The organism is Okeania sp. SIO2C2, assembly GCF_010692625.1.
Taxonomy (GTDB): Bacteria; Cyanobacteriota; Cyanobacteriia; order Cyanobacteriales; family Microcoleaceae; genus Okeania; species Okeania hirsuta.
Genome location: NZ_JAAHGM010000054.1, coordinates 1 through 48,996, shown reverse-complemented (window position 1 = coordinate 48,996; position 48,996 = coordinate 1). Strand labels below are relative to the sequence as shown.

Sequence of the window (48,996 nt, the reverse complement as noted above, 5' to 3'; positions counted from 1 at the left end):
GATTGACTTTTCAACCTAGGCTTACCCCTTCGTTTCCTATTACTATCACCTCCTGCTAAAAATCTAGAAAATGTTGTTTCTACTCTTTGACAGATATATGGCAAAACTGTTGAATAAATTTGGGAAATATCAAGATATTCAACTTTGGTAATTGCTTCTTCTGGTTGTAGTAATTTGGTTGATATTTTAACTTTGGTAAATTACAAATTAGAGGGCAGACATTGACTGGACATCTGTTTTGCTTCGATCATTCAAAGCCTTCTCCTAGGATTCTGTTGTACCAATATCGACAAATCCTGAGCCAGTTGTTTAGTATTAACTTCTGGCACGTTTGCTGGATATATACGATATTGGTAGGCATATTTCATAGTTGAAGATATTGAGAAATGTTTCGATAGAATTAACCACAGTGCGATAATGACACGGGTCATCGCACCCCAAAAAAGAGGGAGGAGGTTCCTCCTGATCAAAAATTGTAAATTATACGGCGGGTCTCCCGTCGCCGAAAAGATGACAGAATTAAAAATCCGTACAGCTCATATTCAAGTCCCCAACGGAGACCTAGAAATAGCTTCTTATCTAGCACAACCAGTAGAAGAAAATCTATTTCCAGCAGTAGTAGTAATTCAAGAAATATTTGGGGTCAATGCCCATATCCGAGAAGTAACAGAAAAATTTGCCAAAGAAGGTTATGTAGCGATCGCTCCCTCAATCTACCAACGTCAAGCTCCAGGTTTTGAAGTGGGCTATACTGAGGAAAATGTCAAACTGGGTCGCAAGTATAAAGAACAAACCAAAGCCTCAGAACTACTAAGTGATATTCAAGCTACTATAAATTATCTCAAAACCCTACCTACTGTTAAAGCAGACAAGTTTGGTTGTATTGGTTTCTGTTTCGGAGGCCATGTGAGCTATTTAGCAGCAACTTTACCAGAAATTCAAGCAACTGCCTCTTTCTATGGAGCTGGTATTGCCACTGGTACTCCCGGTGGTGGTGAAGCTACTATTACTCTAACTCCGAAAATTAGTGGTACTATTTACTGCTTCTTTGGCACAGAAGATCCTTTAATTCCCATAGAACAGGTAGACCAAATAGAAGCAGAATTACAGAAACATCAAATTAAGCACCAGGTATTTCGTTATCAAGCAGATCATGGTTTCTTTTGTGACCATCGTAGTAGTTATAATGCTGAAGCTACTGCTGATGCTTGGGTCAAGACAAAGCAACTTTTTGGTCAAGAATTGTAAAAAAAGTAGTTTTAGAAAGTGTTGGTCAACAAAATATTGAAGCTCGAACATCCCTATGAATTGATCTTCTCATGGCTAATAGCAAAAATCTTCACTCTTTGAGAACTAGCTAGATTTTAGTCAATATTTCAGGATTATTTTTTTGTGGCGAATAGTTTAATATTTTTGCTTCCCCCCTACTCCATACTCCCTATTCCCTGTCTATAGGTCAATAAGTTATTTTTTTCTCTACTGAAGCCCCAAAGATTAGCTATATTGAAGTAGCCTAGTGTTTTTTTTACCGTATATGAATCCCGAATCAACTAGCTCTCAAGAAAGTAAACAGTCCTTTTCCATGGACGATTTTGCTAAAGCTCTCGAACAACCTCAATATAATTATGAATTTCAAAAAGGACAAATAGTTACTGGAAAAGTATATAGTTATGAATCTGAAGGTGTATACATTGATATAGGGGGTAAGTCTTTAGCTCTTTTACCCATTCAAGAAGCTTTCTTGGGAGTAACACAAGATTTATCGGAAGCACTACCATTACAGCTAGAACGGGACTTCCTAATTATCCGCGAGCAAAATGCAGAAGGAGAAGTGCTTCTTTCTATTAAGCAACTAGAAATTAATCAAATTTGGGAGAATTTGATTGAATTACAAGAAGGTGGTCAGTCTTTCCAAGTTCGAGTAATTGGTACTAATAAAGGTGGGGTGACGGTGGATGTACAATCTTTGCGGGGTTTTATTCCGCGCTCCCATCTTCTGTCAAAGGATAATTTAGAGTCATTGATTGACCAAGTATTGACAGTCAATTTTTTGGAATTAGACCAAGAAAAAAAGAAAATTGTGATGTCTCAGCGTTTGGCTGCTCAATCTGCTGGTTTTAGTAAGTTACTTGTTGGTCAGTTGGTTGAAGGAAAGGTTGTTGGAGTGAAACCTTTTGGTGTTTTTGTAGATTTAGAGGGTTTAACTGGTTTGCTGCATATTACCCAGGTTAGTCAAAAACGGGTTGATTCTTTATCAACAATTTTTGCCCAGGGTAATTTGGTTAAGGCGATGATTGTTGATTTGGATGAGGGTCGAAAGCGCATTTCTCTTTCTACTAAGGTGTTAGAAAATTATCCAGGGGAAATGTTGGAAAAAATTGATGAAGTGATGGAGTCTGCTGATGCTCGCGCAGAAAGGGCGAGAAAGGCTTTACCTCAATTACAATAGCAGGGAATAGGGAATAGGGAATAGTTGGAAAAATATTTCCTAGTCTAAGGTCTTTCATTAGTCTATGTTCTCATCAATTCTTTCTTAGCTATAGGTTTAATTTTTCTATTACTTTTCAGGATGGCTGAATAGGTTTTGGCACTTATTCAGCAATTTTTATAACTCAAAAAAAGGCGTTGCTGAATCAAGGTATGAAAATAAAAATTGAACAATATGAAATAGTTGTTATTCAATAGTTTAGAAATTACCAAAAAATACAAATCATACCCACGCATCAGCAACGCCAAAAAAACTCATACAAATCTACTATGGTACTAAATCCGGTTTATGCTTGAAAATGTCAACTATGAAATAATTACCAACAAAAGAGGATAAATGGAAAATCTGAAAAAAGAACCATCTCCAGAAATGATTATGCAAATTGGAACTGGATTTTGGGCATCTAAAATTTTATTGACTGCAGTAAAATTCCAATTATTTACGCTTATATCCCAAAAGGGAAGTATGTCAGCTAATGAGATTAAATCAACCTTGAAATTGAATTGTGCAGATAGACATCTTTTTGATTTTTTGGATATACTCACAAGTTTTGGGTTTTTAAAGCGGAGTGGTCTATTGGAGAATGCTAAGTATTCAAATACTGTAGATACAGAAACATTTTTGAACAAGGGTAAACCTTCCTACATAGGAGATTGGTTGGAAATGATGAACAACCGCTTATATGGATTTTGGGGGAATTTAGATGAAGCACTAACTACAGGACTTGCACAGAATGAAGTAAAAAGTGGAGGAGAAAACTTGTTTGACGTTTTAGATAAAAACCCTGTATTACTAAAAGAATTTGTTAATGCAATGACGAGTCTCCAAGTAGGAAATTTTATGAAATTAACCCAGACTTTTGATTTCTCAAAATATAATACTTTCTTGGATGTAGGTGGTTCTGCTGGAGTTTTATCTGTTATGGTGGCAAGGCATTATCCGCAGATAAAATGTACTACATTTGATAGATATTCTGTTCAGTCTATAGCTAATGAAACTATTCAAAGTTTTCAACTTGCAGATCGTGTTAAGGCAGTAAGTGGGGATTTCTTTGCAGTATAATTACCTAAATCAGATGTTATTACTATGGGAAATATTTTACATGATTGGAATGAAGAGAATAAGGTTAGATTAATTCAGAAAGCTTATGATGCTTTGCCAGATGGGGGAGCATTTATTGCAATTGAAGCAGTGATTGATAATGATAGAAAACAAAATACTTTTGGGATGATGATGAGTTTAAATATGCTGATAGAATCACTATCAGGTGAGGGTTTTGATTACACATTTGATGATTTTAATAGGTGGAGTGAACAAGTCGGCTTTAAATCGACGGCTATAATACCCCTGACTGGACCTTCAAGCGCAGCAATTGCATACAAGTGAAAATCGTGAGAGCGTCAACAAAACATAAAATGCTCATAGCTGCTAAGAAGTGAAAATTATCAATTTTATCCGTTGATGCAATAGAACTCCGTTCTGCTACGCGATAAAACTACGTTTCGCTGAGGCGATCGCACTTCCACTTACTAATCATCTTTTTCATTTTAATAAGCACCTACGCAGAGCGACAGACTTGTTATCAATATACACCAAAATTGACCGGTCAGCAAAAACCTTGTATTTCTTGCATATCAATACTTGTAGCGTTTATGAAAAGATTGCTCATACAGGGGCAAAATCGTGATTTTTCCCGAAAATTTGGTCTTCAATAGCTCATTTGAACTTTTTTTGCCAAAATCAGTTTAAATTATAAATATATTAATCAAGTACTTATAAGTTTAATTAATATCAACTAATTTTATAGTCTTATAAATAAAGAAGAAGGAGTTATTTTAGTTATCAGTTATAAGTTGTCAGAAAATTAATATTTTTCTGTTGAAATATAGACAGCACTTCCCGATGTTATGAGGTATTTATATTTATGGTTTTAGGTATGGAGGGAATAGAAAAAAATATTCCTAATCGTCAGTTTTACCTCATTAGTAAGGAATCTGCTGTAAGCTATTATTTGAGGAGCTTGTTAAAAATAGCTGAAGAGGTTTTTTCATTAATGGATAATTACCTTTCTTTTTTAGGGAGAGGATTTACTAAATTTTCCCCCTTAAAAGGGAAGATTTTCAACCTGAATTATTTAATTATTAATTCTTCGGTAAGTTATTAAGCTATTTTTATAGTCAAAATTTTATCAACATGAAATGGCAGGAAAAAGAGGGAATAATTATTAGTTTAATAGAGATAATTTTTCAGCCAATAATTTCAGAAAATCCTACTTTACTAGACTAGGTCAAATAACGCTATTAGTTCGCACCGACTAATTGCTTTTCAGTAAAGTGAGGCATCACTTCTTTAGCAAAGAGTTCCATAGAAGTTGTAGCATCTTCAACTGAAATAGTGTTAAAATTCACCTGCATAGATGCAAATTCAAAACCTCCAACCTGTTCATAGTAACTGGCAATTGTCTTGCGCAATTTTTCAGGGGTACCAATCCAAGCAGCTCCCTTTTCTATCTGAGATTCAAAAGTTTCTTGCTGTAGTGAAGCAATAATTTTATCGTAGCCTGGATAATCTACCGAACAACTACCCGTTAGCCAATCAGAAGCAGCTTCTACCAAAGACTTCAAATACCTATTTAATGGTTGACGAGCAATGGCGATCGCCTGCTCCTCGGTTGGGGCACAAAACATATGAAAAGCCAACATTACCGACAAATAAGGGTTTAGAGCCTCTCCTTTAAAGGAGAAAAAAGAAAAAAATTTCCCTTTTAATCAATCCTCTTCTTTTCAAGAAGAGGTAATTATTAATTATTAATTATTAATTATTAATTATTGAACTTACCTTCGCCTGGATGACCAGCAGATTTCCAGGCATCTCGATATAGCTTAATTAACTCGGCCATTTTCCCTCCAGCTAAAGGAATTGCCATTACTGCTTCATAAAACTGATATAAAACGTCACATAGCGTGATATTTTAATGTTTACTTCCTGCTTCAACCGGAACTGTCGGCAGCACTCCGTCCACAGGCATTGACGGTCAAGCCGACCGCATATGTGTAAGTCTATACTTACATTTAAGTCTTTGTCAATAGACATAATTAACCGACAGGTTCTCCAACCCTCACTGCGCCCTTCCTAATAGCGAGCGGGATTTTTGGAGATGTCTATATAGATAGACACCCCAGAAATGTTTAAGCAGTGATTAGTGCAGAAGATACAAAGAACATCCTCATTACTTACACGCTGTGTGAAGATAACTACCGTATTATATCGCTTACATACGTAAATTGTTAACTAAGTCGAAACTCCATAACCCTTTTCACCAGTACTCACAAAAGATTCTGGTGTAGCTAGACACGCTATCCAGAAGGGAGGGCGGGGACTTTGAGTTGGACGAGGCAAAGAAGTAACGTTGTTAAAGTGGTGAAACTGACCTTCCATAGTCACATTTTCTGCTTCAAGAAGGCAACGTACCTGTTCCATCCCTTCCAGAAAGCGGGCACGACTTTCGTTTAAGTCAATGCCAAATCTAGTAAATTCATGGGGCAGAAATGCACGAGCAAAACCAACTTCTAGACGTCCGTTGGAAATTGCATCTAACATCCCAATTTCTCCAGCTAGTTTAAGTGGATTGTTAAATACAGGCAACACTGCTCCAGTAATCAAGCGAGCTTTTTGAGTTCGTTGGGATGCTGCTGTCAGAAAAACGATAGGATTAGGACTATATCGGCCGTATGGATGGAAATAGTGTTCGACAATCCGAATATTAGTATAATTAAGTTTATCGCACAGACTCACCAGATGAAGAGCCTCGTTAAAATACTGCGCTCCTGACTTCTGTTGAGGACTAACATCGGGAAAAAACTCTAAACCAAATTCCATTTTGTTTTTAGACTTGATAAAGGATAAAATCAAGTAAGTAAATTGCTAGGTAGTTATGGTAGCTACTTTTCAGTAATGATGGCTTCAATTTCAATGTCTAGTTCTGAGCGACATATATCTGAATGCAAATAGATAAATCTATCGGCAGTAGCGAAATTATTCTTAACCATCTGTTGAACAACTGGCAAATCAGAAGGATGCCGGAGGTAAATGGTGAAGGCGCGATTGTAAAGAGTTGGGTCTGGAAGTCCTGGGTTGAAACCCATACGTTCAAATACCAGTTTCATAAGTTACCTCAAACTGTTTTTCAATATTCCCTTGGCCCACAGACTCATGTCCTTTGATACTAGCTGTTCCTGACAGATAGCCAATACGCTTACCATTCCTTTTAATAACAGTACCTCTCGCAAAACTTGGCGAACGTGGCCCATACTGGGGCGGGTATTTGTAAGCTGAAATTTGTTCGGGATTTTCCACATTGCTAATGTTTTCCTTCACTGCAATAAAGTAGATTGCATAGGTGTCATCAGCAATACCTATACCTGTTGCTGCTGGTAATTTTACACAAAAATCTTTCCCATAAAAACTTTCAAATGCCAGGGATCTACCCTTACAGAAGGATTTATAGTTTTCTAGACCTCTACTTTCATCATTAATATAGGGAACATAATTCCAAATTCGACATAAATTCCAGTCTTGTGTCAGTTCTAGCAAACTTAAATATGTTTTGTATGCAACATATTCTCTAGAAGATGTTATTGGTACAGTCGATACACCCATTAATTGGGAATTTGTTTGTAGCAGATTAAAACCTTGTTGACTGTAATTTTTTCCTAATTGACTAAAGTAATGAACCATTGAAATTACTTCCAGAATGGGAATTTTGAGGTACAAATTAATTTCATCTATGGTTGAAATGCAGCAGGTTCGATCTTGTCCAAAATAAATATTCATATTACTTTTAACTATGCAACTATCAGGAGTATCATGTGCGCTTAATCATTTTTGATACTCCTAATAGTAAGCTAAAGGTTGAGATAATCTGTGTTTTAGCCTTAGGGCAACTCTTCCACAGGAGGATTCTCTGAGGCACATCAATGGGGTTTCATATAAATATAAAAAATTACCTAAAAGGTAATCCCAACAATTAATATAGCAATCATATTTTATTCGTGGCAAAAATCTTACTACTTTTTAGGGAACAGGGAACAGGTGGGAGTTTCAATTTTTTTATTTACTTTTTAATTACCCGCAACCTATTTAGGATTGCTATAAATGACTAAAAAGTATTAGTATTTATTTGTTGTTATTAGATTTGTATAATAACTTTGACATTTTTTTCTGTCAAGTTGAAAAAAATGTCAATTTTTTTTACTATTTATGATATTTTTTTTATAGTTAGAATAATTCGATATAAAAATTTTTCCTGCCTCCCAATTAGATAAATAATAATAATTATAGAATATGAAAAAATTAAATGTTTTAGAAATTGATGGTGGTGGTATCAAATCAGTTAACAGTTATCAATTAACAGTACCTACCACTGAAGTAGGAGGTTTGAGAGCTGATATTAATTTTCAAAACTTTTCCTAGCTCACAATTAGATAAATAATAATAATTATAGAATATGAAAAAAATAAATGTTTTAGAAATTGATGGTGGTGGTATCAAATCAGTTAAAAGTTATCAATTAACAGTACCTACCACTGAAGTAGGAGGTTTGAGAGCTGATATTAATTGTCAAAACTTTTCCTAGCTCAAAATTAGATAAATAATAATAATTATAGAATATGAAAAAAGTAAATGTTTTAGAAATTGATGGTGGTGGTATCAAATCAGTTAAAAGTTATCAATTAACAGTACCTACCACTGAAGTAGGAGGTTTGAGAGCTGATATTAATTGTCAAAACTTTTCCTAGCTCAAAATTAGATAAATAATAATAATTATAGAATATGAAAAAAGTAAATGTTTTAGGAATTGACGGCGGTGGCACCAAAACGGAAGCTGTTTTAATGGATGAAAATTATCAAATTCTTGGTAGTGGTAAAAGCGGTCCGTCAAATTATCAAAGTGTGGGAATTGAAGTGGCAAAAAATTCAATTCAAACCGCTATTACTCAAGCAGTTACTAATAATAATAACCATCAACCAATCTCTGGAATTTGTCTTGGTTTAGCAGGAGTAGGAAGACCGGAAGACTTTCCAGTAGTAGAAAATTTGCTCCAAGAAATTATTACTAATTTGCCGATAAAATGGGATTTACACCCAAATACAATAATTATTTGTAGCGATAGTAACATCGCTTTGGTGGGAGGTATTGGATATTCTATAGGTATTGTGGCAATGGCAGGCACAGGTTCTCAAGTATTCGGCCAAAATAGTCAGGGGTTAACTAAACGAGTTGGTGGTTGGGGCTATCTATTGGGAGACGAAGGTAGTGGTTATAATATAGCTATTAGAGGTTTACAAGCAGCTTTGAAAAGTTATGATGGACGTGAATTACCCACGACTCTAATTACAGATTTTCAAGCATATCTGGGCCTAATAAATATTGAAGGTCTAATAGAAGTAGTCTATCGTCGTGAATGGAGTCCAACACATATAGCAGCACTTGCTCCTATTGTCTCCACAGCCGCAGATAAGGGAGATAAGGTTGCCAAGAAAATTATCAACGATGCTGTAGAGGAGTTAAGCATAGCTACAAAAATTGTGATATCTACCTTATTTCAGCCTCACGAAACTTTTGAAGTAGTTACTATTGGAAGTGTCTGGAACAGTATGATTGATTTTCGCGGTCTGTTTGAAGATTCTATCTTGGCGATCGCTCCTACTGCTAAACTTATTTGGCCTCGACATCAACCTGTTTATGGTGCAGGAATTTTAGCCTTGAAAGCTATTGCTATCTAGGTAAATAACAGGGAATTCAAAATATTTTTATATAAAAAAATTAACAATTTTCCCTTACCCTAAAAAGGTAAACGCCCAGGGCTATTTCATTCTAAACTGTGGCATTTTATGTATTGACGAAACAACGTTATTTCAAGCTTTAGGAAATTTATTTTTCCCTGTCTGAAAATCAATAAATTCATTGCCAAAATCTAGTGCCGCTACGCGGAAGTCAAAAGTCAAAAGTTAAAAGTTAAAAGTTAAAAGTATTGATTGGTAAGGCTTTTAGGATTTTGTAACTGGTTAGTTATTTCTGCCATCCTGCACCAGAATGAAATGACCCTGGTAAACCCCTGAGCTAGCACTGCTATATCTCATCAGATATTTATTACACTGCTGAAAATTTTCTATTTGGAGAATATTATCTATGTTTAATTCAAAAAAATGGCATTTCGGAACTTCTTTATTATTAACTTTAGGTATGACATTAGCCACAGCAACACCCCTAATTTCAAATCCTGCTATGGCTCAATTTTATCGGCGAAGAACGTTTCCTAATAACCAACAAAGTCAATTTTCTAATAACCAACAAAGACAGTTTTCTGTAGCACGAATACCAGCAGGAACACTTATACCTGTCGAATATGACGAAGCAGAAAAAGTAGTCCTAAGTCCAGATGAATCTATGAGATTAAGGCTAACAGTAGCACAAGATATTCGAGATGTTCAAGGAAGAGTAATTATACCCTTTGGCAGTTTAATAGAAGGTCAACTACAACCTGTTTCAGATGGTACTCAATTTTTGGCCGAACAGTTAATTATCCGCGGTCGCAGAAGGTTTCGTTTTGACGCTATTTCTAGGGTAGTTACCGATACTGAAAAAATCACAAAGGGTGCTGATGCTGGAGATATTTTGAAGGGTGCCGCTGTGGGTGGTGCTGCTGCTACTTTACTATCTGGTATTACTGGGGATAAAGTAATTGCTACAGAAAGAGTATTAGCTGGTGCTGGGTTGGGTGCTCTAGCTGGAGTATTATTGGGTCGGGAAAAAGCGCAGGTAGTCGTGATTTATCCAGAGGAAGATTTAGACTTGAGATTACGGTCTGATTTTGCATTGCGTTAATTTACCGGAAAATTGGGTTGAAAGCCTCCCCCTTTGAGGGGGACTTTTTAATGCATATATCTAGTTGCAGATATGCTGAACTGTGTGGTATGGTTTTATCGTGGCATTAAACGATAAAATATTTCTATGCTCATCTATGAAATGAAGTTGCAAGGCATACAAGGCCAGTACGATCGGCTAGACTCAGCCATTAGGACTGGTCGATTTGTGCGCAATAGCATTATCCGAGCATGGATAGATAGAGAAATTCATAGTCGTAACGATGCCTACAAATATTGCACAAAACTAGCACACAATCCTGAGTTCCCCTGGACAAAGCAACTTAACTCTATGGCAAGACAAGCTCATGCTGAGAGAGCATGGGCAGCAATAGAAAGATTCTATCGAAACTGTAAAGCTAATGTTGCTGGTAAGAAGGCGGTGCGACCCCGCGACGACGGCAGTCGCAAGGGAACGCGCACCAAGAGAGGTTTTCCCAAGTTAAAAAAATACCAAGTTAGAGACTCGGTAGAATACAAAACTAGCGGATGGAAACTATCAGAAGATAGACGCTATTTAACTTTTACTGATGGCTTCAAAGCAGGTACTTTTAAGCTTTGGGGTAGTCGAAACCTTCATTTTTATCAACTCAATCAAATCAAACGAGTCAGAGTTGTCAGAAGGCATGATGGCTACTATGCTCAATTCTCAATTGACCATACTAGGGAGGAGAAGAAAAATCTTACAGGACAGCAATTAGGAATAGACTTAGGTTTAAATCATTTCTACACTGATTCTCAGGGCCAAAAAATAGAGAATCCGAGATTTTTGAGGAAAGATGAGAAAAAAATCAAAAAACTACAACGTCGTTTATCTCGTACTCAAAAAGGTTCTCAAAACAGAATTAAGGCAAGAAATAGGTTAGGCAGAGCGCATCTGAAGGTTTCACGCAGACGTAACGACTGGGCAGTTAAGTTAGCACAGCGCGTCATACAATTTAACGACTTGGTAGCGATCGAAAACCTGAAAGTGCGTAATATGATGAAAAACCATAAGTTAGCGAAGTCCATAGCAGATGCAGCATGGTACAGGTTTAGAGAATGGTTGGAGTATTTTGGCAGAGTCTATGGTGTGCCTGTAGTAGCAGTAGAACCTGCATATACTTCTGTAAATTGTTCAAGCTGCGGTGAAACTGTTGTGAAGACCCTCAGCACCAGGACTCATCAATGTCCACACTGTGGTTATGTTGCCGACAGGGACGAGAATGCAGCTATCAATATACTCCAATCAGCATTAAGAGAATTAGCAACTACCCTGGGGCACAGTTGGAATAACGGCCTCTGGAGAGAACGACCTCTGCTTGAATGAGGAAACTCAGGCAAGTAAGTTGACTCGACGAAAGAGGAAAGTCTCACAGTGATGTGGGAATCCCCTCGCCTTTAGGCAGGGGAGGATGTCAAATACAGAATCAAGATTTATCGCAAATATTCATCAAAATGCCATGGCTGGTAGTTATACTAGATTCAATGTGCGTTAGCCTTATGCAACTCGATTGATATTAAATCCAGATAATTAGTGATGAAAAAGCCGATCCTATCTATGCAGAGCACATCTCCCTATTTTCCCTACTCCCTTATCGGGACTTTATACAAAATTGATAAATATTTGCTACAATAGGGTATTTATTCGGAGTCAACCCACCCCTAACCCCTCCCAGGAGAGGAAGTCAGAACTCAGGTAGGGGAGCCGTCGAATTGGCGAGGTACAGAATTAATGGCTTCAATACCAATTTTTAGGTCATAAATTCTCTTTTTCTTTTGGTGCGCGTTCCCTCACAGGAGTCAGCATTCCCTTGCGTCTCACGCCGACGCGGGTTCTGACCGCTCTGTTGGTGGATTGGATATGGCGAGGAGACCCGAAGAGTGACAGAGTCGCTGCCTCTTTCCTCCAGAGGAGGAGCTTTCCTATGGTCATGCTGCGCAAACGCTAACGCTTTACATGTTGGGGAGCAAAATGCCCGCTTGCAACTGGTGTCGTCGCGGGGTCTCACCGCTTTGTCAAAGGGACATTTCCTGTGCTTGTCTTTTAATCACACTTATTATTCATAACATTCTTTTTTCAAATTGGTATTAGTCAAAAACACCTAAAAAAAATGTCAAATCCGCTTGTTCCTTGGTATATTGGGGAATGCTACGCAAAGAGCCATTCTCCCACTAATTTTAACTTCTGACTTTCAATCCGAATGCTGCGCAAACACACTTCTGATTTCTGACTCCTTGAATATTAACCTTGTTTTCTAGAGTGGTGAGTATTAACTACCATGCATAACGTTATCTATCAGGTACTAAAGTAGATCGTCTAACTGTTCAAAACTTTTAGCTTTCAATTGATTCAAAGCAGATTTAGCTGCAGCTTGTTCCGCAGCTTTAATTGATGGTCCCTTACCCATGCCAAGTTTCTTGCCTTTAAACCAAACTTCTGCAAAGAAACGTCCGCGATCGCCATGAATCTTATTCGTTTCCTCAACTTGATAATTTGGGAGTGTTTTGTAATGACCTTGAGTCCATTCTTGGAGAGCTGCTTTATAATTTTGCCTAGCTGGGTCACTGCGAATTTCTGCAATCAAGACTTCAAAGTGAGAGTCTAACCAAGGGCGAATTAATTCTAAGCTATTAGTGCTTAAATAAAGAGCAGCTAAAACAGCTTCAAAAGAATCTGCTATTCGTGACTCTTCCCCAGCTCGATCTCCTGCCGCACTTTTAGATACCAGTAAATAACGACTCCACCCATATTTATTTGCAATTTGCGCTAGAGAGCGATCACTCACCAAAATAGAACGAATGGCGGCAAATTCTCCTACTGGATAATTTGAATACTTTTCAAATAGTAACTCTGCCGCAACCAGTCGAACTACTGCATCACCTACAAATTCTAACTGTTCATAGTTATGTATTGAGGAAACTGTAGAATGGGTTAAAGCCAAATCTAGTAAATTCCATTTTATTGCTGCTTGTTGAGGTATAGATAACTTTTCTATTAGAGATTGAAGTTGCTTTTGGCGAGGATGATATATTTGAGTCATTGTTTGGATGGTTTTGGTCTCTCCCAATTTATTTGTTTACTTTTAGGGTTAAGGAATAGCAAAAAATAAATTATCCAATTTTTGGACTCTCCCTATTCCCTACTTCCTGTTTCCTACTTTGCTAATTTTAGTGCAATGGAATATTTGTTTACTATTAGAGTTACATTATAATTATTACATACAGAAAGGTGGAGAAGATAATCGATCTAGGGTCTAAATTATCAACGCCCAAAAAACTTACCAAGGATTACCAATTAATGTAAAAGCTGACCAATAATAAGGGTGGGAAAAAATTTCATTACCAAACTCTGATAATTCTGGGGGTAGTTGTAACTCTCCCTTAGTTCCATTTAACTCACCCATATTTATACTTACTTCCCCTCGTATCATTACAATTTGAGCTTGTCGGAGTGCTTCTGCTCTCAGTAGTGTTTTTTGCAAGTGTTGATAAAATTCTGTCATTAATGCCAATGTTCCAATATCGCTGACATTCCACAAACTTGCTAATGCCGATCTAACTCCTGACTTCACCGTTAACCCCGCAAAAACCAATTCTGCTTGTCTATTCCCCAAGGCAGTGCGACAAGCACTTAAAACTAATAATTCGACTGGGGGTTCGTTCAATTTCAACTTTTCTATTTCATCTAATCCGATTTGTTCATCATTCCAAAACTGTATATAATACCGCTCTGGTTTTCCTGGTCGAAACTCTGCATGGGTAGCTAAATGAACTATTTCATAAGATTTTTTCTGTCGTTGTTCTTGTAAATTGTTAACTGTGAAATCTTGATTCATCAAAGCATTACCTTGCCATGTAAATCGTGTGATTTTGTTAATTTCTACTGGTACTGCTGCTAAAGGTTTTAGTTCTTTAAATTCTGATGCTCCTATTGCTAATATTTCAGCATTTTTAATTTTATTATAGTTAGTATCTATCAGATTAAATGCTGGAATTCTAGTAATAGCATACTTTTCGATCATAAAATTTTATCCATCATGTAAAGCTGCTAATGGTAAAATTGGTAAACCAATACCTAAGTAGAACATAATAGTATCTATCTTTCATGTCATAAAGTCGTTTATAACGGTTTTACCATCCATTTATATAATTTTTGTGCTGTTATAAATATGATGTAGTATTGAGTTTATAGGATTTGTGATTTCTACATTGAGGCTTATAACTGTATTAATTAACTGTGGATTATCTGCATCAGTAACACTATAAAATTCTGGTTTTTTGCCTGGGGTTATTAATATTAGCTGCATTTGCTCTGCTCGTGACCAAATCCAAATAACAGCAGCAGGTTTTGTACCAGTTTGTTGAGATATATTTGAAAGAGTTTCAGCGATACCTTCAGCCGTTACTGAAAAGTCAGCTATATTTGAATCAAAGTAATTTTCATAGTCTCTTTCCCAATGCTACTCAACTTGATTTACTGCTTCAATAAAGTCTTTCTCTTCTAAAAATCTATCCCAGTCATCTTCTTTTACAGCGATCACTGATTGTTTTACCAGGAGAATTTTTAAGATAATGGTACTAAAAAAAATCAAGATAAATAATAAACAAAAAATAATTATTTTTTTTCCATTTCTGATGATACATAGTTTTACTCCACAGGTTAGTATAGCAATCCTAAATGATACTAGAGAAAGCTTGATATTTACTCAAATTTGGCACACTAAATAACCTATACTTAATAAATAGTTCAAAGATTTTTTTTGTGATGGCAAAGGAGCGACATCGTTGGTGTAATTGTCGAAGCAGTTTTTTGGCTTGTCCCCAAATATTCTCTATGGGATTTTCTGATGGTGCATATGGTCCAAAACGCAAACAATGAACTGTAATATTTGTCTGAGTATTGATTGTGGCAAGAAACTTACGAAACTCTTGGGAACGATGGTAACTGGATCCATCCCAAATCAGAACAATTTTCGCTTCCTCACTTTGAATACGTAAATGCTTGACAAAATCAATTGTTGCTTCCGTGTTAGCTGTTTGATAGGCACTAAGTATTACTTCTTCACTTTGGCAATCTAAAGCTCCATAGTATGTCTGGGAATCACGATAGTTGTCTACCTCTACCTCTCGTCTTTCCAGGCGATCGCCCCATCCATAACCACAAATATCTTCAGCACAAACATCACATTCATCTAAAGCAAATACTCGAATTAAAAAATTTTCAATTTCTGATATGATATTAATCCTAATTACTTAGGAGTCAGTCCTCAGGAGTCAGGAGGGAAGAAAGAATAAGAAACCCTGAGTAGAAGGAGAAAGTTTTTTGCTCGCCCTCTTATCCTGAATGATATCATACCTCAAATCAGCAACGCCAAACCTTAAAATATACTATTATTTTGCTATTTTGTCATTGAAGCATCTTTATCCTGTTGTTGAAACTGTGGCACACTAAGACTCTTAACACCTGTTTCTCCATGTCAATTTTTAGCGATCGCCTGATGATCTGTGATCATAACTTCTTGCCTATGAAGCTAATACACCATTTTAAGCTTGACGCGCCACTACTGGATCTACTGAAGTGCGGCATGGGGCAGGTTTATCTAAATTTAATGTTGAGCAAGACTAATTTAATGCAGAACCCGCCTCTACTATTACACTATTTTATTTAGATGAAACAGTCTACTACACAGAAAAAAAAATGCTGAACAGTTACAAAATTATAGACGCAGACTCCCACGCTATCGAACCTCCCCAGATGTGGGCCAAATACCTCGAACCTCAATTTAAAGACTTTGCCCCCTCAACCGACATGAAAATCAAAGGACAACCCATCACCGAAAAAATCTCCCAACAAGTAGAACAAGAGGGAAATAGGCAGATGATGGAGGCTCACCCCCATGCTTATTTAAACCACTACGATGTGGAATCCCACGTCCAAGCAATGGTATTGATGGGAATAGATATAGCCTTTATTTATCCCACTTCCGGACTGTGGTTATTTGCCATCGATACTTTCCCCCCAGAAGTCATCGGAGCTTTTACCCATGCCTACAATACATGGCTGTATGAAGAATTTTGTAGCTATGACCCCAGTCGGTTAAAAGGAGTAGGAGCAATGAATCTCCATGACCCCCAGGAGATGGTCAAAGAGCTACATCGAATTGTAAACTTTGGCTGGAAAGCAGTTTTTTTACGCCCTAACCCCGTCAAAGGCAGAATTTTGAGCGATGCGGAATACGAACCCTTTTGGAGCGCTTGCGAAGAATTAGACATAGCAGTAGGTATTCACGAAGCAACCCACGGTCGCTTACCCACCACAGGAGCAGATAGATTCAATAGTCGTTTTGCCCTCCATGCTTGTTCTCATCCCATGGAACAGATGATGGCATTATTGGCTTTAATTGAAGGAGGAGTATTAGAGCGTCATCCGAAACTGCGGGTAGGATTTTTAGAATCTGGTTGTGGTTGGTTGCCCTATTGGTTATGGCGGTTGGATGAAGAATACAAAAATTTACATTGGGAAGTCAAAGACATGGTAAAATCGCTGCCATCAGAATATTTTCGCCGTCAATGTTATATTGCCGTTGACCCATCTGAACCCTATCTGACTCAGATTATTGATTACATTGGTTCTGACAATTTAATATTTGGCTCAGATTATCCACACATGGATCATCAGCCAGATGTTGTTAAGAATGTTGTAGAGCTTGAGAAGAGTTTATCTCAGGAGATAGTGAACAAGATTGTTTGGGATAATCCTAAATGTTTCTATAAAGTTTGAGGTGAAATGTGCAGGTTTCAATTTGTTAGGATATAATAGAGTTGTTGGGAATTAAGCTAAAAAAATGGCTAAAACCCTTATTGGTCAAAGTTTATAGCGTTTTTCAGTCCTAGAATCATGAAAAGCTTATTCTATAAGGTTTTGAGCATTGTTCAATTGTTATTTCCCAACAACTCTAATCTAAATACTTTTATCCTTTTTTGGATAACTGGTGTCATTGAACTAAAAATTTCGGTGTTGCTGAAGCGCGTGTATGATATTAATCTTAATTATTTAGGAGTCAACCTACCCCTAACGCCTCCCAGGAGGAGAAGTCAGGAGGACCGAGTCAGGAGGGAAGAAAGAATAACAAACAGGAGTAGAAGGAGAAAGTTTTTTGCTGGCCCTCTTATCCTGAATGATATCATACCTCAAATCAGCAACGCCAAAATTCGGTAAGTGGGAAACCACTCGACGGGTTTTAACCCGTAGTCAAAAAAATGTGTTATTATTAAATAGACATCTCCAGAAAATAAGCTTACCCTTTATTTACAGCAATTTTCAGTTAATTGAACCACACTTTGTGGTCAGATGAGTTCTGTAAATTGTTAAATTTGATGCCAGTATCGTATTCGAGTGATTTGCGTCGTCGCGTGATCATAGCAAGGGATGCAAAAGAAGGCTCTCAACGTCAGTTGGCTGCAAGATTTAAGATCAGCTTGTCATTTGTACGAAATTTGTGGCGTCATGATCGTCATTATGGACAAATTGAGGCCAAAGGCCGTGGAGGAGATCAGCAGCCAATCATTTCCCATGATCATCTCAACATCATCAAATCTCTAGTAGAGGAGAAAAATGATTTATTACTCAGAGAATTATCCAAGCGCTATCAATCAAGAACGGCTTTGTTGCATGAAAGTAGCGGTCGCAAAAAACTCCCTTAGTTGGAAGTTAACTAGATTTCTACTTTGTAGCTCTGGGGCTTACCATTTTGAATCATCACGTTGAGCATGGAGCATTGTATGAATAACTCTACTGCCTGATTGTCAAATTTTCGTCTTCGTAACTTGCCTCCAAAAAGAACTTTGAGCCTGAACATTGTGGTTTCCGACAACGAGCGTCGGTGATCACCACATTCACGCTTCCATTTCTTGCGTCCTACAATTCTTATTCTTCTGAGGTTTTTATCCCTGGGATGAGGTGGGCATTTACAGTTGCCATGTTGACCTATTACTGCATTTTTCCTGGGTGGAATAGTTGCCTTTGCTCCTCGTTGCCTAGCTTTCTCATAACACTTATACTTATCATAGGCTCCGTCTCCTGATACTTGGGCTATTTATTTCCCCATCTACTCCATCTAATAGGTCAGAAAATACTTGGGTCACACTCACATCATTGTTACTCACTACCCCACTCACGATCTCCCCAGTCGCCTCATTTACTCCCAGATGTAATTTACGCCATGTACGCCGTTTACCAATACCATGAACTCTTGTTTTCCATTCACCTTCTCCATAAACTTTTACCCCTGTAGAGTCTACTACCAGATGAATAGCTTCAGAGCGTTGGTATAACTGGCAGTTGAACATTCAGTTTTTGTAAGCGACGGGATACGGTGCTATGGTCTGGTACTGGTAAATCTAAGTCCATCAATTCAAATATAGATTCCACAAAACCTTCACTCTGTCGTCCAGCCAGACTAAACAAGGATTGTATAGTCACCATAAATTCAATGGCCGTGTCACTGTAGTTATTAGATGCTCCCCTACGTCCAGTTTTTTTCTGATTAAGCCACTCCGGAGGTGATTCCGGAGTCAGCCAAAAAGTGAAACTCCCTCGCTGTTTTAAGGATGCATCATACTCAGACCAATTTTTGAGCCGATACAAGGACTTAGATTTACTCATACCTACTGACTGTATTTTGTGTACCATCTTAACTTCTTTATTTTTACCCTAAACATCATCTTTTGTGCAACAAAGCCATCAAGAACAGGAATGAGGGTGAGTATCTCGACAATGGATCAGACATAAGAGAAATTAGGCTGACGGCGTAAAAAAAAGGTTAGTGCATCAGTAAAGTGTGGGAATGGTAATATGAATATTGTCCCTAAAGAGTTGAAACGATGATGGAATGTCCTCTCAGTGGTGATCACAAAGCCCATCAGCACGGAAAAAACAGTTAATGTTGCCAACGGTACTATTGTCCCGAATGTCTACAAACTTTTCCTGCGGAATGCTGCGCAAACACGCTCTACTTTCGATACCCTAGAGTATCCTCGGCAAATTGAGCCGGAAAAAATGCCTATGGTTCTACAAGCTCATGTTGAAGGTAGTAATTTAAGAGGAATTAGCCGTACGGTAAATCTGGCATATAATACGGTAGTGAGTTTGGTCACAGCTGCTTCTCAAAAAGGACAAATGATTCATCATGCTCATCTACGGGCATATCGAAACCTCACAAGTCAGTGGAGATGAATTTTGGTATGAATGTCCAAAAAAACATGCATCAGTGCCAGTCAAATGAATTGAGTGCAGGTGAGTGTTGGATTGGTATGACTCAAGCCTGCTTTGGTGGATTGATTCTCACAGGTAGAGTTGGTAAACATACTGACCAATAAGCTTGAACAGCTGATAGTTAATACAGAAGGTAAAACTAACTGTAGACAATGGCACACCGATGATTGGGGAGGAGATGAACGAGCCCGTGCCCCCTGAAGTTAAGCATATGATCGCAAAAGACCAGACACAGCAATTGGAGCGAACCAATGGAATTGTCAGACAACAGAATGGCCGATGGCATCGTCGGCAAAATAAGTTTGCTAAGGTTTGCTCCCAAACCTTGATCATCGTGAGATTGACGCCACGCTCCGCGAACGCTAACCTAATTGTGATCTTTGTCTGTTCCCCTTCCTGACCAAATTTATTCTGGGGTGCGATGCCACCGACCTATCTGCTGTCTGATATCAAGTCCGGTTAAACAGTTATAGAATGGTTAACTCAGGAGGAGTCAGGAGTCAGGAGTCAGGAGTCAGGAGGAGAGAGAATTACAAAGATGGGCCGACTTATGACGATTGGAGAATTTTTTTATGTGCAATTAACCGGATTTGAGTTGAGTCTGGTCTTTACCGATGATCTGCTTGACTTCTGGGGGCCAAACTCTTTGAGACCCACCCCAATCATCAGTATGCCACTGTTGACAATTAGTTTTCCCTTCTGTGTTGGCGATTAATTCTCGGATCAACTGGTCACTGTGTTTTCCGACTAAGCGTGGCCAAAATCAATCCACGTTCTGGATACTTGAGTCATCCCCATCCCACAATCCCCTTGTGTCAATTCATTGATCTGAGAGTTTTTTTGTGTCTTGAGTGCGTCTTACATTCTGGGGAGACCCCAGAATTACCCACTCGCTTTTTTTGGACGAATGACCAAAACTCGTCACTGCTGATTTGTGGGGTATTGATATTCTCGACATCAGCTAGATCAATCATTTGTCCTTTTTGAGAAGCAGTCGCAATGACAACTATTCAACAGGATTCTATATGAGGTACGAAAAACTAGAATTTGAGATTGCTTTCCGTTCCGGAATGCTCCGCAAACCCTATGGATCGCAATGACGAAAATACGTTGTACTGCGTAAGTCCTAATAATATGATTTCACAGGAGTTAAGAAACCTCACTATGACTAATCACCCAACTCATTAAATTTTGCCACTCAGAAGTTTTAGCCAATCGATCGGCATCTAAATCATGCCCCACATTCTCAGAAAATCCTGTAAAGCTGTCAATCCAATTAATCACTGTTCCCACAGGTAAAAAAGGAGAATATTTCCAAGACCTTTGTAAATATTCCACCATTTCAGAATAGAAACCCGTATAGTACAAATACCATGAACTCCAGACTAAAGTATTGTAACGCACCTGTTTTTCTAACAACCGAACCTCCAAAGGTAGAGACTCCGACGCAAAAAACTTATCTAAAACCCGATTGATAGACCTCGCCTGAGAAACCCCATCTCGCATAGTATTCCGGTCATGCTGGCGATAACAAACAGTAGACTCTCGTAACCAGTCCGCCTCACAACCCTGCAAAGCCAAACGCAATACTAAATCTACATCCTCCGCTTGACCTAATCCTGCTTCAAAATTTCCCACCTGTTGCAACCAATCTCGTCGAAACATCAAAGTACCCATTGTGCCTATTGGTTTCCATCGTAACCATGCCTCTAAATCCAATTTAGGAACATAATCCCAGGGAGTCTCATCTTTAATAGTTTCACCATCCTGATTCACTCTGCGCCACCCACTGTGAACAATTCCCAAATTCGGTTGCGCGTCAAATACCCCTACCTGGGCAGTCAGTTTATCCGGTAGAAAAAAATCATCTGCATCTAGAAAAGCAATTAACTCTCCCCGCGCCAGATCTATACCATGATTCCTAGCTGCTGAAACCCCTTGATTTTTTTGATATATATAACGGATAGCCTTAACATAAGGTTCTAAGACTAAAGAGGTATTGTCTGTGGAGCCATCATCAATGACAATGATTTCATAGGATTGATAAGTTTGGGATAAAATACTTTCGATGGCCTGGCGAATATAGCGATCGCCATTGTAAACGGGTATAATTACGCTTACCCGTGGAGTTTTAGTAGTAGTTGACATCTTAATAGACTTAGGTAGTAGGTGGTAGGTGTTAGCTCGTAGGTGGTAGGTGGTAGATGTTAGCTCGTAGGTGGAAATTCAAGAGGGAACACTGGATATTGTAGATACCTTCCATGGAAAGTTTCTATCAAAAATGGAGTGAGTGACGGCTCCCGGTATAATCTCCAATTTACCGGGAGATGAATCGCGACCAAACAAACAATAAGCACTCTATTGAGATAGAATTATGATACAATGGGAACATGATAACACTTAGGTGTCACTGCGCGAGGTTTGGGAATCTCCCGTTAAATCAAAGATTATAACGGGAGAGGATGTCAAATTCTTTGAGAATTACAGCAAGTTCAAAAAATCGGTAGTCCTGCTCGCGTAATGGTAGATAGGGATGAAAAACCTCTAGTACTGGCATCCTGCCTCCTGCCCGCGAGTACGGGAGCAAGATGCTCCCACTACCGTTCTCCTTAACCAAAATAATTACAATAGACCACTATTACAATGCACTACCACCAAAAAATCAAGCTCCTGACTCCTGACTCCTGACTCCTGACTTCTGACTCCTGACTCCTGACTCCTGACTCCTGACTCCTGACTCCTGACTCCTGACTCCTGACTCCTGACTCCTGACTGCTATTTCTCAACTGCTACACGAGGTAGTCGATGCTTAAAACTACAAAGAATTTCCCAGGAAATAGTCCCTAAAGTATTTGCCCAGTCTTCAGCAGAAATTTGATACTTACCTTGCTCTCCCAATAAAGTGACTACTTCACCTGTTTCTAGATCAGGAATAGCACTCACATCCAACATCAATTGATCCATAGTAATAGCTCCCACTTGAGGAATCAATCGATCGCGCACAATAACTTTCATTTTATTAGAAAGGTTACGAGGTACACCATCAGCATAACCAATACCTACTACTGCTAAACGCATCCGCTTTTTAGCAATAAATTGATAACCATAACTCACACCAGTACCTGCTTCAATAGTTTTGACCTGTGTCACCCTAGCTTTAACCTGCATTACAGGTTTTAAATTAACTTTCTGATGCAAATGAGGTGCTGGATAAAGACCATAAAGAGCTAAACCCACTCGTACCAGATCGTAATGTAAAGCAGAGTCAGTTAAAGTAGCTGCCGAGTTAGCAAAATGAAGCTGCACATCCCTAGAAAAACCTTCTCTATCAATACAACACGAATCTATTGCTTCCTCAAACCTTTGATGCTGTTTTCTCATCACTGTTTGGTCAGGACTATCTGCAGTGGCTAAGTGAGAATAAATACTAGCAATTTTTAAATTTGGTAATCTCTGGACAAATTGTACAAATTTTACTGCTTCTTGCCAAGGCATTCCCAAGCGAGACATTCCTGTATCCAACATCAGATGCACTGGCATTGCTTTAGTGTAATGGGAAAGAGTCTCTGAAAAAACTAAAGCTTGCTGAGGGGTACAAATAGTTGGTTGAAGTTGCCAGTGAGCGATCGCTTGAATTTGTTCTGGTCGGTCTGTTGCTCCTAAAATTAAAATTGGTGCTTCAATTCCAGCTAACCTTAACTCTATTCCCTCTGGCACTGTTGCGACTGCCAACCAATCTGCACCTGCCTCTAAAATAGTTTGAGATACTTGACACGCTCCATGGCCATAAGCATCTGCTTTAACTACTCCCATCAATTTAGTTTTTGCTGATAGAATACTCTTAAGCTGTCGTACATTATAGGCCAATGCCTGGTCGTTAATTTCTACCCAAGCTCTTTGACAAATCCCTCCATAAGCATCACTTTCTATCGAGTCCTGATTTAAGCTTTCTGTTACTAGAGTTTTAAAAGAAGCATTTTCCCAACTCAACATTTTGATTCACTCCTCAATTAATTAACTTTCCTATTAAAACTATTTGCTACCATAATTAGTGATTATCAGGTTATATAGCTACAGCTCGGGAAGATTATTTTTATAGGGAACAGTTAATATTAACAAGTAGTTTAAACAATCCAAAATACAAAATACAAAATTATCAAATCATACCCAGAATCAGCAACGCCAAAAATTTTTTATACCTTAAATTTGTCTGTCAGAAAATTGTTTAATACCAATTAAAAAAAAGAATGTTACGAATAATCAGGGCTGTAAGGGTGTTCGCGGCAGCTTTGCGTTAGCAAGTTGCCATCCCCCCCTACTTTATAGGAGATTTCTCTTGGACTAAAAAGATAAATTCTGACCTAAAAACTGGTATTAAAGCCATTAATTCTGACTCATTCCTCCTGACTCGGTCCTCCTGACTCAGTCCTCCTAAGAAATATCCTAGCTATTTGTAGCAAACATTGATCAAATTGGTATAACTCTAAACTTTTGTCCCAACAAATATCAATTGTGTTAATCTATGAGAAAATATTATCTTTTCAGAAATATCAATGGCCAATGTTTTAGTGTTGAACGCTTCTTATGAACCGCTCAATATCACGAGTTGGCGACGAGCGATCGTCTTGTTGCTCAAAGGTAAAGCGGAGCAGATTGAGCATAATGGGGTATATATCCTGCCAGATATTCCCTTGCCCACAGTTATTCGACTGCGATACTACGTCCGAGTTCCTTATAAGGATATTCCTTTGACACGCCGAAACATTATGCACCGAGATGGTCATTCCTGTCAATACTGTAATTATACAGGCGATGATTTAACCTTAGATCATGTAGTGCCGCGATCGCGTGGTGGTGGCGATACCTGGGAAAATCTTGTGACTGCTTGTGTTCGCTGCAATGTCCGCAAAGGTAATCGTACCCCAAAAGAGGCGAATATGACTTTGCATTATCTTCCTCGAAAACCCTATAGTGGCCTTTACTTTGAATTGACTAAACACGTCAAAAGTGGTAGGAATAAAGAATGGAAAAAATATGTGATTGGTTTATGAAGCCCCTGTCCATCTGAAGGCAGGGGTTTTTTGTATCGAAAATAGCAATGTCAGGCAAAAGACAGAAAAAAAAAACAGAAGACAGAAGGCAGAAGGAAAAATCTGACTTTGTTTGAGTTTTCAGCTTCTTTAGACTGCTACAGTTAGTATTTTTATTAAAAAGGAGGGTGCATCAGTTTTGATTAATGCAGTGTATGCTCAAACCAGGCCCTGTCTAGATTCTCCCCATCTCCTCACCCTTGCCACTCTCCCCGTATACTTTTGCATAGCAGTTGCACTAAAAGCTCATTCTCTCTAACAAAAATTTGATAATATAGTCTGAATGCTGAACAGCTTATGAGTATAAATGTTTATTTCATCCGTCACGGTATAGCTGCAGATGCAGAAAATTATCCCACAGATTCAGAACGTCCTTTGACGGAAACAGGCGATCGCAAAACTCACAAAATTGCTCAACAACTCAAAAAATTAGGTCTTCATTTCAACCTAATTCTCACCAGTCCTTTAGTTAGAGCTTATCAAACTGCTAAAATTCTTCAAGAAAATAAATTAAGCTCTAAAGTAGAAGAATTTTTACCACTAGCTCCTGATGGTGAAATTAATATCTGGCTAAAATGGCTAAAAACATGGCAACTTCAAGAAAATAGAGAATTAGCCCTTGTAGGCCATCAACCAGACTTAGCAAATTGGGCAGAAATTTTAATCTGGGGAGAAGCTAGACAAGTTTTGATACTAAAGAAAGCAGGGGTTATAGGTATTTCCTTGCCTGAAGTTGGTTCACCAGTAGGTAATAGTCAAATGTTTTGGTTGACACCACCAAAATTTCTACTTAATTAGAGTTTGCTGAAAAAGTCTTTTGGTAGGGGTAGGAGACAACCCACCCCTAACCCCTCCTAGGAGGGGAAGACAGGAGACAACCCACCCCTAACCCCTCCCAGGAGGGGAGAAATGGATCGGGAGCGAGGAAGTAGGAGCTAAGTTTTGTCCCAAGATTGTTCTGCCCAACTATGAGCCTAAAATACTAACATCCATGAGCGTTTTAGACTGAAATAGGCGCACTACAATTCTACCCCAAAAAGGTTAAAATCTTTATATGTCAATGCTTTTAGATTTAATCAGCAAACCCTAATTAAACCAAATTCAAAAAAAAAATTAATTGCACAGCAGGGAATAGGAAACAGGGAACAGTGAAAAAAGTTTTCCTCTGTCTCAGGTTGATCATCAATATAAGTCAAATACTAGCTCGTTCCTTGCTATATATTTGATAGTCATTTTAGCTATAAGTTATCAGTTAATAGTTAACATTTGTGGCAAAGAAGACTGAAAAATAAAAATATAGGTTCAAATAATTACCTAAAATTCAAGAATCCAATAGCAATACTACAGGAAAAAATATCCAAAAATAGAGGTGGTTGGCATTTTAAATTAACCCACAAACTCTGTGACTGGGCAGACAATATTTTTGTTGAATATATTAACTTTAAATCATGATAAGCGACGAATTGTGAGAAAGCAATTTTTAGACTATGAAATAGATCTATCTCTTAATGAAATACTTTCTAATATTTGCAGGAATTGAAGCCAATATTATTTGTATGATTTAACGGTAGGAGTATCAATAGCCAGAATTATTAATAAATTATTGTCAAAACCACAACACAACTAAGCTAGTTGATAGTATAAGGTGAGAATATTCTAACTAAGTAAAAGGTATAGTAATGTCTGTCGTCTGTATCGAATTTAAACCAGGTTTAGAAGGTGTTCCCGCTACCCAATCAAGTATCAGTCACGTCGATGGACAGCTAGGAGTACTGGAATACCGAGGCATTAATATTCAGGAACTGGCAAAAAAGAGTTCTTTTCTGGAAACAGCATATTTATTAATTTGGGGCTATCTTCCTAGCAAAGAAGAATTAGAAAGCTTTGAGTATGACATTCGCTATCACAGAAGAATTAAGTATAGAATTCGGGACATGATGAAATGTTTCCCAGAAACTGGACATCCAATGGACGCTCTACAGACTTCAGCAGCAGCTTTAGGTTTATTTTATTCTCGCCGTGCCCTTGATAACCCAGAATATATTAGGTCTGCAGTCATCAGGTTACTGGCAAAAATTCCAACTATGGTAGCTGCTTTCCAGTTAATGCGTAAAGGTAACGATGCTGTACAGCCAAAAGATGACCTGGACTATGCAGCCAACTTCTTATATATGCTGAATGAACGGGAACCCGATCCATTAGCAGCACAGGTATTTGATGTTTGTCTGACCCTCCATGCTGAACATACTATTAATGCTTCTACATTCTCAGCTATGGTAACTTCTTCTACTTTGACAGATCCTTATGCAGTTATAGCTTCGGCAGTGGGAACTTTAGCTGGTCCACTACATGGGGGTGCTAATGAAGACGTTATTACTATGTTGTCCGAAATTGGTTCGGTAGAAAATGTTAGGCCATATCTAGAAAAATGTTTGGAGACTAAGGCCAAAATTATGGGTTTTGGTCACAGAGTCTATAAAGTGAAAGACCCGCGAGCTATTATTCTTCAGGAACTGGCAGAAAAGTTATTTGATAAGTTTGGCTACGACAAATATTATGAGATTGCTTTAGAGATGGAAAAGGCTGTAGAGGAAAAATTAGGCCACAAAGGGATTTACCCAAATGTGGATTTTTATTCTGGTTTGGTTTATCGAAAATTAGGCATTTCTAGCGATCTATTTACACCAGTATTTGCTATAGCTCGTGTAGCTGGTTGGTTAGCTCACTGGAAAGAACAGTTAATAGAAAATCGGATTTTTCGTCCTACACAAATTTATACAGGAGAGCATAATATTTCTTATACTCCTATTCAAGAACGTTAAGTATCATAAACATTCAAAACAAATATAGTCTTATGTAGTATAATCTGCGGTTTTGTCTCCAGAAATTTGGGCTACTATTGACATAATCTAACAATGTCTGTGATGATAGAAAATCAAATAGCCTCAAGAGTCAACGATCTGAGTTCAATAGGGTGAAATTACTGGAATGACACGCTACCTCTAGACACATCAGAACCTACGTCCAAGACTCTGTATTATGACCAAGTAGAAATTGAATCAGGGAGATCATCAAAAAAGAGGAAAAGAAAAAGTAGCTCCCTTTTGCTTTTAGCTATGGGATATAGGGTGTTGTAGTTCACGAGCGTCAAGGTAACACCTGCAAAATAAGGATATGTCTTATGTGACTATATTTTTATGAACTATTTGATCATGGATAATTCAGAAATTGTTTTTTCAACTGTCGCCGACATGAAATGCTACGGGACATGAAAAGTGTAACTCCTTTGGAAGAAAGAGTATGACAGAAGGAACCAAAAACGCATAGGTGTGTAGCATAATTGTTCATCCTGCACAGTATCTCAAGAGCAGCTTCGGGAAGATGTCAAAGATGTTACTAAAAGTCGTTATTAGCAGGAAACTATTAATGATTTTTTTGACCTATGAATATTTTTGCTTCTGCCTTTGTAATAAGCTTTCTCGTACTAGCAGTTGGATTTCTTACCCAGAAGATTTTGATTAAGAGGGAGATTAAATGGTCTTTTCCTAGTATATATAATCAAAATGTCAAAGACAACGAACTAGAATTAAGCAGTCCAACTCAAGAATTGTTGTATTCCAAAGTTCTGCTTTATACCAGTGCTGTTGGCATTATCGGGGGATTAGTTGCTACAGCTTACTACTTTGTTTTAGAACACTTTTTGGAGTTGGTCTGGGAAATAGGGAAGCACTACTTCACAGGAATTTTCCCGGATTGGTTCCCAGCATGGAACTACACCTGGATTGTATCAACAATTGGAGGGTTTGGGGTTGGCTTGTGTCTCTATTTCTTTGGTCAACCAGGAGAAATGGCAAAGGTGATTGAAAAAATTCACGATCCTGGTCGTTTGGAACCAAGTCAAACACCAGGAATGATTGCCACTTCTTTAGTTTCAATTACTGCTGGTGGAAGTTTGGGACCTGAAGCACCTCTGGTACAAATTAATGGTAGTTTAGGAAGTTGGATTGCAGATAAACTGAATTTGAGTCTTAAGGAAACAAGAGTTCTGACCTTTTGTGGTATGGGTGCAGCATTGGCAGCTTTCTTTGGCGATCCGGTTGGTGGCCCTTTATTTGCCCTGGAGATTCCTCATCGCCGCGGAATTCAGTATTATGAAGCAATTATTCCGGCGGTTGTTGCAGGGATTTTTAGTTTTGGTGTGTTTCGGTTTGGCACTGGGTTAGAAATTGGAGGTATCTATCGCTTTGACTACTTTGATAGTATTCCTGCTTTGAGTTGGCTAAATCTTCTGGAAGCTGGATTTCTAGGAATAGTTGGTGGTTTAGCTGGAATTTTGTTTATTGGGATTTTTCGACTTACAGAGTTGGCCATTCAACCTATTGAAAATAGGCATATTTGGCGAGCAATTTTGGGAGGATTGGGAATTGGGTGGTTGGCAGTTTTATACCCCCAAACTCTCTTCTTTAGCGAGCAGCAAATTGAAACTCAATTAATTGAGCCAGCTACTACACTTACGGTTGTGACGTTACTCGGAATTTGTTTGGCTAAAATGATGGCCATTAGTTTCACGATTCATGGTGGATTTCGAGGTGGTTTTATTTTTCCCCTATTTTTCACGGGAGCAAGTTTAGGATTGGCCATCAGTTTTTTGATTCCAGCGGTACATCCAACTATTGCAATGTTATGTTGCATGGCGGCCATTAATGTATCGATTACCAAAACTCCGATTAGTACCTCGATTATTTTGAGTGTTTTATCTGATACGTCGATAATTCCGATGATAGCGATCGCTAGTTTTACCAGTTTTATATTGACTAGCAATATTGGTTTGTTAAGAACTCAACGTCCTAGAAAACAAGTAGAACATCCACAGTGCCTGATTAAAACAGCACTATATGAACAGGAAGTTTCATTAATTGATAATGGATAATGGATAATGGATAATGGATAATGGATAATTGATAATTGATAATTACAAGAAGGTTAAAACGGATAGGATTTAATAAAAGGAAAAAATTTATTCTCTTGGTCGATTGGATATGGCGAGGAAACCCGTTCTTGCAGACCCGCTTTCCTAGCGGAATGCTATCGCAAACGCTAACGCCATCCGGAGACCGCTTTTTTCCCCTTGAAAGGGGAGGCTTTAAACCTAAATTATTGAATTTTGAATTATTAATTCTTCGGTAAAATATATAGTTAGGGTTTGCGCTTCACTAGTCTTTTTGTTGAGGTAGGAAGTAGTTAAGATTCAGGATAAATGGGAGTTATAGAGGAAGTGGTCGAAAGAATAATCTCCTAATTTTTCTGCCATAGTTACCCAAAAATGCTAGCTTTTTGAACCTGGGCAACCTAAAAGACAGTAATTTTTCCAGACCTAAAAAGTATGGAATCTTGATCTGTCAGTGCTTTAAGATTTAATCAGCAAACCCTAAATTATAATTATTGGCTGAGTAAGTAGTTAGACAAAATTATTTGTATATTTACTATTGAGCTATGTTTTGATTTTTTATTATTTTTTGGGGTAATTTTTACCAAAAAATTGGGTTCAAAGCCTCGCCCTAGAAGAGCGATTTTTTAGTTATTTTTTTCAATATATATGTTATCATTCTGTTAGTTTGGATAGGAATTATGAAAGCTAGATTTAAGTATCGTATCTATCCAAAACCGGGACAAAATATCAATTAGCAAAGCTATTTAGTTGTGTCCGTGTTGTTTGGAATGATAGCCTAGCCTCTTGCCAATAAAAGTATAGATTGGGAGAAAAGAAACCTACTAATTCAGAACTACAAAAACAGTTAATCACTCAAGCTAAAAAGACTGAAAATAGAGAGTGTTTATCAGAAGTTTCAAGTATACCATTGCAGGAATTTTTATATGTCAATGGTTTGATATTTAATCAGTAAGCCCTAATTATAACTATTCAATCAGACATGATTTAATTTGATAAACCAAACCTATATCGATGAATGAAACTATTACTATAAGTCTAGAAAAAATTTGTGTATCAACTGATTTTCCTTATGGTGAAGCTTGGATACCAGATGAAGATAAAAATCTACTACAACTTAGTTCCAGCTATTATGTTAATTCCGGTTTTGGCAATAAGGATTTAGAACAATTTTGGGTTTGTAGTCAAGATTTTATATTATCTAGGGGTGAAGGTTTACCAGGACGAGTTTGGTTATCAAAACAACCGGAATGGATTATAGACGTAACTATCGAATCTGAGGGATATTTTTTACGCAATCAAATTGCGAAAGCTTTTGGAGTCAAAAGCGGCTTTTCTGTGCCTGTAATTACACAAAATAAAGTTTTGATAGTGTTAGCTTTTTTTACATCACAAACTCATTCTAAAGATACAAAAATTATAGAAATAGCAACAAGTCAAGCCGAAAGTTTAGGACAGCTTCTATTGTAAGCATTTCCTCTGGAATGCTGCGCAAACAGCAGTCAGCTATTGCTTTTAGTTTTAGATATAAAGCTTTACTGATTGAGTCAGAATTTATACTTACGCTCTCTAGCTGGCTGAAAAAGTCTATATTCATTCAAACCATCTGCTTTTGTGATCGAGCTGACAGCTAATAGCTGTTTGCTTACCAATTTATAATAGACATCAAAATTTTTATGAACTATAAACCTCTTTTACCAATTATCAATTATCCATGATCCATGCTCCATAGAAATATCGGGTTTGAGTAATCCCAGAACCCTATCTTTCTGATAAAATCAACAAGCAAAGTAATAATACTTATTTAACCCGACTCTAAATGAATTCAGGAATTGATCTACAAAGAACATTTATTCAAGCTCTCGTAGACTTGGGCCTATCTCCAGAAATAGCCAGAACCGTTTGGCTACCATTACCCATGTTATTAATGATTGCCGCTGCTACTGTTAGTGTTCTAGTAACAGTGTGGCTAGAGCGAAAAATCTCCGCAGCAGCTCAACAAAGAATTGGCCCAGAATTCATTGGTCCTTTGGGAACTCTAGCACCTTTAGCTGATGGTTTGAAGCTAGTTTTCAAAGAAGACGTTGTTCCTTCTAAAGCAGATCCTCTACTATTTACTCTCGGCCCTGTAATAGTAGCCATCCCAGTATTTTTGTCCTATCTAGTAGTTCCTTTTGGACAAAATTTAATTATCACAGACCTGGGGGTAGCAATATTTTTATGGATAGCCCTTTCCAGTATTCAGCCTATTGGTCTGCTGATGTCTGGCTATGCCTCCAACAATAAATATTCTCTACTAGGAGGTTTACGAGCAGCAGCACAGTCTATTAGCTATGAAATACCTTTAGCTTTAGCTGTACTGGCAGTAGTGATGATGTCCAATAGTCTCAGCACAATTGATATTGTTGAGCAACAATCAGGCTATGGCATTTTAGGATGGAATATTTGGAGACAACCAGCGGGTTTCCTCATTTTCTGGATATCAGCATTGGCAGAATGTGAAAGACTTCCGTTTGACCTTCCTGAAGCAGAAGAAGAGTTAGTAGCGGGATATCAAACAGAGTATACAGGGATGAAATTTGCCCTCTATTACTTAGCGTCTTACATTAATTTAGTTCTATCCGCTCTATTTGTGGCAATTTTATATCTAGGTGGTTGGGAGTCCCCCGTACCAGTTGGACTTCTCAGTGACTGGTTAGGAGTAAGTGAAACAACTCCGTGGCTACAAATAATTACTGCTACTTTGGGCATTACTATGACATTGCTCAAAGCTTATTTTCTAGTATTCATTGCTGTTTTGTTACGTTGGACATTACCAAGAGTCAGGATTGACCAATTATTAGACTTGGGATGGAAGTTTCTCCTACCCGTTGCTTTGGTAAATCTACTGTTAACTGCAGCCTTAAAGTTAGCCTTTCCACTAGCTTTTGGTGGATAAATCCATAGCTGATTTGAGACTTTTAGATTAAACTGTATCAAAAATCTAAAATTACTTTTGCTAATTAATTAGACTTCCTAGGAGAGAACGCCATGCTAAAATTCCTCAACCAAGTAGGCGAATACGCTAAAGAAACTTTTCAAGCTGCTAAATATATTGGTCAGGGTTTATCTGTAACTTTTGACCACATGAGCCGTCGTCCTATTACTGTACAATACCCCTACGAAAAACTTATTCCTTCTGAAAGATTTCGAGGCAGAATTCACTTTGAATATGACAAGTGTATTGCCTGTGAAGTTTGTGTAAGGGTTTGTCCGATTAATTTACCTGTAGTTGATTGGGAATTTAATAAAGAAAGCAAAAAGAAAAGGCTCAAGCATTACAGTATTGATTTTGGTGTTTGTATTTTCTGCGGTAATTGTGTGGAATATTGTCCAACTAACTGTTTATCCATGACGGAAGAGTATGAATTAGCAGCTTATGACCGCCATGAGTTGAACTATGATAATGTGGCCCTGGGACGATTACCATATAAGGTAACAAATGACCCAATGGTAACTCCTATGCGAGAATTAGCTTACTTACCTAAGGGAGCGATAGACCCTCATACAGTTCCTCAAAATGCACGTCGCGCTGGTCTTCGTCCGGAAGAAATTCTTGAACAAATGGAAGCTGAAAAACCAGTGGCAGAGACTACAGAAAAATAGCTATTAGTTTATTAGTTATTTAGTTGTGAAGTAATATTCAGCTATTAGCGGTCAGCTCTTCCTTTGGAATGCTACGCAAACAGCTTTTGAATGAATGAAGCAAGCATTCGTTGAACTTCTACTAAATTTTCACTCTATAGAGGGAAATGTAGATGTGGCTCGATAAACTGCTAAGGTTAAGTGATGGGCTTTTACCCATAATTTTAATTTTTTGAAATCTCTCAATTGCTTTTTCTCCTTTTTTATAAGGTAATAACCCCAATAGCTGATAGCTGATAGCTGATAGCTGACCGCTGAATGCTTACGTTTAATAACTAATAGCTAATAGAATTCAAAATAAACAAATCTCAAAAGGAATAAAAAGTGGATTTAGCACAAGGAGTTCAATTTGTTTCATTTGCTTTATTAAGCATAATGATGATTGCTGCTGCTTTGGGAGTAGTGTTATTTTCTAATATTGTCTACTCAGCATTTTTGTTGGGTGGAGTATTTATTAGTATTTCTGGTTTATACCTTTTATTAAATGCTGATTTTGTGGCTACTGCCCAAGTTTTGATTTATGTTGGAGCTGTTAATGTCTTGATTTTATTTGCAATTATGCTTGTAAATAAACGAGAAGATTTTAAAGTTTTGCCTAATGCTTGGTTGAGAAAAATAGCTACAGCTTTAGTTTGTGTTGGTTTATTTGCCCTACTAAGTACCATGGTTTTATCTACTTCTTGGTCAATTCCTGGTGCTAGTATTGCTAGTACAGAAAGTTCAATTGTTTTAATCGGCAGGCACTTTTTTAGTGATTTTTTACTTCCTTTTGAACTTGCTTCTGTGTTTTTGTTAATGGCAATGGTGGGTGCTATTATTTTGGCTCGTCGAGATATTTTGCCTGATGAAGTACCGACTGATATCCCTCAAACACCTGTTTTAAGTTTGCCAGAACGTCCCCGTGAATTAGTGTCTGGTTCTAGCGAAATTTCTACTAATTAAATTCAAAGAGTTGATAAGTTTATGCAATTGCAACTGGAGTATTTTTTGTTATTGGCCGCAGCACTTTTCTGTATAGGTATTTATGGTTTAGTTACTAGCCGCAATGCAGTTAGGGTGTTGATGTCTATTGAGTTAATGCTTAATGCTGTAAATCTAAATTTGATGGGTTTTTCTAATTTCTTAGATCCCCAAAATATTAAAGGTCAGGTATTTACTGTATTTGTACTTACTGTTGCTGCTGCTGAAGCGGCCGTTGGTCTAGCGATAGTTCTCGCAATTTATCGTAACCGTGACACTGTAGATATGGAACAGTTTAATTTATTAAAGTGGTAATTTTAAGGTAAGCATTCAGCTGTTAGCATTCAGCGTTCAGCTTTAGTTAATAATATTTGAATGCTTACTTTTTAATACTATAAAATGTTTTATTTGAGCAGTTTTAAATGTATTCCTGTGCATCTGGATTTCAAGAATTAAGAATTTATAATTAAGAATTTAGAATTACCTCTCCTTTAAAACTGATAGGATTGACTCAAAGGAGATTTTTTCTTTTTATCCTCTTAAAATAGGAGGATTTCAACCACAATTTTTCGGTAACTATTTATTGTCGAAAAATTTTTTTTAAATACTATGTAAAGAAATATAATTTTATTTACTGAAAAATATTAAGCTTCGTTACTAAGCTGCAACATAAAATAATTTCCGTGCTACCGTTTCTAATCATAAACAAGCTCAAATAATTTAGGGGAGGAAAAAATTTTGAATTCAGAAATTAAAAAATATCCATCTTGTTCTTTACATCAAGATGTTAGTGAATATGTGGCTGATTTACAATTTCACATGACTTTACACGCTCGTAATTTAGTTCCTTCTCTTAATCAAGCAAAAGATGGTCGTGAGGAAATGTTGCAGCAAACTCAGGCTCATTTTGAAAAGTTGATTTCTAGACAAACTCTTTAGTTATTTTTATATTTATTTTTATTCCAAAACCCAGTTTCAACTAGCAAAAGAAATTGGGTTTTTTAATTTGTTTTAAAACTTCAACGACTCCACATTCCATAGAACCCCTAACCGTATCTTTTACATTTACATTAACTTTCCTTTCTGCAAACTGAGCGATCGCAATCAAAACTATGCTATGCTTTTATTGAATAAAAAGTCATGCTTAGGGGCGAACAAACCCTTATAAGCTTTATGATATCACAAAAATTGTGAGCATGGAACCGAAAAACCTTTGGCACGCCGCATTTTTTAGGATGCTTCACAAAATGAATATGTTAATGATTTTTCACTGGGGAGTTATTGATGGAAAGATTTGATGAGAAAAAACCACTATTTATGGAAGCTTCACAGAATGAAAATATTTCTGGTATTGCTCCTGGGAAAAATTCCTGAAGATTTGATTGTCTCTCAGTTAGGGAAATTAGTTGAATAAAAAGTCATGCGTAGGGGCGAACAATTCCTTATAAATTTTATGATATCACAAAAATTGTGAGTATGGAAGCGGAAATCCTTTGGCGCGCCTGGAGCTTAACCAAATGAAAATGTTGGCGATCTTCCACTTAGGAGGTATAGATGGAAAGATTTGCAGGAGCTAAACAAAATGAAAATATTTCTGTGTTGCCTCTATTCCACTTACCGACTCGTAACTCAAAAATTGGCGCTGCTGAGTGGTAATGATTTTTAGATTAAGTAGGGTTTGCTGAATATAAGTTTTTCAATTTTACTTTCAGCTACTTACTATTAAATTTGAGCAACATTGAAAAAGTTTTTTTCAGAGTGGGAGAAGTTCTTGCTAGACAAGGATTTGACCACGGATACACGGATGATTAATCTGCATTCTGTGAAGCAGCAAAAAATAACCAGATATTTCTCCTTGCATCGCTAAAAAAATTATGATGCTATGTAATTAATTATTAGGTGTAACTCGCCCCTAAGCATGACTTTTTATTCAATGCAAAAACAGCATTTCGCCACTGAATACATATAGAGGAGATACTCACCCCATAAATAGTACCGATATTATTCATGTAGAAGCGATCGCTATACTCACAAATCCAGAAAAATATCATCCTGTGAAGCATTCGCGAAAGAACTGGCAACAGGAAAAATTTTTACCCCATCAACAGATTGATATTACTTATGCACAAATCCAGAAAATAATCATCCTGTGAAGCTCCAAAAAACGGCAAGGTATTTCTCGTTGCATCTCCAAAAAAGTTATGGTATGATGCAATCATTGGGTGCTGCTCGCCCCTACACATGACTTTTTATTCAACTAAGAAAAAGCTTATATTTTACGTTGATACTTAATCTAAAAATCATTACCAATCAGCAACGCCCAAAAATTTAATCGCGGACAAAGATATCAAATAGATGTCTTTTTTTTCTCAAAATCTTTGTCTCAATTGTAGTCAGAGATTTTTGACAAGTTTTAATTATACTTTTCAGGTTGTGTATTTTAAAATTCAAAACTTTGTTATCAATCTCTGACAATAATATTGGTGAATAAACTAACAAATTTTCAATACTTTCAGCGATTTTTCTCAATTTCGTGATATGGTGAATTTAATTATAATCCAAGGGATTTTTATTGCTTAATGGAAAAATAAACTTGTAAACCCTTATTATGTCGTTATTTTAGGTAGCGATCGCTCTTTATTGCTTGAAGGATGACTAACTAATTTTCTCCAACCTATTTAACTGGCAATTGACAAAAGTATATTTATGTGTATTGCATAAATTAGCACTACATCAGGAAAAAACTAATAGTAGGAATAAAAGTAGACTTTTTACCAATATTTTTCATCTTTTTATATTGTGGTTAACCAGTTCAACTTTATATTGCACAACACTAGGAATAGTTTACTTTAATGGTGGGTCACATTTCTCGCAAAAATAAAGAGTTGGAACTTCAAAAGTCTCTGACTTAAAGGTGTAGTCAGAGTTACCACTGTACTGCTTTAACCCAGATTCAAAATTTCTCTTAGCTATATCTGCTGCTAAATCTTCCTTTGCTATAACCTCTCTGTCTTTGGACCGAGAAGCTAATACTTTAATAGTTAGCTTCAAATTATATGAGGGGTTTAAGTGTACTGTATTAATTGTATATACATCAATTAGCTGATAAATGGCAAAATACCACTCAAAAGACTGGGGTGGAATTTTAGTTGTGTGTTTCTTAGAAGTTTTTTCAGCAATAGTAATACTTTCACTTGTCGATCTACTTAACTCCTGAGACACCTTATATCTCAATTTAAAACCATCAGCTCCTAATTCTTGAGATGATCTAATACCTAGCTTTGAAGCAATTTCTTCAAATCTCTGAATTGTTAAACCAGTTTCTCTAGTATAGCTGATTTCTCTTTCTCTTCCTCCAGGTTGCCCATGAAAAAAATCTACTAATACCCAGTATTGCTCTTTGACAAATTCCTTTAATTCTAATAATTCCGATTTACGCCAAATCTCTTGTGAACTATTCTCTTTCTTATAAACATGACGGCTAACAAACTTTTTCTCTGTTTTTGAAGGAGGGTAATCACCAAACCTAACTTCTGGCTGAACTAAAGTTGTATCTTTATATTGATAAATTAATTTAAAGTCACTCATAAAGTAATTCAGAGGGTAACATCGAATTTGTTCCTTTAACTTGACACTTGTTAGAGTGTTTTTCAAGCAAGCGTTATACACTCAAAACATAACTATTAATTATATCGCAGTTACTGTAGAGTCTCCTGTATTAGATAAAAAACCTAAATCCACGGAAAATTTCAAATTCTTCTTAAAGCTTAAAGGAAGGAAATTCAATTTCAAAGAACAATCTTAAAGCTCAACAAAGATTAACTTGATAAATATTGCCATAAAAATGATATGGTTACTAAGAAATAAGCTTTGAAACCTACGCTTTCAAGCAGAGTTACTAATAACTGATAACTAATAACTGAAATGCCATATTACATATCACCTAGATTTATAGATAAACTAGCAGTTCACATTACCAAAAATTTCTTAGAACTCCCCAGGATTAGAGTACCTTTAATATTAGGAATACACGGACGAAAAGGAGAAGGAAAAACTTTTCAATGCCAATTAGTATTTGAAAAAATGGGAATAGAACCTGTCACAATATCTGGTGGAGAATTAGAAAGTAAAGATGCGGGAGACCCAGCACGTTTATTACGTTTACGTTATCGAGAAGCGTCAGAAAAAATTAAAGTTCAAGGTCGAATGTGTGCCTTATTTATTAATGACTTAGATGCAGGTGCTGGTAGATTTGATGGGGGTACTCAATATACGGTAAATACTCAATTAGTAAATGCTACTTTGATGAATATTGCTGATAATCCTACTAATGTACAATTGCCTGGTAGTTATGATGAAACTCCTTTACATCGAATACCTATTATTGTGACTGGAAATGATTTTTCTACCCTCTATGCACCTTTAATTAGAGATGGTCGAATGGAGAAATTTTATTGGGAACCAAATCGAGAAGATAGAATTGGTATAGTGGGTGGCATATTTAAAACTGATGAACTTTCTGCCAGAGATATTGAGAATTTAGTAGATGAATTTTCTGACCAAGCTATAGATTTTTTCAGTGCTTTACGCAGTCGAATATATGATGAACAGATTCGTGATTTTATTCATCAAGTAGGAATAGAAAATATTTCCAAACGGGTAGTGAATTCTGTAGAAAAAATTCCAGATTTTCCCCAACCTAATTTTAATCTATCTCATCTTCTAGAATATGGAAAAATTATGGTTGGAGAACAACAACGTATCCGAGAATTGCGATTAGTTGAAGAATATAATCAATCTCGATTATTCGGTGGTGCTCAGGTAGAGCGGTCGGAAAAAGTTGCGCCAAATTCTAACTATTTATCTCCAGAAGTAACTATATCTAATCAGTTAATAGAAAATAGGGTTAATCATAACGTTAAAAATAATAATCTCAGTTCAGAAGTTAGAGAAAAAGTGCAACAAATTCTCCAAGATGGTTTGAAAATAGGAATGGAATATGCAGATAAACGTAGATATAAAACTGGTTCATGGAAAAGTTGTGGAACAATAGATAGTCAGGGAGAAAAAGAAGTGATTAATGCTGTAGAAAATTGTTTAGCTGAACATCAAAATGATTATGTGAGGTTGATTGGAATTGACTCTAATGTAAAGTGCAGATTAGTTGAGCAAATAATTCATAAACCAAATTAGATATTTGAAAGAAGAAAGAAGAAGGAAGAAGGAAGAAGGAAGAAGGAAGAAGGAAGAAGGAAGAAGGAAGAAGGAAGAAGGAAGAAGGAAGAAGGAAGAAGGAAGAAGGAAGAAGGAAGAGGGGTTCAATAATTGATAATTGATAATGGATAATTGATCATTACCTCTCCCTAAAAGGAAGAGGATTGAATAAAGGGAAAAAATTTATTCTCTTGGTCGATTGGATATGGCTAGGAAACCTACTCTTATCAGAGCCGCTCCGAAGATCGCCATCCCACCCTACGGGAAGCTACGCTAACGACCGCTTTTTTCCCCTTGAAAGGGGAGGCTTTAAGCCTGAATTATTGAATTATTGAATTATTAAATTATTAATTCTTCGGTAAATATTGAAAACAAGGAATAAACGATAGAAATAAATAGGGCTTGCTGATTAAATATCAAAGGATTGACTGATATTTGTTTCAGCCTTTTTTTGCCTTGAAAAAGTGTAAGCTTTTCGGTCTAAAAAGCTCAAAAAGCTAGTATTTTGGGATGATTATGACAGAAAAATAAAGGGAAAATTTTTACGACTACCTCCTCTACAATTTCCATTTCTCCTATCTCCTACTCCTACCAAAAGACTTTATTCAGCAAACCCTAAATATCTAAAATGAACTGAATAGACTATTTTTAAGTATCCGCTCAATAAATCGGGGCGGACTACCAGTTTAGGAACGATTTTACGCCGTTTGAGGCTTACCATTTACCGATTTACCCCGGATTATTGAGCGGTTACATTTTTAAGCATATCCTCCTGACTCCTGACCAAAAAAAATAAGGTCTCAACCCTCCCCTTTTAAGAGGATGAAAAAGCGGTCGTTAGCGTAGCTTCCCGTAGGGTGGGATGGGGAGGAAACCTGCGTTATATCCAATCGACCAAGAGAAAATAAAGTTCAATATTTAAGCCTCTGAGTTTAACTAGAGGTACTGATAACTGATAACTGATAACTGATAACTGAAATGACTCCTCCTAAATTTTAACTATCTTTCTGTAAAGAACTTTCATGCCAATCTTTTAATAGAAAATCTGATAAAACTGTAAACAAAACAAAAATAATTATTCCTAAACCTGTAGTTAAAAATAAAGCAGCAAACATTCTGGGAATTTCTAAATTGTAACTAGATATCAAAATTTGATAAGCAATACCGGAACGAGTACCCCCTGTACCTGCAACAAATTCTGCTACTATAGCTCCAATTAATGCTAAACCCCCACTAATTTTTAACCCACCTAAAAAATAAGGTAAAGCACTAGGAAATCTCAAATAAATTAGAGTTTGCCAACGAGATGCTCCATATAGCTTAAACATATCGCTCAAATTTTTATCAACACTATTTAATCCCAAAGTAGTATTAGAAATAATCGGGAAAAATGCGACAATCCAAGCACAGAAAATTAAAGCTGCAAAAGTATTATTTTTGAACCAGATAATAATTAGAGGAGCAATAGCAACAATAGGAGTAGTCTGTAAAATCACTGCATAGGGAAACAAACTTCTTTCAATTAATTTATTCTGAGCAAATAACATGGAAATTAACACCCCTGAAACTACTGCCACTGCTAAGGCAACAACTGTAATTTTGACGGTAATTAACAGAGAGGCAAATAATTGATTCCATTCCTGAATCATTGTCTGAAATACTAATATTGGACTTGGGAATAAATAGGGAGGAATATTCATTACTCTCACGGAAATTTCCCAGGTTAGCAGTACTATAATTCCTAAAATTATTGGAGCAATAATCTCAAGAGAAAGTAGCTTATTCAGGATTTTATTTTGTGGTTTTGTTTGTGCTAATGGTTGTTTCTTGTTCTTATTAATTTCAGTAGGTATCATCAGAGACTAGATTCTATTATGTATCTGTAGTTTTTTTATAATACCAATTTATCTAAATGCGAAAGTTCCCATAGTTTACCTTAAAAAAAGAAAAATAAATTCATTATCTTAGTTCTTCCCAGAAAATGTTTGCCAGACCCTGTATAACTATAATGAATGATATTAGTAGACTAAGATTACTAAATTTTAATGCCACAAGCTAAGGTGTGAGTATAGTTCAGCATCTCAAGCTCATCTAGATTTTGTTACCTTCCATCCAAGTGCAACAAAGCCTAAAATAACTCTTACGGTAGCGGAATTATCAAAATTACAGATATAAAATGTACTCACTTTCACAAATACTTTCACCTGACAGAGATATTAATCAGAAATTTGTATGAATGTGGTGCTTTAGAGAAAATACTGAAAATCAGTGAACCTATTCCACTATTTTTAACACGCTTATTTATTAACAGACTTATTTATTTAAGTAAAATGTGTTTGAAAAGCTGAATTTTTCGTTTTTAACTCTTAAAATATTTAGGATTTTTACTAAAAATCTGATTACTGGGATAGGTTCATGTCTTTTAAGATGTTTTAAACTAATTAACAATAAATAAGGTAAAAGTCTTAAATTTGGTTTTGACAACAATCTAATGACTTAATTTAATATTAGGTAACTTATAATCTTATAAATATAGTAGGACATTACAAATTTTTATTTATCTTTAAAATATCGGGAAAAGACCTGGAACACAAGGTAAGTTAGCGTGACTGTTGAATCCCGACCAGCAAAAAAAAATTAATTAGGAGGTTCTTGCTGTTCAACATATTCTTTGAATTTTTCCAGTGGTGTGCCACTACAACTAGAAATTTAATATAGCAGTTTTCGGTACATCAACGATCCCCCTAAATCCCCCTAAAAAAGGAGGACTTTCGGTTTCCCCCCTTGTCAAGGATAGGGTCAATTTATTGTCACTAGAAAAAAATTGATAGGGAGATGGGGACTCACCCCTAACCTATCCCAGGAGCGGAATGTGGGAAGATTCTTATATTTGCTTGCACAATTTTTTGTATTTCTTATGAATATTCTCTGAGGACAAAGAATTAGCCCTGCCTTGTCAAGGGGGGTAGTAGGGGATCTCCAGCAGTGTAACTCACGCTTACTGAGAAATGTTATATCTGCTCGTCCAAAGCGCTTTTTTAGACCAAGAAACCTTGTGAATGGGGGTTAGACAAAAATTAGGCAAAAAAAGTCCTTAAATTATCAATCGAATTACTTTTGTTAATCTGAAAAAGGCCAATTATACTGATCTTACCTCTTAAATATCTATATCTAAATCCAAGGAATTATATCCCAGGAAAAAAATGACTTTATCCTTCAAGCAATTGACTTTATATTTTTCTCTACTATCTATTGGTGGTGGCACAGGATGGTTGGGTCATCGTTATATCGAAGCCAAAGGTTTGACCATAAACTCTAATGTAGTACCTGTAGTCAAACAGCAACCGATAGATTACCCGTCACATTCAAACTCTGAAAATGCTTTACTTGAACCGACTAACTATAACTTTATAGCTCAAGCAGTAGAAAAAGTAGGTCCAGCAGTAGTCCGTATTGATGCAGCTAAAAAGTTAACAACTCAAGTTCCAGAAGCTTTTCAAAATCCCTTATTTAAACGTTTCTTTGGGGAAAATTTACCTATTCCAGAAGAACGCGTTAAACGTGGTACTGGTTCTGGAGTAATTATTAATTCTAATGGTCGCTTAATTACAAACGCTCATGTAGTTAGTGGAGCTGATACAGTTAAGGTGACACTGAAAGATGGCCGAGTTTTTGAAGGTCAGGTTAAAGGTGTAGACTCACTAACAGATGTGGCTGTAATTGAAATTCAGGCCACAGGTCTACCAGAAGTGTCCATTGGCAAATCAGAAAAATTAATTCCGGGACAATGGGCGATCGCTATTGGCAATCCTCTTGGTTTAGACAATACTGTGACGGTAGGAATTATCAGTGCTATTGGTCGTAGCAGTTCTCAAGTCGGTATTCCAGACAAACGAGTCCGTTTTATCCAAACAGATGCCGCGATTAATCCTGGCAACTCTGGTGGACCACTTTTGAATGGCCGTGGTCAAGTAATTGGCATCAATACAGCGATTAGAGCTGATGCCCAAGGATTAGGATTTGCTATTCCGATAGAAACGGCAAAAAGAATTGCGGATGAGTTATTTGATAATGGGAAAGTAGACCATCCATTTTTAGGTATTTCAATGGTTGATTTAACGCCAGAAGTCAGAGATGAAATTAATAAACGACTAGACATGAATATTCAGCAAAATCAGGGTGTTGTGATTATGCGAGTTATAGAAGATTCTCCAGCAGCTAAAGCTGATTTGCGTCAAGGAGATGTGATTCAGAGAGTAGCTGGAGTGGCAGTTAAAAGTCCAGTAGAAGTTCAGCAACAGGTAGAACAAAGTTTAGTTGGAAAAGATTTAGCAGTAGAAGTAATTCGTAATCGTAAGATTGCTACAATTCTCGTCAAACCCGATACTTTTCCCCTCTCAGTAGTAGACTGACACGCCTAAAATAGTGCATTAGGCTTTTTGATAATCACCGCATCACCCGGTCATTACAATCCCCCATCCCCCCATTTTCTAATGCACATTTTTAGCTGTGTCGGTCCAGTAGAATCGGAATAAATAGAAATCTCCAGAAAAGAGGGAATAGGGAACCCACCCCTCGCCCCTCCCCCTCCCAGGAGGGGAAATAATTGATAATTTATGTACGATAATTGATTTTATTTTTGATTTTTACCAGATGTCTAATAGACATCTCCGAAAAAGAATAAACTTTTTGCAGAAGTAGGCAACAGCTCCGGAAGGCAACAGGGAAGAAAATTTATGAAAAAAGTACATAAAACATAATCCATAAGTGTAATTTCCACTCCTATGTCTAATGTTGATTTAATTAATAATAATAGAGTTTGTCTTACATTTAATCTTAACTTAATACTTAAGTAGGTAGGTGCAATTAAATGTAGGATTTATTATCATAAAAATAGTAGGGACGTTCCATGGAACGTCCCTACAAAGGTTTCAGAAGAAGTTTATTTGACTTTTGGAAATATAGCACAAGGAAGAAGGTAAAATGAGGCGTTATTTGAGTTTGAAGCTTTTGATATGTCTTAACCTTTCCTTAGATTTTTGTATCTATGGTTTGACTATTATAGAAATACAGAAACTAAGTATTTTTTAAGTTTAACATTAGCTATTTATCAATATTTATCTTTTTTTTTGGGTTTAATAACCCGCCGTCTACACGGTGTTTACAATTGGTTGAGGTTTGAGTCCCAATCCACTTCTTCCTTCTTCCTTCTTCCTTCTTCAGCAAATATCAACTAAAATCATAAATTATGACAACCATCATAACCAGCTCTCAGTTAGAATTGACATTAACAGAAGTAGCAGGAACAATATTTTCTATTACTGGTAATGATACTTTTATTCTGACAGCTGACAATGGTCAAAACTTTTTTGTAGACCTTATAGATGAACTAAATACTTCAATCTTAGGCTTACAAATTGATCAATCAATCAAAGTAACAGGGTTTATAAACTTAGAAGATAACCGATTAAATCTAATCAATACTATTCTAATTAATGATGATTTTACCAGACCTCCACCACCAATTGTCGGACTACAAACTATATCTGGAACTGTTGGTTTTGTAGTTGATGATCGCCAATTTATTTTAAATTCTAATGGTCAAATATACTTTGTTAACTTATTAGATGAATTTAATGCTATAGCATTAAACTTACAGCCAAATCAACCCATCGCAATTACAGGAACTGTAACTCTAGAAAATGGCAGAATAGATGTTAATAGTACCAGTATTATTGATGGTGTAAATATTCCTACTCCACCTCCTTTCATACCAGACGGTCAATTTCCACCAGGTTCCATTATTGGTAATAATACTCCTCAGTTTATTCAAGGTACCCCTAACAATGATACCATTTTTGGACTAGGTGGTAATGATACCATTGATGGGCAAGCAGGTCAAGATAGTTTATTTGGTAGTCCCGGAAGTGATAGTATTTTTGCGGGGATAGGCAATGACACCATATTTGGTAATGAAGGAGCTGATACCATTAATGGTGAAATAGGAGATGATAGTATTCTGGGCAATCAAGATAACGATATTCTCGGTGGTGGTGAGGGTGATGATACTATCCTGGGTAATGAAGGTAGTGATGAGATAGATGGGGGTGGGGGTGATGATAGTCTGGTCGGCAATGTGGGAAGCGATAGTATTTTTGGTAATGTCGGCAATGATAGTATCGGTGGGAATGAAGATAGCGATCGCCTTGATGGTGGAATAGGCAATGATAGTATTGCCGGAAATGAAGGTAATGATAGTATTTTTGGCAATGATGGTAACGATAGTATTTTTGGTAATCAAGATAATGACCGTCTGGAGGGAAACTTAGGTAATGATACTATTCGTGGAGGTAAGGGTAACGATATAGTTGATGGTGGTTTTGATTTAGATTTCATTTTAGGAGAGTTGGGTAATGATGAGTTGAGTGGGGGAGAGTCTGAAGATTTGATATTTGGAGGTAGAGATAATGATTTTCTTGATGGTGGTGGAGGAAATGATATCCTCAGTGGAGATTTGGGTAATGATACTATTGTTGGTGGTATTGGTGATGATTTTATTATTGGTGCAGGTCGTCAGTCTGGAGAAAATGAGATTGATTTTTTGACTGGTAGTGCTGGTGCTGATACGTTTGTTTTGGGTAATAGTGATGTTGCTTTTTATAGTGGTGCAGGTAGTAGTGATTATGGAGTAATTGTTGATTTTGATAATCTCGAAGGTGATGTAGTTATTGCATTTGGTGCCGATGGAGTTGTGTTGAGTCCTGCTTCGATAGAGAGTCAGGGAGGTACTGGAGTTTTTGTAGGTGGGGATTTAATAGCGATTTTTATTGGTGTTACAGAATTGGAAGTTCAAAGTGGATTGATTTTGATTTAGCAAGGAAGAGAGAATAGGGAGTTATATCATGTCCGGTTGAATAGTTAGGGAAGAGTCAGTAGAATTCTTTTTTATATTTCATATTATTAAACTTTAATTATAGTTCATAAAAATATAGTCAAATATGACTAATCCTTATTTTGCAGGTGTTACCCTGACGCTCGTGAACTACAACACCACGCCAGTTGCGTGACTGTCGGGGAACCCGCAAGGGCGTACTGGCTCCTCTATCCCATGGTCAAAGACAAAAGGGAGCCGCTTTTTTCATAATATTTAGAGAACCGTTGACATCAGCATTAATTAATCCAATGCTTGCAGTACGATTGCATTCCTCTTTGTCTTGATGCAGTCGCTCATGGGAAACCCCCTTTGGCGGCGCTGCATCGCTTTATTCTTTTTCCTGAAAAGGTGACTTGATTTTTCTGACCTTCAGTGTACACAGGAATCAAATCATTATCTATAAAACTTGCTTTTGACGTATAATAGTCATCTGTAATAATTACATTTATCCCTGCCATCTTGGCTTTATAAGATAACATTTCAATTAACTTATTATAGGGAACATATACAAAGTTTTGATTATTTCTTTTCCCTAGATTTATCTTCTGCTTCCACTCTTGATTGTGCCCTATTATCAATGTTCCTATTTTCTGATTAATCAGGGTATTAATAATCAAATGAGATGATTTATGAAGATAATCATTAATTTTGAATTCTCTTTTTAACATCAGCTTTTTCAGTTTCTTACTCGATCTATTTTCCTGGATTTGAGACTGTAGGAAGCTTTTAATTTTGTTATAGTATTGATTGATAGATTTTAACGGTCTGCCATTGATCACTCTTTGGTTTGATTCCGGCTTGATTAAAACTTAATGTAGCTAAGTTGTTTAATCCTATATCAATACTGGCACAACGATTTTTCTCTAGCTCGTATTGTTTGTCGCATTTTTCATCAATGACCTCTATTACATAATGATTTAGTTTAGGCACTAGACTAACTTGTTTAATTTGTGCAGTAGGCACTAATGTTTTTAGATAAATTTCTGTCTTGCTAGGATTAATTATTCCTTGTTTTAATTGTTTTTTGCTGATGGCTTGTGTCGTATAAACTACAATATTTATTCCTATTATTTTATTTTTATATCTAGGAAGACGAGGACGAGCATTAAACTTTGATGACTTGGTGTTTATAGACTTCGTTCGCTGCTAAAAAACTTTTCGGTGTTTCTATCTAAAATCATCAAGATTTGTTGAGATACTCGATTCTGGAATTGCTTGATAATCTGATTGAGTAGAGAGTGTTTTTTGCAGGTCATAATAGTGAGGATAATTATGTGCAAAAATGGAAGATTGACGAACTAAATAATTAGCATGAGTTTAAGAGATTTTTCGACAAGAAACATAGTCTGTCAATTTCAGTATAAAATTGATGATTTTTTTGAATAATATGTCTCTCTACTAATCTCATAAATCAAGGGGTTAAAATTATATTAGGATTCGAGGATTTCGGCATTTTTATGATTATTTAGTCTGGAATTATCAGCCAATTTCATTATACTATTAAATTTTGTCAAATATTTAGTAGAGCCTTTATAGAACCCCTAACCGGCTCTTTTCTTGAAATACTTTGGCTGACAGAAAGCCGAATTCATCGCAGCCTAACAACTATCAGGGTTGGTGGAAACCGAAAAATTATGAACTTAGGACTATAAAAGCCGGCCGCAACTTGTTACTCTATTAACTTGTTATCTGTCAATAGCCATAATTACTTAAGCATTTCTACTTGTCTAAAATTTCTCATTTTGAGATTATTCACCTTTGGCAAAAATGTAAATATTCTGGATGATATTAACGTAAACACTTGCTTGTAGCTTGATTCTAGACAGAATCTTTTACTTTTAAACACAACATTGGCACAATACCTTATGTACAAATTATGATACCAAATGCCTAAAATAACGCAAGTGCGTGAAATATTTTGCAATAATTTGGGGAAAATCGGAACTTGTTTGATTAAAATTATTTATTTTAATCACTGAAATGATAATTTAAAACTATATTTTCCCTTCTTGTCTAATTTTTAGTTAGAAACTACTTTTGGATAATTGGCGATCGCCAAACAGACAAAAAAGAGAAAATTAAAGATATACTTAGGGGTTCTATAACTGTTTAACCGGACATGATATTAGGGGTGGGTTGACTCCTAAGAAATAACCTAGTTATTTGTAGCAAAAAATTGTCAAATTGGTATCACAAGATGAAATTTTGGTGGTGGTGCATTGTAATTATCGTCAGTGGGAGCATCTTGCTCCCGTTCTAAGTGTTGCTTGTCTCCACTTACCATTACAGTTGCAGGACTACCAAAATTTGTAAGGACAACCTAGCGTAATGGTGAAAATATATATTTTTTAATTTCTCCCCACACTCCCCACACTCCCCACACTCCCCACACTTCCCACCCTCCCCACACTCCCCACACTCCCCACACTCCCCACACTCCCCCCACTCCCCACACTCCCCACACTCCCCACACTCCCCACACTCCCCACCCTCCCC

General features: G+C 36.8%; 43 protein-coding genes and 2 pseudogenes. 28 read left to right on the top strand and 17 right to left on the bottom strand.

Annotated elements, in window-relative coordinates; genetic code table 11:
* Positions 1-510 precede the first annotated feature (510 nt).
* The 4 genes and pseudogenes from F6K18_RS28315 to F6K18_RS28300 all read left to right on the top strand — a co-directional run bounded on the left by F6K18_RS28315 (position 511) and on the right by F6K18_RS28300 (position 4,652).
* Complete coding sequence (locus F6K18_RS28315) at positions 511-1,248, top strand: dienelactone hydrolase family protein (protein ID WP_287525759.1); 738 nt, start codon at positions 511-513, stop codon at positions 1,246-1,248.
* A gap of 286 nt (positions 1,249-1,534) precedes the next feature.
* A complete protein-coding gene (locus F6K18_RS28310; protein WP_287525758.1) occupies positions 1,535-2,449 on the top strand; it encodes a S1 RNA-binding domain-containing protein in 915 nt (304 codons plus the stop codon).
* 375 nt (positions 2,450-2,824) lie between these two features.
* Positions 2,825-3,874: pseudogene (locus tag F6K18_RS28305) on the top strand (methyltransferase).
* Between the two features lie 538 nt (positions 3,875-4,412).
* Positions 4,413-4,652, top strand: a complete 240-nt coding sequence (locus tag F6K18_RS28300) for a hypothetical protein (protein ID WP_287525756.1) — start codon at positions 4,413-4,415, stop codon at positions 4,650-4,652.
* A 136-nt stretch (positions 4,653-4,788) separates the two neighbouring features.
* Here F6K18_RS28300 and F6K18_RS28295 read toward each other — a convergent pair whose 3' ends face one another.
* The 4 genes from F6K18_RS28295 to F6K18_RS28280 all read right to left on the bottom strand — a co-directional run bounded on the left by F6K18_RS28295 (position 4,789) and on the right by F6K18_RS28280 (position 7,321).
* A complete protein-coding gene (locus F6K18_RS28295) occupies positions 4,789-5,190 on the bottom strand; it encodes a hypothetical protein (RefSeq protein WP_287525754.1) in 402 nt (133 codons plus the stop codon).
* A gap of 589 nt (positions 5,191-5,779) precedes the next feature.
* Positions 5,780-6,367: an LLM class flavin-dependent oxidoreductase gene (locus F6K18_RS28290; RefSeq protein ID WP_287525752.1), complete on the bottom strand. Its 588-nt coding sequence runs from the start codon at positions 6,365-6,367 to the stop codon at positions 5,780-5,782.
* 62 nt (positions 6,368-6,429) lie between these two features.
* Complete coding sequence (locus F6K18_RS28285; RefSeq protein ID WP_287525750.1) at positions 6,430-6,654, bottom strand: hypothetical protein; 225 nt, start codon at positions 6,652-6,654, stop codon at positions 6,430-6,432.
* The gene (locus F6K18_RS28280; RefSeq protein WP_287525748.1) at positions 6,638-7,321 is read right to left on the bottom strand and encodes a hypothetical protein; all 684 of its coding nucleotides are present in this window, start codon (positions 7,319-7,321) and stop codon (positions 6,638-6,640) included. Before F6K18_RS28280 ends, F6K18_RS28285 begins: the two co-directional genes overlap by 17 nt.
* A gap of 510 nt (positions 7,322-7,831) precedes the next feature.
* Between F6K18_RS28280 and F6K18_RS28275 the strand changes: the two genes are divergently transcribed.
* From F6K18_RS28275 to F6K18_RS28250, 6 genes are all read left to right on the top strand, one after another.
* Complete coding sequence (locus F6K18_RS28275; RefSeq protein WP_287525746.1) at positions 7,832-7,960, top strand: hypothetical protein; 129 nt, start codon at positions 7,832-7,834, stop codon at positions 7,958-7,960.
* A gap of 34 nt (positions 7,961-7,994) precedes the next feature.
* Entirely contained in the window at positions 7,995-8,123 is a 129-nt protein-coding gene (locus F6K18_RS28270; protein WP_287525744.1) for a hypothetical protein, read from the top strand.
* A gap of 34 nt (positions 8,124-8,157) precedes the next feature.
* Positions 8,158-8,286: a hypothetical protein gene (locus tag F6K18_RS28265; protein ID WP_287279352.1), complete on the top strand. Its 129-nt coding sequence runs from the start codon at positions 8,158-8,160 to the stop codon at positions 8,284-8,286.
* 34 nt (positions 8,287-8,320) lie between these two features.
* On the top strand, positions 8,321-9,274 hold the full coding sequence (locus F6K18_RS28260; RefSeq protein ID WP_287525741.1) for an N-acetylglucosamine kinase: 954 nt from the start codon (positions 8,321-8,323) through the stop codon (positions 9,272-9,274).
* A gap of 406 nt (positions 9,275-9,680) precedes the next feature.
* Positions 9,681-10,376, top strand: coding sequence for a hypothetical protein (locus tag F6K18_RS28255; protein ID WP_287525739.1), 696 nt, complete (start codon positions 9,681-9,683; stop codon positions 10,374-10,376).
* A gap of 126 nt (positions 10,377-10,502) precedes the next feature.
* Positions 10,503-11,723, top strand: coding sequence for an RNA-guided endonuclease InsQ/TnpB family protein (locus tag F6K18_RS28250; RefSeq protein ID WP_375341361.1), 1,221 nt, complete (start codon positions 10,503-10,505; stop codon positions 11,721-11,723).
* Between the two features lie 976 nt (positions 11,724-12,699).
* Here F6K18_RS28250 and rnc read toward each other — a convergent pair.
* From rnc to F6K18_RS28230, 4 genes are all read right to left on the bottom strand, one after another.
* The gene (gene rnc / locus F6K18_RS28245) at positions 12,700-13,437 is read right to left on the bottom strand and encodes a ribonuclease III (protein ID WP_287525766.1); all 738 of its coding nucleotides are present in this window, start codon (positions 13,435-13,437) and stop codon (positions 12,700-12,702) included.
* A gap of 237 nt (positions 13,438-13,674) precedes the next feature.
* Positions 13,675-14,418, bottom strand: a complete 744-nt coding sequence (locus F6K18_RS28240; protein ID WP_287525736.1) for a CHAT domain-containing protein — start codon at positions 14,416-14,418, stop codon at positions 13,675-13,677.
* 438 nt (positions 14,419-14,856) lie between these two features.
* On the bottom strand, positions 14,857-14,988 hold the full coding sequence (locus tag F6K18_RS28235) for a hypothetical protein (protein WP_287525734.1): 132 nt from the start codon (positions 14,986-14,988) through the stop codon (positions 14,857-14,859).
* A gap of 82 nt (positions 14,989-15,070) precedes the next feature.
* Positions 15,071-15,607: a transposase gene (locus F6K18_RS28230; protein WP_287525763.1), complete on the bottom strand. Its 537-nt coding sequence runs from the start codon at positions 15,605-15,607 to the stop codon at positions 15,071-15,073.
* 487 nt (positions 15,608-16,094) lie between these two features.
* Here F6K18_RS28230 and F6K18_RS28225 point away from each other — a divergent pair, with 487 nt between their 5' ends.
* From F6K18_RS28225 to F6K18_RS28215, 3 genes are all read left to right on the top strand, one after another.
* Complete coding sequence (locus tag F6K18_RS28225; RefSeq protein ID WP_287525732.1) at positions 16,095-17,177, top strand: amidohydrolase family protein; 1,083 nt, start codon at positions 16,095-16,097, stop codon at positions 17,175-17,177.
* Between the two features lie 141 nt (positions 17,178-17,318).
* Positions 17,319-17,615 (top strand): hypothetical protein, encoded by a 297-nt coding sequence (locus F6K18_RS28220; RefSeq protein WP_287525730.1) that lies wholly within the window; start codon positions 17,319-17,321, stop codon positions 17,613-17,615.
* A gap of 182 nt (positions 17,616-17,797) precedes the next feature.
* Positions 17,798-18,100: a hypothetical protein gene (locus F6K18_RS28215; protein WP_287525727.1), complete on the top strand. Its 303-nt coding sequence runs from the start codon at positions 17,798-17,800 to the stop codon at positions 18,098-18,100.
* Positions 18,101-18,111: 11 nt separating this feature from the next.
* On the opposite strand, the pseudogene F6K18_RS28210 reads toward F6K18_RS28215, so the two are convergent.
* A pseudogene (locus F6K18_RS28210) lies at positions 18,112-19,061 on the bottom strand (IS5 family transposase).
* 237 nt (positions 19,062-19,298) lie between these two features.
* On the opposite strand from F6K18_RS28210, the gene F6K18_RS28205 reads away from it, so the two are divergent.
* Positions 19,299-19,631 (top strand): hypothetical protein, encoded by a 333-nt coding sequence (locus tag F6K18_RS28205; protein ID WP_287525725.1) that lies wholly within the window; start codon positions 19,299-19,301, stop codon positions 19,629-19,631.
* Between the two features lie 619 nt (positions 19,632-20,250).
* Here the strand turns inward: F6K18_RS28205 and F6K18_RS28200 are convergent.
* The 4 genes from F6K18_RS28200 to alr all read right to left on the bottom strand — a co-directional run bounded on the left by F6K18_RS28200 (position 20,251) and on the right by alr (position 23,663).
* The gene (locus tag F6K18_RS28200) at positions 20,251-20,397 is read right to left on the bottom strand and encodes a hypothetical protein (protein ID WP_287525724.1); all 147 of its coding nucleotides are present in this window, start codon (positions 20,395-20,397) and stop codon (positions 20,251-20,253) included.
* Between the two features lie 422 nt (positions 20,398-20,819).
* Positions 20,820-21,818, bottom strand: coding sequence for a glycosyltransferase family A protein (locus tag F6K18_RS28195; protein WP_287525722.1), 999 nt, complete (start codon positions 21,816-21,818; stop codon positions 20,820-20,822).
* A 500-nt stretch (positions 21,819-22,318) separates the two neighbouring features.
* On the bottom strand, positions 22,319-22,456 hold the full coding sequence (locus tag F6K18_RS28190; protein ID WP_287525721.1) for a hypothetical protein: 138 nt from the start codon (positions 22,454-22,456) through the stop codon (positions 22,319-22,321).
* Entirely contained in the window at positions 22,446-23,663 is a 1,218-nt protein-coding gene (gene alr / locus F6K18_RS28185; protein WP_287525720.1) for an alanine racemase, read from the bottom strand. Before alr ends, F6K18_RS28190 begins: the two co-directional genes overlap by 11 nt.
* A gap of 560 nt (positions 23,664-24,223) precedes the next feature.
* On the opposite strand from alr, the gene F6K18_RS28180 reads away from it, so the two are divergent.
* The 10 genes from F6K18_RS28180 (at position 24,224) to F6K18_RS28130 (ending at position 35,291) form a co-directional block, all read left to right on the top strand.
* Entirely contained in the window at positions 24,224-24,721 is a 498-nt protein-coding gene (locus F6K18_RS28180) for an HNH endonuclease (RefSeq protein WP_287525717.1), read from the top strand.
* 336 nt (positions 24,722-25,057) lie between these two features.
* Positions 25,058-25,558: a phosphohistidine phosphatase SixA gene (sixA, locus tag F6K18_RS28175; protein WP_287525715.1), complete on the top strand. Its 501-nt coding sequence runs from the start codon at positions 25,058-25,060 to the stop codon at positions 25,556-25,558.
* 881 nt (positions 25,559-26,439) lie between these two features.
* Entirely contained in the window at positions 26,440-27,582 is a 1,143-nt protein-coding gene (locus F6K18_RS28170) for a citrate synthase (protein ID WP_287525712.1), read from the top strand.
* A gap of 692 nt (positions 27,583-28,274) precedes the next feature.
* On the top strand, positions 28,275-29,690 hold the full coding sequence (locus tag F6K18_RS28165) for a chloride channel protein (RefSeq protein ID WP_287525710.1): 1,416 nt from the start codon (positions 28,275-28,277) through the stop codon (positions 29,688-29,690).
* Between the two features lie 1,032 nt (positions 29,691-30,722).
* The gene (locus tag F6K18_RS28155) at positions 30,723-31,178 is read left to right on the top strand and encodes a GAF domain-containing protein (protein ID WP_287525707.1); all 456 of its coding nucleotides are present in this window, start codon (positions 30,723-30,725) and stop codon (positions 31,176-31,178) included.
* Between the two features lie 349 nt (positions 31,179-31,527).
* Complete coding sequence (gene nuoH, locus F6K18_RS28150) at positions 31,528-32,646, top strand: NADH-quinone oxidoreductase subunit NuoH (protein ID WP_287525706.1); 1,119 nt, start codon at positions 31,528-31,530, stop codon at positions 32,644-32,646.
* A 92-nt stretch (positions 32,647-32,738) separates the two neighbouring features.
* Complete coding sequence (gene ndhI, locus F6K18_RS28145; protein ID WP_287525705.1) at positions 32,739-33,353, top strand: NAD(P)H-quinone oxidoreductase subunit I; 615 nt, start codon at positions 32,739-32,741, stop codon at positions 33,351-33,353.
* 363 nt (positions 33,354-33,716) lie between these two features.
* Complete coding sequence (locus F6K18_RS28140) at positions 33,717-34,334, top strand: NADH-quinone oxidoreductase subunit J (protein ID WP_287525703.1); 618 nt, start codon at positions 33,717-33,719, stop codon at positions 34,332-34,334.
* Positions 34,335-34,361: 27 nt separating this feature from the next.
* Positions 34,362-34,667 (top strand): NADH-quinone oxidoreductase subunit NuoK, encoded by a 306-nt coding sequence (gene nuoK, locus F6K18_RS28135; RefSeq protein ID WP_287525761.1) that lies wholly within the window; start codon positions 34,362-34,364, stop codon positions 34,665-34,667.
* 423 nt (positions 34,668-35,090) lie between these two features.
* Complete coding sequence (locus F6K18_RS28130) at positions 35,091-35,291, top strand: hypothetical protein (RefSeq protein WP_124146093.1); 201 nt, start codon at positions 35,091-35,093, stop codon at positions 35,289-35,291.
* Positions 35,292-37,196: 1,905 nt separating this feature from the next.
* On the opposite strand, the gene F6K18_RS28125 is transcribed toward F6K18_RS28130, so the two are convergent.
* Positions 37,197-37,940 carry a hypothetical protein gene (locus F6K18_RS28125; RefSeq protein WP_287525700.1) on the bottom strand — a complete coding sequence of 248 codons (744 nt, stop codon included), beginning with the start codon at positions 37,938-37,940 and terminating at the stop codon, positions 37,197-37,199.
* A 336-nt stretch (positions 37,941-38,276) separates the two neighbouring features.
* Here F6K18_RS28125 and F6K18_RS28120 point away from each other — a divergent pair, with 336 nt between their 5' ends.
* Together F6K18_RS28120 and F6K18_RS28115 are read left to right on the top strand one after the other, a co-directional pair.
* The gene (locus F6K18_RS28120; RefSeq protein WP_287525698.1) at positions 38,277-39,545 is read left to right on the top strand and encodes a ribulose bisphosphate carboxylase small subunit; all 1,269 of its coding nucleotides are present in this window, start codon (positions 38,277-38,279) and stop codon (positions 39,543-39,545) included.
* 4 nt (positions 39,546-39,549) lie between these two features.
* Positions 39,550-39,681, top strand: coding sequence for a hypothetical protein (locus F6K18_RS28115; protein WP_287525696.1), 132 nt, complete (start codon positions 39,550-39,552; stop codon positions 39,679-39,681).
* 880 nt (positions 39,682-40,561) lie between these two features.
* Here F6K18_RS28115 and F6K18_RS28110 read toward each other — a convergent pair.
* Positions 40,562-41,422 carry an ABC transporter permease gene (locus F6K18_RS28110; protein ID WP_353735200.1) on the bottom strand — a complete coding sequence of 287 codons (861 nt, stop codon included), beginning with the start codon at positions 41,420-41,422 and terminating at the stop codon, positions 40,562-40,564.
* A gap of 1,347 nt (positions 41,423-42,769) precedes the next feature.
* Between F6K18_RS28110 and F6K18_RS28105 the strand changes: the two genes are divergently transcribed.
* Complete coding sequence (locus F6K18_RS28105) at positions 42,770-43,978, top strand: HhoA/HhoB/HtrA family serine endopeptidase (protein ID WP_287525694.1); 1,209 nt, start codon at positions 42,770-42,772, stop codon at positions 43,976-43,978.
* 836 nt (positions 43,979-44,814) lie between these two features.
* Positions 44,815-46,440 (top strand): calcium-binding protein, encoded by a 1,626-nt coding sequence (locus F6K18_RS28100; RefSeq protein WP_287525693.1) that lies wholly within the window; start codon positions 44,815-44,817, stop codon positions 46,438-46,440.
* A 353-nt stretch (positions 46,441-46,793) separates the two neighbouring features.
* On the opposite strand, the gene F6K18_RS28095 is transcribed toward F6K18_RS28100, so the two are convergent.
* Both F6K18_RS28095 and F6K18_RS28090 read right to left on the bottom strand, forming a co-directional pair.
* Positions 46,794-47,279: an IS200/IS605 family accessory protein TnpB-related protein gene (locus F6K18_RS28095; RefSeq protein ID WP_287525692.1), complete on the bottom strand. Its 486-nt coding sequence runs from the start codon at positions 47,277-47,279 to the stop codon at positions 46,794-46,796.
* Positions 47,236-47,463 carry a hypothetical protein gene (locus tag F6K18_RS28090; RefSeq protein WP_287525690.1) on the bottom strand — a complete coding sequence of 76 codons (228 nt, stop codon included), beginning with the start codon at positions 47,461-47,463 and terminating at the stop codon, positions 47,236-47,238. Before F6K18_RS28090 ends, F6K18_RS28095 begins: the two co-directional genes overlap by 44 nt.
* Positions 47,464-48,996: the final 1,533 nt, after the last annotated feature.

What these genes read in the sequence shown, in the direction of transcription:
- F6K18_RS28225 (WP_287525732.1), top strand. Translation starts at nt 16,095, where the DNA reads ATGCTGAACAGTTACAAAATTATAGACGCAGACTCCCACGCTATCGAA.
- F6K18_RS28255 (WP_287525739.1), top strand. Translation starts at nt 9,681, where the DNA reads ATGTTTAATTCAAAAAAATGGCATTTCGGAACTTCTTTATTATTAACT.
- F6K18_RS28105 (WP_287525694.1), top strand. Translation starts at nt 42,770, where the DNA reads ATGACTTTATCCTTCAAGCAATTGACTTTATATTTTTCTCTACTATCT.
- F6K18_RS28170 (WP_287525712.1), top strand. Translation starts at nt 26,440, where the DNA reads ATGTCTGTCGTCTGTATCGAATTTAAACCAGGTTTAGAAGGTGTTCCC.
- nuoH (WP_287525706.1), top strand. Translation starts at nt 31,528, where the DNA reads ATGAATTCAGGAATTGATCTACAAAGAACATTTATTCAAGCTCTCGTA.
- F6K18_RS28100 (WP_287525693.1), top strand. Translation starts at nt 44,815, where the DNA reads ATGACAACCATCATAACCAGCTCTCAGTTAGAATTGACATTAACAGAA.
- F6K18_RS28250 (WP_375341361.1), top strand. Translation starts at nt 10,503, where the DNA reads ATGCTCATCTATGAAATGAAGTTGCAAGGCATACAAGGCCAGTACGAT.
- rnc (WP_287525766.1), bottom strand. Translation starts at nt 13,437, where the DNA reads ATGACTCAAATATATCATCCTCGCCAAAAGCAACTTCAATCTCTAATA.
- F6K18_RS28290 (WP_287525752.1), bottom strand. Translation starts at nt 6,367, where the DNA reads ATGGAATTTGGTTTAGAGTTTTTTCCCGATGTTAGTCCTCAACAGAAG.
- F6K18_RS28180 (WP_287525717.1), top strand. Translation starts at nt 24,224, where the DNA reads ATGGCCAATGTTTTAGTGTTGAACGCTTCTTATGAACCGCTCAATATC.
- F6K18_RS28310 (WP_287525758.1), top strand. Translation starts at nt 1,535, where the DNA reads ATGAATCCCGAATCAACTAGCTCTCAAGAAAGTAAACAGTCCTTTTCC.
- F6K18_RS28260 (WP_287525741.1), top strand. Translation starts at nt 8,321, where the DNA reads ATGAAAAAAGTAAATGTTTTAGGAATTGACGGCGGTGGCACCAAAACG.
- F6K18_RS28295 (WP_287525754.1), bottom strand. Translation starts at nt 5,190, where the DNA reads ATGTTGGCTTTTCATATGTTTTGTGCCCCAACCGAGGAGCAGGCGATC.
- ndhI (WP_287525705.1), top strand. Translation starts at nt 32,739, where the DNA reads ATGCTAAAATTCCTCAACCAAGTAGGCGAATACGCTAAAGAAACTTTT.
- F6K18_RS28280 (WP_287525748.1), bottom strand. Translation starts at nt 7,321, where the DNA reads ATGAATATTTATTTTGGACAAGATCGAACCTGCTGCATTTCAACCATA.
- sixA (WP_287525715.1), top strand. Translation starts at nt 25,058, where the DNA reads ATGAGTATAAATGTTTATTTCATCCGTCACGGTATAGCTGCAGATGCA.
- alr (WP_287525720.1), bottom strand. Translation starts at nt 23,663, where the DNA reads ATGTTGAGTTGGGAAAATGCTTCTTTTAAAACTCTAGTAACAGAAAGC.
- F6K18_RS28195 (WP_287525722.1), bottom strand. Translation starts at nt 21,818, where the DNA reads ATGTCAACTACTACTAAAACTCCACGGGTAAGCGTAATTATACCCGTT.
- F6K18_RS28285 (WP_287525750.1), bottom strand. Translation starts at nt 6,654, where the DNA reads ATGAAACTGGTATTTGAACGTATGGGTTTCAACCCAGGACTTCCAGAC.
- F6K18_RS28110 (WP_353735200.1), bottom strand. Translation starts at nt 41,422, where the DNA reads ATGATACCTACTGAAATTAATAAGAACAAGAAACAACCATTAGCACAA.
- F6K18_RS28120 (WP_287525698.1), top strand. Translation starts at nt 38,277, where the DNA reads ATGCCATATTACATATCACCTAGATTTATAGATAAACTAGCAGTTCAC.
- F6K18_RS28265 (WP_287279352.1), top strand. Translation starts at nt 8,158, where the DNA reads ATGAAAAAAGTAAATGTTTTAGAAATTGATGGTGGTGGTATCAAATCA.
- F6K18_RS28275 (WP_287525746.1), top strand. Translation starts at nt 7,832, where the DNA reads ATGAAAAAATTAAATGTTTTAGAAATTGATGGTGGTGGTATCAAATCA.
- F6K18_RS28315 (WP_287525759.1), top strand. Translation starts at nt 511, where the DNA reads ATGACAGAATTAAAAATCCGTACAGCTCATATTCAAGTCCCCAACGGA.
- F6K18_RS28240 (WP_287525736.1), bottom strand. Translation starts at nt 14,418, where the DNA reads ATGATCGAAAAGTATGCTATTACTAGAATTCCAGCATTTAATCTGATA.
- F6K18_RS28300 (WP_287525756.1), top strand. Translation starts at nt 4,413, where the DNA reads ATGGTTTTAGGTATGGAGGGAATAGAAAAAAATATTCCTAATCGTCAG.
- F6K18_RS28270 (WP_287525744.1), top strand. Translation starts at nt 7,995, where the DNA reads ATGAAAAAAATAAATGTTTTAGAAATTGATGGTGGTGGTATCAAATCA.
- F6K18_RS28125 (WP_287525700.1), bottom strand. Translation starts at nt 37,940, where the DNA reads ATGAGTGACTTTAAATTAATTTATCAATATAAAGATACAACTTTAGTT.
- F6K18_RS28155 (WP_287525707.1), top strand. Translation starts at nt 30,723, where the DNA reads ATGAATGAAACTATTACTATAAGTCTAGAAAAAATTTGTGTATCAACT.